The organism is Micrococcus sp. R8502A1 (genome assembly GCF_006704135.1).
Lineage (GTDB): Bacteria > Actinomycetota > Actinomycetes > Actinomycetales > Micrococcaceae > Micrococcus > Micrococcus luteus.
In genome coordinates, this window is sequence record NZ_VIGS01000007.1 from 1 (window position 1) to 57,671 (window position 57,671).

Consider the following 57,671-nt stretch of genomic DNA (forward strand, 5'->3'; position numbering starts at 1 on the left):
CCCGTCCCCGAGATCGTCCCCGACGCCTCGGCGGGCTGGGAGGAATCACCGTGCGCCGGGGCGTCGGGGACGATCTCGGGGACGGGACGGGCCTCGGCGGGCACGGTCGTCTCGGCGGCCTCGGCCGACGCGGGGGTGGCCTCGGTGGCGGGGGACTGCTGGTCGTCGGGCTGCATGTGATTGGTCACCGCTGGAACTCTCCCTGACTGCGCCGGCACGCAGTCGTCGAGGGATGCGGCCGGTCGGGATGGACACGAACAGGGCCAGCGTACCGGGCCGGACAGCGCCCGCGCCTAGAATGGGCCGGTGCGCCGGCGGGGGACCGTCGTGCGTCCCCGCCGTCGTCGTCTCGAAGGATCGCCATGTCCCGCAAGGCCTCCCTGTCCGGTTTCCACGAGTGGCTGCCCGCCGAGCGGCTCGTGGAGCAGCACGTGCTCGACACGCTGCGGCGGACCTTCGAGCTGCACGGGTTCGCCGGCATCGAGACCCGGGCCGTGGAGACCCTGGGCCAGCTGCTGCGCAAGGGTGAGGTGGACAAGGAGGTCTACGCGGTCTCGCGCCTGGCCGAGGACGAGGAGGTCGCCGCGGGCCTGCGCGATCCCAAGGACCCGGCCGACCCCAAGCGCCTGGCCCTGCACTTCGACCTCACCGTGCCGTTCGCCCGCTACGTCGTGGAGAACGCCGGCCACCTCGCCTTCCCCTTCCGTCGCTACCAGATGCAGAAGGTCTGGCGCGGGGAGCGCCCCCAGGAGGGCCGCGCCCGCGAGTTCACTCAGGCGGACATCGACGTCGTCGGTGACGGCGCCCTCTCGCCCCGGTACGACGCCGACGTCGCACTGGTGATGGCCGAGGCGCTCGGCGCCCTGCCGATCGGCGACTTCCTCATCCGCGTGAACAACCGCAAGCTCGCCGAGGGCTTCTACCGGGGCATCGGCCTGGAGGACACCGCCGGCGTGCTGCGCAGCATCGACAAGCTGGAGAAGGTCGGCCCGGAGGAGGTCGCGCGGCTGCTCCAGGAGGAGGTCGGCGCGAGCCCCGAGCAGGCTGCGCAGGCGCTGACCCTGGCGGACATCCGCACGTCGGACACCTCGTTCGTGGAGCGGGTCCGCGCCCTGGGGGTGACCCACGAGCTGCTCGAGGAGGGGCTGACCGAGCTGGCCGACGTCGTCGCCACCCTGCACCGCCGCGCCCCCGGGCGCGCCGTGGCGGACCTGTCCATCGCGCGCGGCCTGGACTACTACACGGGCACCGTCTACGAGACCGTCCTGGTGGGCCACGAGCAGCTCGGCTCGATCTGCTCGGGCGGCCGCTACGACGCGCTCGCGTCCAAGGGGAACCGCGTGTTCCCCGGTGTCGGGCTGTCCATCGGCGTGACGCGGCTGGTGATGCGCATGCTGTCCCAGCAGATGGCCGTGGCCTCCCGCTCCGTGCCGACCGCGGTGTACGTGGCGCTGACGGCGGACGAGGACTGGTCCGAGGCCCAGGACGTCGCGGCCCTGCTGCGGGAGCGCGGCATCCCCGCGGAGGTCGCGGTGTCCGCGGAGAAGTTCGGCAAGCAGATCAAGTACGCGGATCGCCGCGGCATCCCGTTCGTCTGGTTCATGGGCCGGGACGACGCCGGCGCGCGGGTCCACGAGGTCAAGGACATCCGCTCCGGCGAGCAGCACGGCGCGGACCCGGCCGACTGGACCCCGCCGGCCGAGGACCTGCTGCCGCAGGTCGCCCGCGCGCAGGACTGAGCGGACGCGGCCGCTGTGCCGGCCCCGGTGTGCGGCGGCGGTGGGTGTCTGCGCGTCGGGTCACCGGCCCCGGCGCCCGGCCCGCACGAACGCGCGCCCGCCCACCCCGATCAGGAACACGCCCGCCATCGCGGCCACGGACATCGGCGGCAGGCTGAGGGCGAGCAGCAGGCACAGGGCCAGGCCGAGGACGTTGACGGCGCGGGGCACGCGCAGCGGGCGCGGCCGGGCCGGGCGGCGGCCGTCGTCGTCCCCGCGCAGGGTCAGGGCGGACAGGTTCGCCACCGCGTAGTAGACGAGCACGCCGAACGAGCTGAAGCCCACCACGGTGAGGATGTCCGTGGTGAGCAGGAGCAGGATCACGGCCGCGGCCACCGTCAGCTGAGCCGTCCACGGCGTGCCGGTCCCCGCATGGACCCGTGCCAGGGGGCGGGGCAGGTCGGACTCGCGGGCCATGGCCAGGGCGGTGCGGGAGATGCCCGTCAGCAGGTTGAGCATGGCCCCGGCCGCGGCGAGGGCGGCGCCGGCCACGGCCACCCAGCCCCAGCCGGAGCCCAGGGCGGTCTCGAGCAGGTCGCGCACGGGCGCGGGGGACCGGGCCAGCCCGGAGGTCCCGAGGCCCGAGATCAGCGCCGTGGCGAGCAGCAGGTACAGCGCCACGGTCACGGCGAGGGCGATCAGGATGGCGCGCGGGATCGTGCGTGCGGGGTCGATGACCTCCTCACCCATGGTGGCCACGCGCGCGTAGCCGGCGAACGCGAAGAACAGGACGCCCGCGCCCATGAGCACGCCCTGCACGGGGGAGTCGACGCCGAGCGCCGCCGCCGAGCCCCCGGGGGCCTCGCGCGCCAGGCCTGCGCCGATGGCCAACACGAGCACGGCGAGCACGGGCACGAGGATCGCCAACGTCGCCTGCGCGGTCCGCGTCACGCCCGCCATCGCCACCCCGGTGAGCACGACGACGGCGGCCACGCCCGTCCACCGGGCCGCGGCGGCGTCGTCGGGGAAGAGGTACAGGCCGAGGGTGGCCGCCATCGCGGCCACCGACGCGGTCTTGCCCGTGACGAAGCCCCAGCCGGCGACGAAGCCGGCCCACGGGTGCAGCTGCCGCCGGCCGTAGACGTAGGCGCCGCCGGACTCGGGGTGGACGGTGGCCAGCTGCGCCGTGGACAGGGCGTTGCACAGGGCCGCGACGGCCGCGACCGCCAGGGCCCCGTACAGCAGGCCGGGGTGGCCGCCGGTGAGCGCGGCCGCCAGGCCGATCGCGGTGAACACGCCCGCGCCGATCATCGAGCCGAGGCCGATCGCGACGGCGTGGAGCAGGGTCAGGCGGCGCTGCAGGGCGGCGGTCATGACGGGGTCCTCCTGGGCTGGGGCAGTGTGGACGGGGCACTAGACTGACGGGAACGGCGCGCGCCCGCCCCGCAGGCGTATCACACGGCGTCGACCATCACATGAACCCCGCACATCGTCCGGCGACCGGACGGAGAGGATCCTCGTGCTGCGCACCCACTCCCTCGGCGAGCTCAACGCCTCGCTCATCGGCCAGACCGTCACCGTCACCGGCTGGGTGGCGCGGCGGCGAGACCACGGCGGCGTGGCCTTCGTGGACCTGCGCGACGCCTCGGGCTTCGCCCAGGTCGTGGTGCGGGACGAGGCGGACTTCGACCCGCTGCGCAACGAGTGGGTTCTGCAGGTCACCGGCACGGTCGAGCGCCGCCCCGAGGGCAATGAGAACCCGAACCTTCCCTCCGGTGAGATCGAGCTGATCGCGGAGACCGTGACGGTGCTCAACACCGCCGCCGCGCTGCCGTTCCAGGTGGACGAGCACGTGGAGGTCGGCGAGGAGGCCCGGCTGCGCCACCGCTACCTCGACCTGCGCCGCCCGCAGCCCTCGCGCATCATGCGCCTGCGCTCCGAGGTCAACCGGACGGCGCGCGAGCTGCTGCACGGCGAGGGCTTCGTGGAGGTCGAGACCCCGACCCTCACGCGCTCGACGCCGGAGGGCGCCCGCGACTTCCTCGTCCCGGCCCGCCTGGCTCCCGGCTCCTGGTACGCCCTGCCGCAGTCGCCGCAGCTGTTCAAGCAGCTGCTGCAGGTGGGCGGGATCGAGAAGTACTACCAGATCGCCCGCTGCTACCGCGACGAGGACTTCCGCGCGGACCGTCAGCCCGAGTTCACCCAGCTGGACATCGAGGCCTCCTTCGTGGAGCAGGATGACGTGATCGCCCTCGGCGAGAAGATCGTCAAGGCCCTGTGGGCCCTCGTGGGCGTGGACGTGCCGACGCCGATCCGCCGCATGACCTACGCCGAGGCGATGGAGAAGTACGGCTCGGACAAGCCGGACCTGCGCTTCGGCCTCGAGCTGACGGACCTGACCGAGTACTTCAAGGACACCCCGTTCCGCGTGTTCCAGAACGAGTACGTGGGCGCCGTCGTGATGCCGGGCGGCGCCTCCCAGGCCCGCCGCACCCTCGACGCGTGGCAGGAGTGGGCCAAGCAGCGCGGCGCCAAGGGCCTGGCCTACGTGCTCATCCAGGAGGACGGCGAACTGACCGGCCCGGTGTCCAAGAACATCTCCGAGGAGGAGAAGGCCGGGCTGGCCGCCGCCGTGGGCGCGAACCCGGGCGACTGCGTGTTCTTCGCCGCCGGCAAGCCGAAGGAGTCCCGCGCGCTGCTGGGTGCGGCCCGCGTGGAGATCGGCCGTCGCTGCGGGCTGTTCACCGACGCCGGTGACGGCGTGGCCGCGAAGGACGCCGACTGGGCGTTCGTGTGGGTCGTGGACGCGCCGATGTTCGAGCCGGCGGCCGACGCCGTGGCCTCGGGCGACGTCGCCGTGGGCGCGGGCGCCTGGACCGCCGTGCACCACGCGTTCACCTCGCCCAAGCCGGAGTTCGCGGACACCTTCGACACCGACCCGGGCTCGGCCCTGGCCTACGCCTACGACATCGTGTGCAACGGCAACGAGATCGGCGGCGGTTCCATCCGCATCCACCGTCAGGATGTGCAGGAGCGCGTGTTCGAGGTCATGGGCCTGTCCCCGGAGGAGGCGAACGAGAAGTTCGGCTTCCTGCTCGAGGGCTTCAAGTACGGCGCCCCGCCGCACGGCGGCATCGCGTTCGGCTGGGACCGCGTGGTCGCCCTGCTGGCCGGCACCGACTCGATCCGCGAGGTCATCGCGTTCCCGAAGACCGGCGGCGGCTTCGACCCGCTGACGGCCGCACCGGCGCCCATCACCGCCCAGCAGCGCAAGGAGGCCGGCGTCGACGCGCAGCCGGAGCCGAAGCAGGCCGAGGCCGAGCCGGGAGCCTGATCCGGGCCCGCGGCGGGCCCGGGGCGGGTCCGCATCGGGCCCGCCTCAGCCGCGCTGCGGCCCGGCCAGCTCGTCCGAGTCCACGATCAGCGTGAACGGCCCGGAGTTGGTGAGGGAGACGTCCATCTTCGCGCCGAACACCCCGCGCTCCACGCGCACGCCGGCGGCCTCGAGCTCGGCCGTGAACCGCTCGTAGAGCGGCTCGGCCTGGTTGCCCTTCGCCGCGCGCGTCCAGGACGGCCGCCGGCCCTTCCGCACGTCGCCGTACAGCGTGAACTGGCTGACGACGAGCGCCGGGGCACCGGCGTCGGTGAGGGACCGCTCGCCGTCGAGCATGCGGAGCCCGGCCACCTTGCGGGCCACCTGGACGGCCTCGGCCTCGGTGTCGTCGACGGTCACGCCGAGCAGGATCACCAGCCCCTCGCCCTCGAAGGAGCCGACGACTTTGCCGTCGACGGTCACGGACGCGGAACGGGCGCGTTGCAGAACGGCTCTCATGCAGCCATTCTGCAACGCGCCCGGAACCGGTCCGCGTCAGCGGATCACTGACGACGGGTCGGATTCACCTCGTACACGGTGGTCGAGCCGGAGACCTCGTTGGCGACGATCAGCAGGGCGGTGCCGGAGGGGGACTCGTCGGCCGGCACGAAGGTCAGGCCCTCGGCGCCCATGTCACCCAGGCCGGCCGTGGCGTCGTCGCCCGCGGCATCCCAGTCACGGTCGTTGACGTAGTCCACGTAGGTGGCGTTCCGCGGGTCGGTGATGTCGAAGACCACCACGCCGCCGATGCGCTCGAGGCCCACGAACGCGTAGGTGCGGCCCTGGATCGTGCCCACCACCACGGACTCGGGCTCGGGGCCCTTGTCATCCGAACGGGAGTCCCCGGACGGGGTCTCGTCGTTGTTCGCGTTGAACGCGTGCTCCGGCAGCTCGCCGGCGGCCACGAGCCGGGCGATCTGCTCCTCGATCATGCCGGCGGAGTCGAACAGGCGGGTGCCGTCCGCGGTGTAGATGGAGAAGGACCGGCCGCCCAGTGTGGTCAGGGAGGAGTGGCACTCGCGCTCAGAGTCGTAGCCGAGGTCGGTGAGCACCTTCAGGCGGCCCAGGGCATCCTTCTTCTGCAGGGCCTTGGCCCCCGGGAACTCGGCGGCGCACAGGTCCAGGTCGCTGACGCGCTCGGAGTCGTTGAAGTCGCCCCACTCCCGCCCGTCACCCTCGTTGGCGGTGACGACCAGGTTCTGACCGCGCCAGCGGTACGTGTCGATGCCGTCGGGCATGGGCAGGCCGTCGACCGGCCAGTGGCCCAGCTCGATGCCGCCGTCCTTGTCCGAGGCGTCCAGCACGCCCTCGGTGGACCAATCGGTGGGCGTCAGCGCCCAGAGGTCCTCCAGCGTGGCGGACTTCAGGTCCACGACGGCGACGGCGTTGGCCTCCTGCACGGACACGTAGGCGGTGCGTCCGGTCGGGTCGACGGTGACGTACTCCGGCTCGAGGTTGCGAGCCACCCGACCGGCGGGCTCGTGACCGGCGGGCACCGCCATATCGGGGCCGGAGACGCGCACGCCGGCGGGCAGGGCGGTGCCGGCGTCGTAGGCGCGGAAGTCCACGGTGCGCACCGCGTCCTGGGTCAGGCGGGAGAACTGCCGGGCGTTCTTCGGTACGGAGACCACGGAGATCGTGCCCTCCGGGTCGACGGAGAAGTCGTCGGCCGGTTCGCCCTCGTTGGCGACCACCACGTACGCCCCGTTCGGGGAGAAGGCCAGCGAGTCCGGCAGGGCACCCACCCGCACGCCGCCGAGGTAGCGCAGGGTGGTGGTGTCGAAGAACACGACCCAGCCGTGGTCGGTCTTCTCGGCGGCCTCGACGGCGACGGCCATCACACCGCCGGAGACAGCGACGGAGTTCACCGTGGCGCCCTTGTCCGTGACGGAGCCGTCCGCGGTGCGCAGGCCCTCGGCGGAGAGGGTCCGCTCGGCCACGGGGGCGGCGTCGGCGCCCAGGCGCATGACGTCGACGGCGCCGCGCTGCGCATTCACCACGAACAGGCGGCCGGAGACCGCGTCGAAGGCCGGGATCTCGGCGGCGGACTCGCCGAACACGCCGGTCTCGTGGGTGCCGGCGCGGGTGAGCTCGATGCTCTTGCCGGACGGGTTGGCGGCGATGGCGGCGCGCTGGGCCGTGGCCGAGTGCGGGGCGGGCGCGCTGAGGGAGGCCGGGGCGAGGAAGGCCGTGGACAGGGTCGCGGCGGTGACGGCCGTGGCGAGGCGTGCGAGGCGAGGCATGGATGCTCCAGTCAGGGCAGGGAGGCGGAGGACGGGGTCACCCCATCGCACGGATGTGAACGGTCCGTGACGTCCCGGCCAGCGCGCGGTGTCCCGCGGGTGTCGACGCCCCGGACGCCCCGCGTGCCGTCCGCCGAGGTCAGTCCTCGCTCGGCAGCCCCGCGAGCACCCGCACCGTCGTGAGGTTCCGGGCCGTGCCGCGCACCCCGAGCGCCCGGTCGAGGCGGGCCGGAGTGAGCGGGGAGTCGGCGACCCCCGCGGCGCAGCGCATCCACAGCAGCCGTCCCTCCAGGGCCGTGCGATCCGGCCCCGCGGGTCGGTCGTCCCCGTGGTCGAGCGCGGCCAGGGCGGCGGCCGCCTCGGGTGCGGGGTCGTCCTCGAGCACGGTGAGCTGCGTGCGTTTCGGCTCGCCGCCGGCCCAGGGGAGCGCGTCGTGCAGCTCCAGGGCGCGCCGGAGCGTGCCCACGTCCACGAGGACCACGGGGACGTCGAGGCCGCCCTCCTCACGCGCCCGTCGCGCGAACCCCTGCCGCACGCCCTCCGCGGCCGCGTCGGAGGACGCCCGGAACAGGACGTTGCCGCTGGCCAGGTGGGTGGTGACCGCCTCCCCGCCGGCGGCCTGGGCCCAGCGGATCAGCGTGTCCTTGCCGACACGGTTGCTCCGCCCCACGTTGATCCCGCGCAGCAGCAGGACGTGGGTGTGGTCGGTGCGCGGGGCGGCGGGGCTCATGCGGCCATGATGCCACCCACGCCCCCGCGGGCCGAGGACTACCCTGGACCCGATGGACGACCTCTTCAGCGCCGCCCACAACGGGGCCGACGACGACGGCCCGGCCGGCACCGTGGCCGCCCCGCACCCCGGCGCACCGCTGGCCGTGCGCATGCGCCCGCGCACGCTGGATGACGTGCTGGGCCAGCGGCACCTCATGCGGCCGGGCTCCCCGCTGCGCAAGCTCGCCGAGCCCGATCCGGACTCCGCCGCGGGACCGAGCTCGGTCATCCTCTACGGGCCTCCGGGCATCGGCAAGACGACGCTGGCCCACGTGATCGCCCGCGCCCCCGGGCGCACGTTCACGGAGCTGTCCGCGATCACGGCCGGTGTGAAGGACGTGCGGCAGGTGATGGAGCAGGCCCAGCGCGAACGGGACCTCTACGGGCGCACCACCGTCCTGTTCCTCGATGAGATCCACCGCTTCTCCAAGGCGCAGCAGGACGCGCTGCTGCCGGGCGTCGAGAACCGCTGGGTCGTGCTGGTGGCCGCGACCACGGAGAACCCGTCCTTCTCCGTGATCGCACCCCTGCTCTCCCGGTCGCTGCTGCTCACGCTGCGTCCCCTCACGGACGACGACATCGTCGGGCTGCTGGACCGTGCGGTGACCCAGGAGCGCGGGCTCAACGGCGCCGTGGTGCTCCAGGACGACGCGCGGGACTACCTGGTGCGGATGGCCGGCGGCGACGCGAGGCGGGCGCTCACGGTGCTGGAGGCCGCGGCCGGCGTCGCCCTGGACAAGGCGCGCGAGGCCGGCCGGGCGGGGGAGGGCGCCGTCGCGGTCACGGAGGAGGACGCCGCGCAGGCGATGGACCACCACGTCCAGCGCTACGACAAGGACGGCGACCAGCACTACGACGTGATCAGTGCCTTCATCAAGTCCATCCGCGGCTCGGACGTGGACGCGTCGATGCACTACCTCGCCCGGATGCTGGAGGCGGGGGAGGACCCCCGGTTCATCGCCCGGCGGCTGATCATCTCCGCGTCCGAGGACGTGGGCATGGCCGACCCGACCGCGCTGCAGACCGCCGTGGCCGCCGCCCAGGCCGTGCAGCTGATCGGCATGCCGGAGGGACGCATCATCCTGGCGCAGGCCGTGACGCATCTGGCCACCGCGCCGAAGTCCAACGCGAGCTACACCGCCGTGAACGAGGCGATCGCGGACGTGCGGGCCGGCCACACGGGCGCGGTGCCGGCGCACCTGCGGGACGCGCACTACCCCGGCGCGGCGGCCCTCGGCCACGGCCAGGGCTACGTCTACAGCCACGACGAGCCGCACGCCGTCGCCCGTCAGCAGTACGCGCCGGACCCCCTGGTCGGGAGGGACTATTACCGGCCCAAGCCCATCGGACACGAGAAGCGGCTCACCGAGCAGGTGGCCGCGCTGCGCCGGATCATCCGCGGCGACTGAGCGCGCGCCGGGCCCGAGGGCGGACGCCTCGGGCGGCCGCGCGGAATAAAGACGCCCGGATCACCGGTTGTCCAGGGATGAGCGGGGCGGTCGACGTCGGCCCGCCGACTCCTCGCCCGCTCGCGCCCCCATGCACCACCGACGCACAGAAGGAACAGAAGGAGCCGCCCCCATGACCCAGTCCACTCCGCAGCAGTCCACCCCCCAGCACACCGCCGCGCAGCAGCCGGCCCCGTACGGCCGCCCCGGCGCCGGCGGCCCCGCCCTCCCGCAGGCCGACTACCGCATCCTGCGCTCCGTCCCGGCCTACGCCGAGGCCCAGGCCCTCGTGGACCAGCTCTCCGACGCCGGGTTCCCCGTGGAGCGCGTGCGCATCGTGGGCACCGGGCTGCGCTCCGTGGAGCAGGTCCTGGGCCGGATGACCACCGGCAAGGCCGCCGTCCGCGGCGGGCTGCAGGGCCTGTGGTTCGGCCTCCTGCTCGGCCTGCTCTTCTCGATCTTCGCCCCCGGCTTCGGGTTCCTCTGGATCCTGCTGATCTCCCTGGGCCTGGGCGCCCTGTGGGGGGCGGTCTTCGGGGCGATCGGCCACGCGGCCACCGGCGGCAGGCGCGACTTCACGTCCCTGCAGACCATGGAGGCCGAGTCGTACGACGTGCTGGTCGAGGCCTCCCACCTGGACCAGGCCGGTCAGCTCCTCGGCGCGGACCCCGGCACCGCGGCCACGCCGCGCGCCTGAGCCCCGGACCGCCCCGTCGTCGTCGCTCTGGTAAGGTGGACCGGTCTGGCAGGCGCTGCGCCCCGGACGCATCCCCCTCGCTCGGATCCCCGCGGACGCCCGCGTGCCCGGGCGAGGGACGCGCAGCGCATCAGTGGATGACGGGCGGCGGCACGCCCCTCAGCTCTCCTCAGGATCGCGGGGAGGCCAGGTTCGAGGCCCCTTGACCCGTGCGCCCCGGCGCCCGGACGAGACCTCGAGACAAACCCGAACCGTGCCGCACGTCAAGGAAAGGCAGGTCCACCATGAGTGGCAACCTTCGCACCCGCCGCACCGTGCGGCACTCCCGCGCCCTGGGCATCGCGCTGACCCCCAAGGCCGAGAAGTACATGGAGCGTCGTCCGTACGGCCCCGGCCAGCACGGCCGTGCCCGCCGCAAGCAGGACTCGGACTACGCGGTGCGCCTCAAGGAGAAGCAGCGTCTGCGCGCCCAGTACAACATCCGCGAGGCCCAGATGCGCCGCTACTTCGAGGAGGCCAAGCGCACCGCCGGCCTGACCGGTGAGAACCTGGTCGAGCTCCTCGAGCAGCGCCTCGACGCCCTCGTGCTGCGTGCCGGCTTCGCCCGCACCATCCAGCAGGCCCGTCAGCTCGTCGTGCACCGCCACATCATGGTGGACGGCAAGCGCGTGGACGTCCCCTCGTTCCGCGTGAAGGAGGGCCAGATGATCCACGTGCACGAGCGCTCGGAGAAGATGGTCCCCTTCCAGCTGGCCGCCGCCGGCGCCCACCAGCAGGTCCTGCCCGCCACCCCGGGCTACCTGACCGTGGAGATCGACAAGCTGCGCGCCACCCTCACCCGTCGCCCGAAGCGCTCCGAGGTCCCCGTGACCTGCGAGGAGCAGCTCGTGGTCGAGTACTACGCGCGCTGATCCGCCCCGTCCGGGCCCGTCCCGGACGACGGCGCCCCGCGCGTCCCGCAGGCCCGGTCACCTCTCGGAGGTGGCCGGGCCTGCGGCGTCCCCGGGCCCGCCGCCGGGGATCGGCGCCGCGCCCGGTAAGGTGGGGCCGGAATCCCTGCCGTCCGAAGGAGGCCCCGCTATGCTCCGCTCGCTGCTGCTCGTCGGCGCCGGCGCCGCGTCCGGCTGGTTCGCACACCGTGCCCTCGGCGACCGTGCCCACCCGGCCACGGACGGGACCGACGCGCGGACGTCGGGCCCCGGCTCCGCTGGGGGGCGCGCGGGGTTCTCCGCCCGCCTGGACCCGGAGCATCTGGCCCGCCAGGCCGGCGAGGCCGCCGCCGACGCCGCGGCGGCCGCTCTGCAGGACGGCGCGCGGCGCCTGGCAGACCGCGTGCGCTCCCAGGCCCCCTGGGCCGCCCCCTACCTGCCCCCCACGGGGCCGATCATCTCCGGGGAGACCGTGGAGCCGCCGTCGCACGGCGCCGCCCGCCCCCAGACCACCACCACGCAGAAGGACACCCCCGCATGAAGTCCCAGGAGATCGCCCGCCGCTGGACCGCCTTCTTCGAGTCCAGGGGGCACCGCGTGGTGCCGTCGGCGTCGCTTATCTCGCCGGATCCGTCGCTGCTGTTCACGGTGGCCGGCATGGTCCCGTTCATCCCGTACTTCCTGGGGGAGCAGACCCCGCCGAGCCCGCGCGCCGTCTCGGTGCAGAAGTGCATCCGCACCGCGGACATCGAGGAGGTCGGCAAGACCGTCCGCCACGGCACCTTCTTCCAGATGTGCGGCAACTTCTCCTTCGGCGACTACTTCAAGGAGACGGCCATCCCGATGGCCTGGGAGCTGCTGACGTCGTCGGTCGAGGACGGCGGCTTCGGCCTGGACCCCGAGCGCCTCTGGGTCACCGTGTACCGCGAGGACGACGAGGCCGAGCGCATCTGGCGCGAGGACGTGGGCGTCCGTCCCGAGCGCATCCAGCGCATGGGCAAGGACGACAACTACTGGAACACCGGCCAGCCCGGCCCGGGGGGCCCCTGCTCGGAGATCTTCTACGACCGCGGCCCCGCGTACGGCGTCGACGGCGGCCCGGCCGCGGACGACACCCGCTACATCGAGATCTGGAACCTCGTGTTCATGCAGTACCGCCTCTCCGCGGTGCGCTCGAAGGACGACTTCGACATCTCCGGCGAGCTCGAGCACAAGAACATCGACACCGGTCTCGGCCTCGAGCGGCTCGCCATGATCCTCCAGGGTGTGGAGAACATGTACGAGACGGACCAGGTCCGCCCCGTGCTCGACCGTGCCGCGCAGCTGGCCGGCCGCGCCTACACCTCCACCGAGGACCCGGCCGACCCGCACTACGACGACGACGTCCGCCTGCGCATGGTGGCCGACCACGTGCGCTCGGCCCTGATGCTGATCAGCGACGGCGTGCGCCCCGGCAACGAGGGCCGCGGCTACGTGCTGCGCCGCCTCATCCGCCGCGTGGTCCGCGCCCTGCGCCTGATGGGCGTCACCGAGCCCGTGTTCCCCGAGCTGCTGCCGGTCTCCCGGGACGCGATGAAGGGCACCTACCCGGTGGTCGCGGACGAGTTCGAGCGCATCTCCCGGATCGCCTACGCCGAGGAGAAGGCGTTCCTGCGGACCATCGCCGCGGGCACGGCCCGCCTCGACGCCGCGGTGGGCCAGGCCCGCTCGGCGGGCGGCGGCATCGCGGGCCCGGACGCGTTCGAGCTGCACGACACCTACGGCTTCCCGATCGAGCTGACGCTGGAGATCGCGGAGGAGGCCGGCGTCGCCGTGGACGAGGCCGGGTTCCGCGCCCTCATGGCCGAGCAGCGCGACCGCGCCCGCGCGGACGCCAAGGCCAAGAAGGCCGGCCACACGGACACCGCCGTGTACCAGCGCCTGCGCGCCGAGGGCCAGACCCACTTCACCGGCTACACCGAGCACACCACCGAGTCCGTGGTGCGCGGCCTGCTGCAGAACGGCGAGGAGGTCGCGTCCGCCGGCGCCGGCACGGAGCTCGAGCTCGTCCTGGACGCCACGCCGTTCTACGCGGAGTCCGGCGGCCAGGCCGCGGACACCGGCCTGATCACCGGCGACGGCTTCCGCCTCGAGGTGCTCGACGTGCAGGCCCCCGTGAAGGGGCTGTCCGTGCACAGGGTCAAGGTCCTCGACGGCGAGGTCGCCGCCGGCGCGCAGGCCCTCGGCGCGATCGACCTGCAGCGCCGCCTCGACGGCGAGAAGGCCCACTCCGGCACCCACCTGGTGCACGCCGCACTGCACCAGATCCTCGGCCCCGAGGCCACCCAGTCCGGCTCCTTCAACAAGGAGGGCTACCTGCGCTTCGACTTCCGCTGGGCCGAGGCGCTCTCGGCCGGGGCCCGCTCCGAGGTCGAGGACGTGGTGAACATCGCCATCCGCGACGACCACGCCGTGCTCACCCAGGAGATGAGCCTCGAGGAGGCGCGCGCACTCGGCGCGATGAGCCTGTTCGGCGAGAAGTACGGCGACCGGGTGCGCGTCGTGGAGATCGACGGCGCCTGGTCCCGCGAGCTGTGCGGCGGCACCCACGTGGGCCGCACCGCGCAGATCGGCTCGCTGACCCTGCTCGGCGAGCAGTCCGTGGGCTCGGGCAACCGCCGCGTCGAGGCGCTCGTCGGCCTGGACTCGTTCCGCCACCTCGCCGCGGAGCGCACCCTCGTCTCCGAGCTCTCGGAGATGTTCAAGGCCCCGGCCGAGGAGCTCAAGGACCGCATCGGCGCCACCCTGGACCGGCTCAAGGCGGCCGAGAAGCAGGTCGCGGAGCTGCGGGCCCAGGCGCTGCAGGCCCAGGCCGGGCAGCTCGCCGGGCAGGCCCAGGACGTCACGACGTCCGCCGGGACGTCGGTGCGGGTGCTGGCGCACCACGCCGGCGACGTGGCCGGGGACCAGCTGCGTTCCCTCGTGCTGGACCTGCGCGCCCGGATCGAGTCGGCCGGCGGCAACGCGGCGGGCACGCCCGTGCTCGTGGCCCTCACGGCCGAGGCCAAGGGCCGGCCCCTCGTGGTCGTGGCGACCAACGAGGCCGCCCGCGCGGCCGGCCTCAAGGCGGGCGCCATGGTCAAGACCGCCACCGGCGTGCTCGGCGGCGGGGGCGGAGGCAAGGACGACGTCGCCCAGGGCGGCGGCCAGGACGTCACGCGCGTCGGGGACGCGCTCGACGCCGTCGTCGCTGCGGTGCGCGCGGCCTGAGGCGGACGTGAGCGAAGGTCAGGACGGGGCCGCCGTGGTGAGCGACGCCGTGCGTCGGGGGCGCACCCTCGGCGTCGACGTCGGCCGTGCCCGCGTGGGCGTCGCGTCGGCCGACCCCGACGGCCTGATCGCCACCCCCGTGGCCACCCTGCGGCGGGATGCGCGTCGACGTCGTGACGTGGACGAGCTCGTCGCCCACGCACGCGAGCTCGACGTCGTCGCCGTGTACGTCGGTCTGCCGGTGAATCTGCGGGGCGAGCACACGCCGTCCACGCAGGACGCCCTCGACTACGCGGACGCCGTCGCCGCCGCCCTGGTCGAGGCGGGCCACCCCGTGCCGGTCCGGCTCGTCGACGAGCGGCTCAGCACGGTCTCCGCGCAGGCCGGACTGCGGGCCGCGGGCCGGTCCGTCAAGGACAGCCGCGGCGTGATCGACCAGGCGGCCGCCGTCGCGATCCTGCAGGCCGCCGTGGACGAGCAGCGCCGCACCGGGCGCTGGGCCGGCCAGGACCGGGAGCCGATCCGGTGACCGGCGACCACCAGCACGCTCGGCGTGAGGACCACTGGGACGATCTGCTCGACGACGAGGCCGACGTCCACGACGACCTCGACGTGTTCGGCTTCGCCCACGACGAGGCGGACGAGGCCGACGTCGGCGCCCCGTCCCAGCCGGCCGGCGCGGCCGGCCCACGCCGGCCTCGCATGCTCCTGCGCCGCCGGGGCACCGGGTCCCACCCGGCCTCGCGGGTCGACCGCGGCGCCGGCCGGCGGCGGACCGCGCTGGTGCTGGGCACGGTGCTGGTGGCGTTCGCCGTCGTGGTCGGGCTGATCGTGCGCGGCTTCCTGAGCGGCCCCGACCACACGGCCGTCGAGGGCGACGAGGTGACGTTCTCGGTGGAGCCGGGCGAGGACCTGGGCTCCGTGGCGGCCCGCCTGGACCGGGCCGGCATCGTGGGCTCAGCCCGTGCTTTCGAGCGCGCTGCCCGGGACACGGGCAGCGGTCTCGTCCGTTCGGGGGACTTCGTGCTGCGCGAGCGGATGCCCGCGGCCGAGGCCCTCGCGGTGCTCCAGGGTGCCACGGACGGGGCCGTGCACTACGTGCTCGTGGAGCGCGGGCGGCGACTCACCGAGGTGCTGGACGCCGTCGCCGAGGCCACGGGGCTGCCCCGCGAGGAGCTCGAGGCCGCCGCCCAGGACCCGACCCGCTACGGCGTCCCCGGGGAGGCGGGCACGCTCGAGGGCTGGCTCGACGCCGGGGAGTACCGCCTCCCCGTCGACGCCACCGCCGGGCAGGTGCTCGACGCCCTGGTCCGGCCCACCCTCACCGAGCTCGAGGCCCTCGACGTCCGCGACCCGGCCGAGCAGCAGCGCGTGCTCACGATCGCCTCCATCCTCGAGGCGGAGGCCCTGCCCCAGGACTACCGGCAGGTCGCCGGCGCCATCGAGAACCGCCTCGCCCCGGACAACACCGAGACGCACGGGCTCCTGCAGATCGACGCCACCGTCACGTACGGCCTCGGAGTGCGCAGCCTCAGCTTCACCTCGGGCCAGCGGCAGGACGCCTCGAACCCCTACAACACGTACGTGCACCCGGGCCTGCCGCCGGGTCCGATCGGCATGCCCTCCGACGCGGCCGTCGAGGCCGCCCTCGACCCGGCCGAGACGGACGCCTACTACTGGGTGACCACGGACATCGGCACCGGCCACACCGAGTTCTCCCGCACCTATGAGGAGCACCAGCAGCACGTGCGCACCCTGCAGCGCTACTGCGCGTCCAACCCGGGGGTGTGCTGATGCGCCCCGTGCTGCGCGCGGCGGTCCTGGGCCGGCCGATCGCCCACTCGCTCTCCCCGGTGCTGCACGCGGCCGCCTACCGGGTCCTCGGCCTCGACGTCGACTACGGCCGCCGTGACCTGGGCGAGGACGAGGTGCTCGCCTTCGCGGCCGAACACCTCGGCGCCCCGGGCACGGCCGACGGCGGCGCGGCCGCGGCCCGCGGGCAGGACTGGCTCGGCTGCTCCGTCACCATGCCGCTGAAGCGGGCGGTCGTCGCCGCCGCCGGGCACGTCAGCGACCGCGTCCGCCTCCTGGGCACCGCGAACACCCTCGTGCGCGACCACCCCTCCGCCCCCGGGGTCGTCCACGCCGAGAACACGGACGTGGACGGCATCCTCGGCGCCCTCGCCGCGGCCGGCCTCGACCGTGCCGCCCGGGGCGGGACCGTCGGCGTCCTCGGGAACGGGGGGACCGCGACGGCGGCCGTCCTCGCCGCCGCCACGCTCGGGGCGGACGCGGTGCTCTTCGGCGTCCGCGACGCCGCCCGCGCCGCCGAGGTGACGGCCCTGGCCGACGCGCTCGGGCTGCGCTGGGCAACCCTCGGCCAGCCGGATCTGCTCCGGCGGGCACCGGGGCTGCGTGCCGTCGTCGCCACCCTGCCGCCGCGCGCCGCGGACGCCCTGGCCGCACACGTGCCGGCTGGCGCCGCCCTGCCGCCCCTGCTGGACGCGGCCTACGACCCGTGGCCCTCCGTGCTGGCGTCCGCCTGGTCCCGGGAGGTCGGTCCGGTGGCGTCCGGGCTGTCCATGCTGCTGCACCAGGGCATCGAGCAGGTCCGGCTGTTCACGGCCCGGCCCCGCGCCGCGGCCGGGATGCCCGAGCCGGACTGGGCGGCGGTGACGCGCGCCGCGGCGGACGCCCTGGGACCGGCCGCCGGCTGAGCGTCGAACGCCGGATCCGGTGCGTCCCGTCCGGTCACACGTGGCGGCGCGGTGCCCCGTGCGTGAGAGACTGCACGCCATGGTGCGCTGGTTGACAGCGGGGGAGTCTCACGGCCCCGCGCTCACAGGAATCGTTGAGGGACTGCCGGCCGGGATCCCGGTCACGACGCAGGACGTGCAGGACGCGCTCGCGCGCCGCCGCCTGGGGTACGGGCGCGGCGCCCGCATGAAGTTCGAGCAGGACGCGGTGACGATCCTCGGCGGCGTCCGCCACGGCCGCACCCTCGGCTCGCCCGTGGCGATCCAGGTGGGCAACACGGAATGGCCCAAGTGGGAGAAGGTGATGGCCGCCGATCCCGTCCCCGCGGAGGAGCTCGACGGTCTGGCCCGCAACGCGGCGCTCACCCGCCCGCGGCCCGGCCACGCCGACCTGACCGGCATGCAGAAGTACGGCTTCGACGAGGCCCGCCCCCTCCTCGAGCGCGCCTCCGCCCGTGAGACCGCCGCCCGTGTGGCCCTGGGCACCGTCGCCCGCGCCTTCCTCGGCGAGCTCGGCGTGCGGATCGTCTCCCACACCGTGGCCTTCGGGGAGGCCGCCCTGCCGGAGGGCCACCCGTTCCCCGTCCCCGAGGACGAGGCCCGCCTCGACGCCGACCCGGTCCGCTGCCTCGACCCGCAGACCTCGGCGGCGATGGTCGCCGAGGTCGACGACGCCCACCACGCCGGGGAGACCCTCGGCGGCGTCGTGGAGGTGCTGGCGTACGGCGTGCCGATCGGCCTGGGCTCCCACGTGCACTGGGACCGCCGCCTCGATGCGCGGCTGGCGGGGGCGCTCATGGGCATCCAGGCGATCAAGGGCGTGCAGGTCGGCGACGGGTTCGCCATGGCCGCCCGACGCGGCTCCGCCGCCCACGACGGGATCGCCCGCGGCGCGGACGGTCGCCCCCGGCGCACGAGCGACCGGGCCGGCGGCATCGAGGCCGGCATGTCGACGGGCGAGCTGCTGCGCGTGAGCGCCGCGATGAAGCCGATCGCCACGGTGCCGCGCGCGCTGCCCACGGTCGACGTCGCCACGGGCGCGGAGACCACGGCCCACCATCAGCGCTCCGACGTGGCGGCCGTGCCCGCCGCGGGCATTGTCGCCGAGGCCATGGTCGCCCTCGTCCTGGCCGACGCGATGCTCGAGAAGTTCGGCGGCGACTCCGTGGCCGAGACGCGCCGCAACCTCGAGGCGTTCCAGGCCGCGGTCCCCGCCCTGCCGGAGCCGGGCGCCGACGTCGTGGCGGACGGCCCGATGGGCGACCCCCTGCCGTGACCGACACCCCCGGGACCGCGCCGGCCCCGGGACCGGACTCGAGCACGCGTCCCGTCCCCGGGCCCGTCACCGTGTGCCCGTGGGAGGGCATGACCGGTGCCCTCGAGGCGCGCCTGACGGCCGCGGCCACGGTGGCCGCCGCGGCCGACGAGGACCCGGACACGCGCCCGGCCCGCCGGATCGTCCTCGTCGGCCCGATGGGGGCCGGGAAGACGACGGTCGGCCGGGCCGTGGCCGCCGTGACCGGGCTGCCCTTCGTGGACTCCGACGAGCTGTTCGCCCAGGTGCACGGCCCGATCCCGGAGTTCTTCGCCGAGCACGGCGAGGCCGCGTTCCGGGCGGAGGAGGCGCGCGTCATCGGCCATGTGCTCGGCCGACCCGCCCCGTGCGTCCTCTCGTGCGGCGGCGGCGCCGTCCTGCATCCGGGCACCCGCCGCGCGCTGGCCGGGCCGGACTCCGACGTCGTCTACCTCGCTGTCGGAGAGGAGGAGGCGCTGCGCCGCGTGGGCGGCGGCGCGGGCCGCCCCGTCCTGGCCGGAGACCCCGCCGGGACCTGGCGGCGCATCCTCGCCGAACGCGAGGGGCTGTACCGCGAGGTCGCCGACCTCGTGCTCGACACCACAGGCCTGACGGCCGCCGAGGCGGCCTGGCGTATCGTGGGGGACGCCCACCGCCCCCGAAGGAGTGAGTCACACCCATGACCGACCGTGAGCCGGACATCACCGAGCAGGAGACCCCGGGGGCGGCGCCCGCGGCCGCTCCGGCCGCACCCGAGGACGTGACGGTCATCCCCGTGGCCGGCGGCCACGAGGCGGCCGTGCACGGCGGCTACGACGTGGTGGTGGGCCGGGGCCTGCTCGCGCGCCTGCCGGACATGCTCGGCCCGACCGTCCGACGCGTGCTGGTCATCCATCCGCGCGCCCTCCGGGCCACCGGCGACGTCGTCAAGAACGACCTCGAGGCCGTGGGCCTGACCGCACTGACCGCCGAGATCCCGGACGCCGAGGAGGGCAAGCACCTGCAGGTGGCCGGGTTCTGCTGGCAGGTGCTCGGCCAGAACGACTTCACCCGGTCGGACGCGATCGTCTCCGTGGGCGGCGGCGCCGTGTCCGACCTGGCCGGCTTCGTGGCGGCCACGTGGCTGCGCGGCGTCCGCGTCGTGCACATGCCCACCACCCTGCTGGGCATGGTGGACGCGGCGGTGGGCGGCAAGACCGGCATCAACACCGCCGAGGGCAAGAACCTGGTGGGGGCGTTCCACAATCCGGCCGGCGTGCTGGCCGACCTGGACACGCTGCTCACCCTGCCGGCCAACGAGCTGATCTCCGGCCTGGCCGAGGTCGTGAAGTGCGGCTTCATCGCCGACCCCGCGATCCTCGACCTCATCGAGGAGGACCCGGCCCAGGCCCAGAACCCGCACTCCGCGCGGCTGCGCGAGCTGATCGAGCGCTCGATCCGGGTGAAGGCGGACGTCGTCTCCCGCGACCCCCGCGAGTCGGGGGCCCGCGAGGCACTGAACTACGGCCACACGATGGGGCACGCGATCGAGCTCGCCGAGCGCTACCAGTGGCGCCACGGCGCCGCGGTGTCCGTGGGCCTGGTCTTCGCGGCGGAGCTGGCCCGCTCCCTCGGCCGGCTCGACGACGCCACCGCGGACCGCCACTGGTCGGTGCTGACGGCCCTGGGCCTGCCCGTCTCCTACCGCGGGGACCGGTGGCAGACCCTGCTCGAGGGCATCCGCCGGGACAAGAAGAACCGCGGCGACCAGCTGCGCTTCGTCCTGCTGGACGGGCTCGCGCAGCCCACCACCGTGGACATCCCGGACGCGTCCCTGCTCTTCGCGGCGTACCAGGAGATCGCGGAGTGAGCCGCCGCTGACCCCGGCCCCGCGCGGGGCCTCCCGTAGACTGGCCCGCGCACATCCAAGACCCCACCCACTGCAGGCGGACCCGTGACGGTCCGCGAGACCGATCGGGAGCACACACACGTGGCAACGAGCAACGACATCAAGAACGGCGCCGTCCTGAAGCTGGAGGGCCAGCTCTGGAACGTCACCGAGTTCCAGCACGTCAAGCCGGGCAAGGGCGGCGCGTTCGTCCGCACCAAGATGAAGAACATCACCACGGGCAAGGTCGTGGACAAGACCTTCAACGCCGGCGCCAAGGTCGAGTTCGCCACCGTGGACCGCTCCGACTACCAGTACCTCTACCAGGACGGCGCGGACTACGTGTTCATGGACGTCAAGGACTACGACCAGATCACCGTGCCCGGGGCCGTGGTCGGCGACGCCGCGAAGTACATGCTCGAGAACACCCAGGTGGTCATCGCCCTGCACGAGGGAACGCCGCTGTACCTCGAGATGCCGGCGTCCGTGGTCCTGGAGATCACCTACACCGAGCCGGGCCTGCAGGGGGACCGCTCGTCCGCCGGCACCAAGCCCGCCACCGTGGAGACCGGCGCCGAGATCCAGGTGCCGCTCTTCGTGGAGCAGGGCACCCGCGTCAAGGTCGACACCCGCACCGGCGACTACCTCGGCCGCGTCAATGACTGAGCGGGCCTCCGCCGGCTCCGCTGCCAAGCGGGGGGCCACGGCGCGCAGCCGCTCCCGGCAGCGTGCGGTGGAGATCCTGTTCGAGGCCGAGCAGCGCGGCTCCACCGCGCTGGAGGGCATCCGCACCCGACGCGAGAGCACCGACCTGCAGGTGAACGCCTACACCCAGCGGCTCGTGGAGGGCGTCATCGCGGACCAGGAGCGGCTCGACGAGGCCCTGAGCTCCTACTCCCGCGGCTGGTCCCTGGACCGCATGCCCGCCGTCGACCGGGCGATCCTGCGCGTGGGGGCCTGGGAGCTGCTGTTCCAGGACGACGTGCCGGACGCCGTCGCCATCTCCGAGGCCGTCGCCCTGGCCGCCCAGCTGTCCACGGACGACTCGCCCGAGTTCGTCAACGGTCTGCTCGGCCGCCTGCAGCAGGTCAAGTCGACACTGCTCGCCTGAGCCGCCGAGAGCTCCGTCACGAGGCCCGTCCCGCACCGCGTCATCCGCGCCGTGGGGCGGGCCTCGCTGGTAGAGTCGGCGACGTCCCGCACGGGGGCCCACAGGCGCCCGGGGACGAACCACGCATCCTTTAAGAGCCGTCCTGTGAGGCGGGGAAGGAGGCGCCGGCATGGGAACTGATCCCGCCGCACCTCGTGCTGCCCGGACCGTGCTGTCCGCGTCCGAGATCGACCGGGCGCTGACCCGGATCGCCCACGAGATCCTCGAGTCCAACAAGGGTGCCGAGGGTCTCGTCCTGATGGGGATCCCGCGCCGCGGGGCGCCCCTGGCCCGGCGGCTCGGCGCCCTGCTGGCCCGCATCGAGCCGGCCTTCGACCCCACCGCCGCCGTCGGCGAGGTGGACGTGACGCTCTACCGCGACGACCTCCGCCGCGGCACGGCCCGCACCCCGATGCCCACCCGCCTGCCCGAGGTCCCCCTCGACGGCGCCGTCGTCGTGCTCGTGGACGACGTCCTCTTCTCCGGCCGCACCGTCCGGGCCGCCCTCGACGCGATCGCCGACCTGGGCCGCCCCGCCGCCGTGCGCCTGGCCGTCCTCGTGGACCGCGGGCACCGCGAGCTGCCCGTCCGGGCCGACTTCGTGGGCAAGAACCTGCCGACCTCCACCGCCGAGCGCGTTCAGGTCCGGCTCATGGAGGTCGACGGCCCCGAGGGCACCGGCGAGGTCACCGAGGACGCCGTGAGCATCGTCGACCGCGTCGCGACCCGGGAGGGCTGAGCCGTGCGCCACCTGCTGTCCACCGCCGACCTCTCCCGCGCCGACGCCCTCGCCGTCCTCGACACCGCCGAGGAGATGGCCGCCGTCAACCAGCGCGAGGTCAAGAAGCTGCCCGCCCTGCGCGGCCGCACCGTGGTGAACCTCTTCCTCGAGGACTCCACCCGCACCCGCATCTCCTTCGAGGCCGCCGCCAAGCGGCTCTCCGCGGACGTGATCAACTTCTCCGCGAAGGGATCGTCCGTCTCCAAGGGGGAGTCGCTCAAGGACACCGTCCAGACGCTCGAGGCCATCGGCGCGGACGCCATCGTGATGCGCCACTGGTCCTCGGGCGCGGCCCGCCAGCTGGCCGACTCCGGCTGGGTGCGCTCCGCCGTCGTGAACGCCGGCGACGGCACCCACGAGCACCCCACCCAGGCCCTCCTGGACGCCTTCACCCTGCGCCGGCGCCTCGCCGCGGCGACGGGAGAGGACCTGGTCGGCCAGGACCTGACCGGCATGCGCGTGGTGATCGTGGGGGACATCCTGCACTCGCGCGTGGCCCGGTCCAACGTGTGGCTGCTCAGCACGCTGGGCGCCCAGGTCACCCTGGCCGCCCCGCCCACCCTGCTGCCCGTGGGCGTGGCCGCGTGGCCGTGCCAGGTCACCTACTCGCTGGACGAGGCCCTCGACGCCGGCCCCGACGCCGTCATGATGCTCCGCGTCCAGGCCGAGCGGATGGGCGGCGCCTTCTTCCCGTCCGCGGGGGAGTACACCCGGACCTGGGGGCTGACCGACGACCGCTTCGCCCGCCTCACCGCCGGCCGCGGCGCCCTGCTCGACGAGCCCGTGGTCATGCACCCCGGCCCGATGAACCGCGGCCTGGAGATCAGCCCGGCGGCGGCGGACTCGCCCCGCAACACCGCCCTCGAGCAGGTCGCCAACGGCGTGTCCGTCCGCATGGCGGTCCTGCACCTCGTCCTCAACCACGACCAGGAGGTCCGCCCGTGAGCGCCCCCAGCCCCGCCCCCCTGCTGCTGCGCAGCGCGCGCCTGACCACGGGCGAGACCGCCGACGTGCTCGTCGCCGAGGGCCGGATCGCCGCCCTCGGCCCGGACGCCGCGACCCACGCCGCCGGCCTCGACCCGGCCCCCGAGGAGGTCGACTGCGCCGGCCTGGTGCTGCTGCCCGGGCTCGTCGACCTGCACACCCATCTGCGCCAGCCCGGCAAGGAGGACGCGGAGACGGTCGAGACCGGCACCCGCGCCGCCGCGATGGGCGGCTTCACCTCGGTCCACGCGATGGCCAACTCGACGCCGACGGCCGACACCGCCGGCGTGGTGGAGCAGGTGTGGCGGCTGGGCCGGGACGCGGGCTGGTGCGATGTGCACCCCGTGGGCGCGGTGACCGTGGGCCTGGCCGGCGAGGCCCTGGCCGACCTCGGCGCGATGGCCGACTCGCAGGCCCGCGTGCGGATGTTCTCCGACGACGGCATGTGCGTCCACGACGCCGTGCTGATGCGCCGGGCCCTCGAGTACGTGAAGTCCTTCGGCGGCTTCGTGGCCCAGCACGCGCAGGAGCCCAACCTCACCGCCGGCGCCCAGATGAACGAGTCCGAGCTCTCCGGCGTCCTCGGCCTGGCCGGCTGGCCCGCCGTGGCGGAAGAGGCCGTCATCGCCCGTGACGTGCTGCTGGCCCAGCACGTGGACTCCCGCCTGCACGTGTGCCACGTCTCCACGGCCGGCTCCGTCGAGCTAATCCGCTGGGCCAAGGCCCAGGGCGTGGCCGTGACCGCCGAGGTCACCCCGCACCACCTGTTGCTCACCGAGGAGCTCGTCCGATCCTACGACCCCGTGTTCAAGGTCAACCCGCCGCTGCGCCGCGAGTCCGACGTCCTGGCCCTGCGCGCCGGCCTGGCCGACGGCACCATCGACACCGTGGGCACCGACCACGCCCCGCACACCGCCGAGACCAAGCAGTGCGAGTGGACGGTCGCGGCGATGGGCATGACGGGCCTCGAGACCGCCCTGTCCGTGGTGCAGCAGGCGATGGTGGACACCGGCCTGATGGACTGGGCCGGCGTCGCCCGCGTGATGTCCACGGCGCCGGCCCGGATCGCCGGCCTGACCGACCAGGGCCAGGCCGACGAGCGCGGCGTCCCGCGCGTCGGCGCGGTGGCCAACCTCGTGCTCGTGGACGCGCAGGCCCGCCGCACCGTGGACCCCGAGCAGCACCTGACCAAGTCCCGCAACAGCCCGTACCGGGGCATGGAGCTGCCGGGCGCGGTGCGCCACACGGTCTATCGCGGTGCCCGCGTCGTCGCCGACGGCGCCCCCGCCCGGCCGTACCGCCACCCGGCCCTGACGGAGACGGGGGAGCGCGCGTGAGCATCACCCCCCTGGCCGCCGCCCTGGCGGCCCGACCCGTCCCGCCGCGGACCCCGACGAAGGACTACGCGGACGTGTGGCTGCCGGTGACCCTGGGCACCCTGGCCGTCGTCCTCGTGCTGCTCGGCCTGCTGGCCCTCGGGTGGCGGGCCCGCCGCCGGGCGCAGGCCGGGATCCCGGCCCCGGCCCCCGTGCCGACGGCCCTCTACGACGCCGAGCCGACGCTGTCCGCGGAGGGCATGCACGTGGGCACGGTGCGCAGCGAGGACCGGCTGGACCGCGTGGCGGTGCACGGCCTGGGCCTGCGCTCGCGCGCGGTCCTCGAGGTCCACGACGCCGGCGCCCACCGCGGCCTGCTCGTGCTCCGCCCCGGGGCCGCCAACCTGTTCATCCCCGCGGACGACCTCGTCGAGGCCGGCCTGTCCGCGGGGATCGCCGGCAAGTTCGTCGAGCCGGGCGGGCTCGTCGCCTGGGGCTGGCGCCTCGGCGACGTCGAACTCACCTCCGCCTTCCGCCCCGACCGCCCCGAGGACCGCGACCGGCTCCTCGCCGCCCTGCAGACCATCATCGACCCCGCCCCGGCCGACCCGGCCGGCCGCGCAGGAGAAGGAGACCCCCGATGAGCACCCCCACCGACGACCTGGCCCTGCTCGTCCTCGAGGACGGCACCGTCCACCGCGGCCGGGCCTACGGCGCCCGCGGCCGCACCCTGGGCGAGGCCGTGTTCACCACGGGCATGACCGGCTACCAGGAGACCCTCACCGACCCGTCCTACGCGGGGCAGATCATCGTGCAGACCTCCCCGCACATCGGCAACACCGGGGTCAACGACGCCGACCGGGAGTCGCGGGCGATCTTCGCCGCCGGCTACGTGGTCCGCGACGCGGCCCGGCGTCCGTCCAACTGGCGCGCCGAGCGCACCCTCGACGAGGAGCTCGAGGCGTTCGGCGTCGTCGGGATCCGCGAGGTCGACACCCGTGCCGTCACCCGCCGCCTGCGCACCGAGGGCTCGATGCGCGCCGGCGTGTTCTCCGGCGAGCACGCCGCCCGCCCCGAGGCCGAGCTGCTGGCGGAGGTGCGCGCCCAGCCGTCGATGGCCGGCGCCCGCCTCGCGGAGTCCGTCACCACGGAGGAGCCGTACGTCATCGAGCCGGCCGAGCACGGCTGGGAGGGCGAGCCGATCGCCGAGATCGCCGCCCTCGACCTCGGCATCAAGGCCGCCACGCCGCGGCACCTGGCCTCCCGCGGCATCCGCGTGCACGTGCTGCCCGCGGCCACGGACCTGGCCGGCATCCGCGCCGTGGACCCGGACGGCGTCTTCCTGTCCAACGGCCCCGGCGACCCGGCCACGGCAGACGCCCAGGTGGAGCTGCTGCGCGAGGTCCTCGACGCCGGCCTGCCGTTCTTCGGCATCTGCTTCGGCAACCAGATCTTCGGCCGCGCGCTCGGCTTCGACACCTACAAGCTGAAGTTCGGCCACCGCGGCCCGAACCAGCCGGTGCTGGTCAAGGCCACGGGCCGCGTGGCCATCACCTCCCAGAACCACGGCTTCGCCGTGGACGCCCCCCTCGGCGAGCCGATCGAGGCGCCGGAGTCGCGCTTCGGCCGCGTCGAGGTCTCCCACTGGTCCCTGAACGACCAGGTCGTCGAGGGCCTGCGCCTGCTCGACCGGCCCGCCTTCTCCGTGCAGTTCCACCCGGAGTCCGCGGCCGGCCCCAACGACACCCTCGACCTGTTCGACCGCTTCGTGCAGCTGCTCACCGAGCACCGCACCGCCACCACCCCCGCCACCGAAGGAGCCTGATCCATGCCCAAGCGCACCGACCTGAAGTCCGTCCTGGTCATCGGCTCCGGCCCCATCGTGATCGGCCAGGCCGCCGAGTTCGACTACTCCGGCACCCAGGCCATCCGCGTCCTCAAGGAGGAGGGCGTCCGCGTCGTCCTCGTCAACTCCAACCCGGCCACGATCATGACCGATCCGGAGCTGGCCGACGCCACCTACGTCGAGCCCATCACCCCGGCCGTGGTCGCCAAGATCATCGAGAAGGAGCGCCCGGACGCCCTGCTGCCCACCCTGGGCGGCCAGACGGCGCTGAACACCGCCATCGCCCTCGACAAGGACGGGGTGCTCGAGCGCTTCGGCGTCGAGCTGATCGGCGCGAACATCGAGGCCATCGAGCTCGGCGAGAACCGCGAGCTGTTCAAGGGCGTCGTGGAGCGTGCCGGCGGCGAATCCGCCCGGTCCCACATCGTGCACACGATGGAGGAGGCCCTGGCCGCCGTCGAGGACCTGAAGTACCCCGTGGTGGTGCGCCCCTCGTTCACGATGGGCGGCCTCGGCTCCGGCATGGCCTACGACGAGGCCGACCTGTACCGCATCTGCGGCGCCGGCCTGCAGTACAGCCCGACCTCCGAGGTCCTGCTCGAGGAGTCCATCCTCGGCTGGAAGGAGTACGAGCTGGAGATGATGCGGGACAAGAACGACAACGTCGTCGTCGTCTGCTCCATCGAGAACGTGGACCCCGTGGGCGTGCACACCGGCGACTCCATCACCGTGGCCCCGGCCATGACGCTGACGGACCGCGAGTACCAGAAGCTGCGGGACATCTCGATCAACGTCATCCGCGAGGTCGGCGTGGACACCGGCGGCTGCAACATCCAGTTCGCGGTGAACCCCGTGGACGGGCGCGTCGTCGTCATCGAGATGAACCCGCGCGTCTCCCGCTCCTCGGCGCTGGCCTCGAAGGCCACCGGCTTCGCGATCGCCAAGATCGCCACCAAGCTGGCCCTGGGCTACACGATGGACGAGATCCCCAACGACATCACCCAGAAGACCCCGGCGTCCTTCGAGCCGGTCCTGGACTACGTGGTCGTGAAGGTCCCGCGCTTCGCGTTCGAGAAGTTCCCGGCGGCGGATCCCACGCTGACCACCACCATGAAGTCGGTCGGCGAGGCCATGGCCATCGGCCGCAACTTCACGGAGGCCCTGCAGAAGGCCCTGCGCTCGCTCGAGCAGAAGGGCTCGGAGCTCGCGTTCCCGCAGGACGCCGACCCGCAGGCCCTGCTCGCGGCGGCGAGCACGGCCACCGCCGACCGGCTCTCCCAGACCCAGCAGGCGCTCTACGCCGGCGCCACGATCGAGGAGGCCTTCGAGGCCACCGCGATCGACCCGTGGTTCCTGGACCAGTTCGTGCTCATCAACGAGGTCGCGGACGAGATCCGCGACGCCGAGGTCCTCGACGAGGCCCTGCTGCGCCGCGCCAAGCGGCACGGGTTCTCCGACGCCCAGATCGGCTCGCTGCGGCACATGGACGCCGCGGTCGTGCGCGGCGTGCGTCACGCCCTGGGCGTGCGCCCCGTCTACAAGACCGTGGACACCTGTGCCGCCGAGTTCGAGGCCTTCACCCCGTACCGGTACTCCAGCTACGACCTCGAGACCGAGGTCGCCCCGCACGAGGGCGAGTCGGTGATCATCCTCGGCTCGGGCCCGAACCGGATCGGCCAGGGCATCGAGTTCGACTACTCGTGCGTGCACGCCACCATGGCGCTGCGCGAGGCCGGCTACGAGACCGTGATGGTCAACTGCAACCCGGAGACGGTATCCACGGACTACGACATCTCCGATCGCCTCTACTTCGAGCCGCTCACGCTCGAGGACGTCCTGGAGGTCATCGCGGCAGAGGAGGCCTCCGGCGGCGTGCGCGGCGTCTTCGTGCAGCTCGGCGGCCAGACCCCGCTCAAGCTGGCCCAGCAGCTCGCCGACGCCGGCGTGCCGATCCTGGGCACCTCGCCCGCGGCCATCGACCTGGCCGAGCACCGCGGTGAGTTCGCGCTCGTGCTCGAGCGCGCGGGCCTGGTGGCGCCGAAGAACGGCACGGCCGTCTCCTTCGACGACGCCAAGCGCGTGGCGGACGAGATCGGCTACCCCGTGCTCGTGCGCCCCTCCTACGTGCTCGGCGGCCGCGGCATGGAGATCGTGTACTCCGAGGAGGCGCTGGCCCACTACGTGGAGCACGCGACGGAGATCACCCCCGACCAGCCGATGCTCGTGGACCGCTTCCTCGAGGACGCGATCGAGATCGACGTCGACGCCCTCTACGACGGCACCGAGCTGTACCTCGGCGGCGTCATGGAGCACATCGAGGAGGCGGGCATCCACTCGGGCGACTCCGCGTGCGTGCTGCCCCCCGTCACCCTGGGCCCGGACGTGCTCGAGCGCGTGCACCGCGCCACCGAGCGGATCGCGGCCGGCGTCGGCGTGCGCGGCCTGATCAACATCCAGTTCGCGCTCGCCTCGGACGTGCTGTACGTGATCGAGGCGAACCCGCGCGCCTCGCGGACCGTGCCGTTCGTCTCGAAGGCCACGGGCGTCCAGCTGGCCAAGGCGGCCGCGCGGATCGGCGTCGGCGAGAGCATCGCCGACCTGCGCGCGGCCGGCATGCTGCCCACGGCGTACGACGGCGGCACCCTGCCGATCGGCGCGCCCGTGGCGGTCAAGGAGGCGGTGCTGCCGTTCACCCGCTTCCGCACCGCGGAGGGCCGCGTGGTCGACTCGCTGCTGGGCCCGGAGATGCGCTCGACGGGCGAGGTCATGGGCATCGACAAGCACTTCGACACCGCGTTCGCCAAGTCCCAGTCCGCCGCCGGCGGCCCGCTGCCCACCTCGGGGCGCGTGTTCGTGTCGGTCGCGAACCGGGACAAGCGCACCCTCGTGGGCCAGGCCAAGCGCCTCGTCGACCTCGGCTTCCAGGTGGTCTCCACCGGCGGCACCGCCGAGGTGCTGCGGCGCAACGGCATCCCCGCGGAGGTCGTGGCGAAGATCGCCGACGCCGGGCACGAGGACGGCGCGGGCACCGTGCTGGAGCAGCTGCACGCCGGCACCGTCGATCTCGTGCTGAACACGCCCTCCGGCGGCGACGCCCGCACGGACGGCTACGAGATCCGCGCGGCCGCGACGTCGCTCGGCGTGCCGGTGATCACGACCACGGCCGAGTTCGGGGCGTGCCTGCAGGCCATCGAGGCCATGCGGTCCTACGAGTGGTCCGTCACCTCACTGCAGGAGCACGACGCGCGCCTGCAGCAGGCTGTCGCCGGTCCGGAGGCCGCGGCGTGACCACGACGGCGACGGGCGGCGCGGGGCCCCGCGCCCCCTTCGGGCGGCGGCTGGCCCACGCCATGGAGACGGCCGGTCCGCTGTGCCTCGGCGTGGACCCCCATCCGGGCCTGCTGCGGCAGTGGGGCCTGAGCGACACCCCGGCGGGCCTCGAGGCGTTCTCCCTAACCGCCCTCGAGGCGGCGGTGGGTCCCGAGGGGCCCCGCGTGGCGGCGATCAAGCCCCAGGTGGCGCTGTACGAGCGCCACGGATCGGCCGGCCTGGCGGCCCTGGAGCGGCTGCTCGCGGCCGCCCGGGACGCCGGGGTGCTCACGATCGCGGACGCCAAGCGCGGTGACATCGGCTCCACCATGGACGGCTACGCCGCCGCGTGGATCGCCGACGCCTCGCCCCTGGCCGCGGATGCGGTGACGCTCAGCCCGTACCTGGGTTTCGGCACCCTCGTGCCGACCATCCGCGCCGCCCACGAGGCCGGCCGCGGCGTGTTCGTCCTCGCGCTGACCTCCAATCCGGAGGGCCGCGAGGTCCAGCACGTGGGCGAGGGGTCGGCCGAGGGATCGGTCGCCCGGCGCATCGCCGCGGCGGCGGCCGCCGAGAACGCGGCCCTGCGCGGCGACGACGCGTGGGGGCCGGTGGGACTCGTCTTGGGCGCCACGGTGGCCGCCGAGGCGGACCGCCTCGGCCTGGACCTGCCGGCCCTCGGCGGGCCCCTGCTGGCGCCCGGGTTCGGTGCCCAGGGCGCCACGGCCCGGGGCATGCGGGCCGACTTCGGGACGGCCTGGCCGCAGGTCTTGGCGACCTCGTCCCGCGGCATCCTGAGCGCGGGCCCGTCGGTGGCCTCGCTGGTGGACACGATCGAGGAGAATCGCGCCGCCCTGCGGTGACGCCCGCGTCCTCCCGGCGCGCCCGTGCCGTGTGGACGGGATGGTATCTTCCCTTTCGATCGGCTGTGCTCGTCGTCCTTGACCATGGAAGGGTCACGACGGGGCCGGTGGGGAACGAGAGGCATCGAGGTCAGACCCATGGCGTTGCGGCAGCTCAGTGTGCAGGAGAGGGCGGAGGCCCGGAGGAAGGCCCTCCAGGCCCGCCAGGCGCGGGCGGAGCTCAAGGCGGCCTTCGCCGCCGGTGAGGTCGGCCTGGCCGACATTTTCGCGCGCGCGGACGCCGACGACGCCGTCGCCCGTCTGCGGACCGTGGACCTGCTGCTGGCCCTGCCGGGCGTGGGCGAGGTCCGGGCCCGGGAGGCGATGGCGGGGTGCGGCATCTCGCCGCGGCGTCGGCTGGGCGGCCTGGGCCGTCGTCAGCGCGAGGCGCTGATCGCCTATATTGGCCGGTGACCCCCACATCCCGGCGGGTCGGCGCCGGCCCGGGTGACGGGTCTGCGAGGCCCGTCCCACCAGGAGGATGCGTGACCGACACGTTCGACCCCGGACCCGCCCCCGCCGTCCCGGTGGCCCGCACCGCCGTCCAGGAACGCCCCCCGGGCCCGGGCGTCACCGTCCTGGCCGGCCCCACCGCCGTCGGCAAGGGCACCGTGTCGGCCTATGTCCGCGAGCACTACCCCGAGGCCTGGCTGTCCGTCTCCGCCACCACCCGCCCGGCGCGCCCGGGCGAGGAGGACGGGGTGCACTACTACTTCACGACGCCGGAGGAGTTCGACTCCCTCGTCGAGGCGGACGAGATGCTGGAATGGGCCGTCGTGCACGGCGTCCACCGCTACGGCACGCGGCGCGACCGCGTGATGGAGGCCGTGGCGCAGGGCCGCCACGTCCTGCTGGAGATCGACCTGCAGGGAGCGCGCCAGGTCCGCCGTGCGCTGCCGGAGGCCACCTTCGTGTTCCTGGCGCCGCCGAGCTGGGAGGAACTCGTGTCCCGGCTGCTCGGCCGCGGCACCGAGAGCCCGGAGGAACAGCGCCGCCGGCTCGAAACGGCTAGACTGGAACTCGCCGCGGAACCCGAGTTCGACGCCGTCGTCGTGAACGACCGCGTGGAGCGGGCCGCCGAGGAACTGGTGAGACTCATGGGGCTGGACCCCGAGCGCCGTCCGACCGAGGCCTGAGGACCGGCCGCACCGACGCCGCACCCGGCGCCGACGTGACAGTGAGATGAAGACTTTGGAGACCCCGTGACCGAACAGTACGAAGGCATCGTCAACCCGCCCATCGACTCCCTGCTGGAGCGGGTCGACTCGAAGTACGCCCTGGTGCTCTTCGCCGCCAAGCGGGCCCGGCAGATCAACGCCTACTACTCGCAGCTGCACGAGGGGCTGTTCGAGTACGTCGGCCCGCTCGTGGACACCCAGCTGAACGAGAAGCCGCTGTCCATCGCCCTGCGCGAGATCGAGGCCGACCTGCTCGTGTCCCGCGAGGCCGTCGAGGCCACCCCGGAGGCCGACCTGGCCGCCGAGGACTTCGGCGACTTCTCCCTGCCGGGCGAGGACGACCCGTTCGCCACCCTCGAGTCGGCCGACGCCCACCAGCCGATGGGCGATCCCGCCGCCATCGAGGAGGCCGCCGAGACGGTGCGCGCCGAGGAGGGCACCTCCGAGGACGCCCCGGAGGCCTGAGCCCGTCATGGAGATCGTCCTCGGGGTCGGCGGCGGCATCGCGGCCTACAAGGCGGCGCTGCTGCTGCGCCTGATGACCGAGGCCGGCCACGGCGTGACCGTGGTGCCCACCGCCAACGCCCTCGAGTTCGTGGGCGCGGCGACGTGGGAGGCCCTCTCCGGTCGCCCGGTCCGCACGGACACGTTCGAGGCGGTCGACGAGGTGAACCACGTCCGGCTCGGCCGGCGTGCGGACCTCGTGGTGGTCGCGCCGGCCACCGCCGATCTGCTCGCGCGCACCGCCGCGGGGATGGCGCCCGACCTGCTGGGCAACGTGCTGCTCACCGCCACGTGCCCCGTCGTCCTGGCCCCCGCCATGCACACCGAGATGTGGCACCACCCCGCCACGGTCGCCAACGTCGCCCTCCTGCGCGAGCGCGGCGTCACGGTCGTGGACCCCGCCGTGGGCCGGCTCACCGGGGCCGACTCCGGCGCCGGGCGGCTGCCCGAGCCCGCCGAGATCTGGGAGCGTGTGCAGGCCGCCGCGGCCGCGGGCGCCCCGCGCCGTCCCCGGGCCTCCGGGTCCGACGCCGAGCCGACACCCGGCCCGCTGGCCGGTCGCACCGTGGTGATCACGGCCGGGGGCACCCGCGAGGCGCTGGACCCGGTCCGCTACCTGGGGAACCGCTCCTCCGGCAAGCAGGGGGCCGCCCTGGCGCGCGCCGCCCTCGAGGCCGGCGCCACCGTGCGGTTCGTCGCCGGGTCCATGTCCGTCCCGACGCCCGAGGGCGTCGAGCGCGTCGTGCCCGTGGAGTCCACGCAGGACCTGCTCGAGGCCGTGCTGGCGGAGGCCGCCGACGCCGACGTCCTCGTGATGGCGGCGGCCGTTGCGGACTTCCGACCGGCCGAGGTCTCCGACGCCAAGATGAAGAAGGGCGACGACGGCGGCGCGCCCGTCATCGTGCTCGAGCGCACCCCGGACGTGCTCGCCACGGCCGTGCGGACCCGCTCCGAGGGCGGGCCCATGGCCCCGCTCATCGTCGGCTTCGCCGCGGAGACCGGCGACGCGACGTCCTCCGTGCTCGAGTACGGCCGGGCCAAACTGGCGCGCAAGGGCTGCGAGATGCTCGTGGTCAACGAGGTCGGCACGGACAAGGTGTTCGGCCGGGACGAGACCGCCGTGACCATCCTGTTCGCCGACGGCCGCCCCGCCGTGGAGACCGTGGGCTCCAAGGACCAGGCGGCGGCCGCCGTCGTGCAGGCGATCGTGGATGACCTCGCCGGTCGCGACCCCGCCGGCGCGTCGGGCCGCTGACCTAGACTGTGCGGCATGACCGATGCCGCCTCGCTGAGCCCCGCCCGCCACGCCGACCCGTATTCGGGGGTGGGCGGCGGAGAGCTCCGCCTCTTCACCTCCGAGTCCGTCACGGCGGGCCACCCCGACAAGATCTGCGACCAGATCTCCGACGCCATCCTGGACGCGATCCTCGCCGCCGACCCGTCGGCGAAGGTGGCCGTGGAGACCCTGACCACCACCGGCCTGGTGCAGGTGGCCGGCGAGGTGAACACCTCGGCGTACGTGGAGATCCCCAAGATCGTGCGCGAGACCATCCTGGACATCGGCTACGACTCCTCGGCCAACGGCTTCGACGGCGCCCAGTGCGGCGTGAACATCTCCATCGGCCAGCAGTCCTCGGACATCTTCGCCGGCGTCTCCCGGTCCCTCGAGGCCCGCGAGTACGGCTCGGCGGACGAGGTGGACGAGCAGGGCGCGGGGGACCAGGGCATCATGTTCGGCTACGCCACGGACGAGACCCCGGCGTACATGCCCATGCCCATCTACCTCGCGCACCGGCTCTCCGAGCGGCTCACCGCGGTGCGCCGGGCGGAGAACACGCCCATGCCGTACCTGCTGCCGGACGGCAAGACGCAGGTCACCATCGGCTACGCGCCCGGCCACGTGCCCACCACGGTCGAGGCCGTGGTGGTCTCCACGCAGCATCACGAGTGGGTCACGCAGGAGCAGCTGCGGGCGGACGTGGAGGAGCACGTGATCCGGCCCGTCATCGAGCGCTCCGGCCTCGACACCTCCGGCATGCGGATCATCATCAACCCGGGCGGCAAGTTCGTCATCGGCGGCCCCGTGGGCGACGCCGGCCTCACCGGTCGCAAGATCATCGTGGACACCTACGGTGGCATGGCCCGGCACGGCGGCGGCGCCTTCTCCGGCAAGGACCCGTCCAAGGTGGACCGCTCCGCCGCCTACATGCTCCGCTGGGTCGCGAAGAACGTGGTGGCCGCCGGCCTCGCCTCGCGCGCCGAGTTCCAGGTGGCCTACGCGATCGGCTCGGCCCGGCCCGTGGGCCTGTACGTGGACACCTTCGGGACGGCCACGGTGCCGGAGGAGAAGATCATCGAGGCCGTGAACGCGGTGTTCGACCTGCGTCCGGCCGCCATCGTGAAGGAGCTGAACCTCCTGCGGCCCATCTACCGACGGACCGCCGCGAACGGCCACTTCGGCCGGGACGACGCCGACTTCACGTGGGAGCGCACGGACCGCGTCGAGCAGCTGCGCGCTGCCGCCGGCCTCTGATCCGGAGGCGGGCATCACGGACACGCTGTTCGCCCTCCCGGAGCCGGAGGACGCGCCCCGACTGCCGGAGCGGGCCGAGGGGTGGCCGGAGCGGCCGATCGCCCGCGTCCTGCTGGACTCGCCCGTGCCGCACCTGGACCGCGAGTTCGACTATCTCGTGCCCGTGGCCCTGGACGACCGGGCGGTCCCCGGCTCCCGCGTGTCCGTCCGCTTCGGCGGACGGGCCATGACGGGCTGGCTCGTCTCGCGGGAGCAGGAGCCGGCCACCGGCGCCCAGCTCACCGAGCTCACCGGCGTGCTCACCGCCATCCCGCCGCTGACGGAGGAGGTCCTGGCGACGGCTCGCGCGGTGGCCCGCCGCCAGGCCGGCGTCGTCACGGACGTGCTGCGGGCCGCGGTGCCCCCGCGCGTTGCGCAGGTCGAGAAGGCCGCCCTGGCGGAGGACGCGGAAACCGCCGCGGACCACCCTGTGACGCTGACCGGCACGGACGCCGAGCGCCCGGAGCCTCCCGCGGCGGAGGAGGGCCTCGTGCCCACGGTGTGGGAGTCCCTCGAGGGGGGCACCGCGTTCGTGTCCGCCGTGCTGGCCGGGGACGCCGCGCGGGCGGCCGCCGTCGTGCCCTCGCGCCTGTTCGAATGGGACGAGGCGGGCGCGCTGGCCGCTCTGGCGCGCACGGTGGCCGCCTCGGACGGCGGCGTCCTGCTGCTGGTGCCCGACCACCGCGACCTCGACCGGCTCTGCGCCGCCCTCGACGAGCACGTGGGGGAGGACGCCTACGCGCGGATCGGCTCCGAGGACGGCAACACGCCCCGGTACCGCGCCCACCTGGCCGCGCTGCGCGGCACCCGGCGCATCGTGGCCGGCACCCGGGCCGCCGTGTGGTCGCCCGTGCGCGACCTGAGGCTGGTGGTGCTCTGGGACGACGGCGACGACGCGTGGGCAGAACCCCGCGCGCCCTACTTCCACGCCCGAGAGGTCGTGTTGGAGCGGGCCCGCGCGACCGGCGCGGCGCTGCTCTTCGCCGGGCCCTCCCGGTCCGTCCCGGTGCAACGGCTCGTCGAGTCGGGCTGGCTGCTGCACCTGGGCCCCTCCCGCGCGACCCAGCGCGAGCTCGGGCCACGGGTCGTCTCCACCGCCGACGCCTGGGAGACGGCGCGCGACCCGTTCGCGCAGCGGGCGCGGCTGCCGCAGGCCGCCTGGGCCGCCGCCCGCGCCGCGCTGCTCGGGCCACGGCCGGGCCCGGTGCTCGTGCAGGTGGCCCGGGCCGGCTTCATCCCCGCCCTCGTGTGCGAACGGTGCCGCACGCCCGCCCGCTGCCGCGTCTGCGCGGGGCCGCTGGGCTTCCGCGACGCGCGGGCCGCCCGGCACGGGGAGGTGGCCTGCCGGTGGTGCGGCACCCGGGAGCGCGGCTTCCGGTGCACCGAGTGCGGCGGCACGACGCTGCGGGCCGGCGCCCGCGGCGTGGACCGCACGGCCGAGGAGCTGGGCCGGGCGTTCCCGCGCGTGCCCGTGCACGCCTCCTCGGCGCAGCACATGCTCGGCTCGGTGCCGCCCGGGCCCTCCCTGGTGGTGGCGACCGTGGGGGCCGAGCCGGCGACGCCCGACGGCTACGCGGCCGCCCTGCTGCTCGACGGGGACAGCCAGCTCCAGCGCGAGGGCCTCGACGTGCCGGGCCGCGTGCTCGCCCGCTGGCTCGCGGCCGCCTGCCTGGTCCGCCCCGCCTCCGACGGGGGCGTCGTGGTGGTCACCGCGGACGCGGGGGAGGCGGTGAACGCGCTCGTCCGACGGGACCCCGACGGCTTCGCCGCGCGCCAGGTCGCCGAGCGGCGCGAGCTGCACCTGCCTCCCGCCGGCCGCCTCGCAGAGGTCACGGGGGAGGCCGCCGCCGTCGCGGAGTACCTCGAGCTCGTGGAGGCCGCCCGCCGGGAACGGCCGGACGAGGACGTCCACGAGGATCCGCACTCGGCCCCGCTCGATGGCGGCCCGGCGCGGCTGCCCTGGATTGGGCCGGTGCCGGACCCCGCCGACGAGACCCGCTCCCGCGCCCTGCTGATCTTCCCCTACGCGGCGGCCGAGGCCACCGTCGGCGCCCTGCGCGCCGCCCGGTCCGCAGCGAGCGCTCGGCGGGAGACCGCCCCGGTGCGGGTGCGGCTCGACCCGGCCGGGGTGCTCTGAGGGGGCGGCCGGACCGACCCGCAGCCCGAGGGGCCGGAGCGCGGCGACGCCGGGGCGATGACGGCGTCAGCGGCCGGCGCGGCGGAGCCAGTCGCGGATCAACGCCGCACAGGCGGCCGGCCGCTCGTAGTGCAGCAGATGCCCGACGCCGTCGAGGACGTGCAGCTCCGCCGTGCCGCCCGCGTCGTCGATCGCCGCGGCGAGCGCCTCCTGTGCCGGCACCGAGCCCAGCGGATCCTCCCGCCCCGCGACCAGCAGCACCGGCAGGCTGAGGCGGGCGGCGACGTCGGCCACGGAGCCCGTGCTCGAGGCGCGGTACGCCTCGGAGAGCATGCGTGCGGAGGCGAAGTCCGAGAAGTGGCGCCGGTGCTGGTCATGGGTGTACGCGAGGACATCCCTGTCCCTGGTGCGGGTCATGGCGAGCGTGGTCACCCACACGACCGGCGGCGCGCCCAGCAGCAGCCGCGCCGGGCGCTCGGGCAGGCGGGCGGCGACCTCGTAGTACCCCTCGGCGACGGCCGCCAGCACCCGACTCGACACGGACGCCGACGCCTCCAGCGCGGGTTCGGCGATGGGGTTGAGCAGGACCAGCCGTCCCCACCGGGACGGGTCCCGCGCGACCAGCTCGGCCGCCACCGTCGTCCCGTAGGAGTGCGCGACCAGCACGGGGGTCGCCCGCAGACCCAGGGCGGCGACGACGGTGGCCACCGCGTCCGCGTGATGGGCCACGGTGTGCTCGGCGTGGGGGAAGGGCTCCGAAGCCCCGAAGCCGGGCAGCTCGATCGAGTGGATCGGATGCTCCGGGAGCGCGTCGGCCAGCAGGGCGAGGCCGTGGTGGTCCCCGCGGAAGCCGTGCACGAACACGAGCGGGGCAGCGGCCGCGTCCCCCTCGGGTGCGCCGGGCGATCCCGGCGCGGCCACCGGAACGGGGGTGTACTCCCACACGGCCACGGACGACCGGATCCCGCTGACGGGGTCCGGGACGGCCAGGGTGTGCCGGCGGGGCGTCCGGGCCGGGTGGCCCGTGAGCACGCGGGGATCGGCGGGCGCCGCGGGCGGGCGCAGCAGATCGCGCAGGCGGACGGGCGGGCCCGGGGCGGCGGACGGCGTCGGGACAGGCACGTCCCCACCCTAGCCAGGCCTTCGACCGCCGACGCCGTGGCGCCTCGTCTCCGCTGGACGCGGGGACGGGGTCCGCCGAGATGCTCGGCCTGATCGCGACCGCGGCGTGCCAGCGGGAGGGCGGCCTTGGGGTGGGCCTGAGGCCACGCTGCCCGGAACCCGGCGACGCCTGGTCCTGGCCACGATGGCGCGCGCGTGCCTACCGTACTCCGGCCCGTCCTCGGTCCCGGGGCCCGCACGGGCGCACCCCGTCCCCCACGAAAGGCCCATGCGTGCAGCACCCCGTCGCGCTCAGATCCCTGAAGATCGCCCTCGCCTTCGTCGGCCTGCTCGTCGGCGCCGGCTTCGCCACCGGCGCCGAAGTCATCCAGTACTTCGTGGGCTTCGGCTGGATCGGCGTCGTGGGCGCGGGACTGGCCGGCCTGCTCGTCACCGCCGGCGGCGCCGTCATCCTCCAGCTGGGCAGCGTGTTCCTCGCGGCCGACCACAAGGTCGTCTTCCGCAGCGTCTCGCACCCCGTGATGGCCCGGATCCTGGACGTCGTGGTGACGGTGACGCTCTTCGCGATCGGCGTCGTCATGCTCGCCGGGGCGGGCTCGACGCTCGCCCAGCAGTTCGGCTGGCCGACGTGGGCGGGCTCCACCCTGATGACCCTGCTCGTGCTCGTGACGGGCATGCTGGACGTGGAGAAGGTCTCCGCGATCATCTCCCTGATCACGCCCCTGGTGGTCGTCGCGGTCGTGGCCGGGTTCGTCCACGTCCTGGTCACCCGCGACGGCGGCTTCACCGCCCACGAGTCCCTCGCCGTCCAGGCCACCACGCCGGTGGACCCGTGGTGGCTGTCCTCGGTCAACTACTTCGGCCTCGTCGTCGTGATGGCCGTGTCCATGTGCCTCGTGATCGGCGGGTCCATCACTCACCCCCGGGAGGCGTTCCTCGGCGGCCTCACCGGTGGCCTGATGTACACCGCCCTGCTCCTGATGGCCTCCACGCTGCTCTACCTCGGCTACGCCGAGATCGGCCGCGCCGACGTCCCCATGCTGCGGCTGTTCGCCTCGATCGCGCCCTGGCTGGGCTGGGCGATGGTCGTGGTGATCTACCTGATGATCTTCAACACCGCGATCGGCATGTTCTACGCGCTGGGACGCCGCCTCACGGCCGACCGCCCGGGCCGCTACCGGCCCGTGTTCGCCGGCGTCACGCTGCTGGCCTTCGCGGTGAGCTTCGTCGGCTTCGGCGACCTGATGAACGTCGTCTACCCGGCGCTGGGCCACCTGGGGATCGTGCTCGCGCTCGTGCTCCTCGTCTGGTGGCTCACCCACCGCCGGCAGATCTCCGCCGAGTCGGGGCTGCGTCTGCGCCTGCTCGCGCTGCTCCGCCTGCGTGAGCATCCGGAGAAGACCTTCACGGCCCAGCACGCAGTGCAGCTGCAGGAGGCGGTCGGGGACTCCGTGGCGGCCCCGGACGCGGTGACGGAGGCCCTCGAGGACGAGGTCGCCCAGGTGCTCGAGGAGGACGACGCGCTCACCTCCGGAGGGGCGCGCCCCGGTCCCGACGCCGGGCCCGAGCGTCCGGCAGGCGGCAGCCACTCCGCCTGAAACCGCGTGCCCGGCCGGGCACGGCGTCTCGGAGCGGCCCTGCGGCCGGGCCGGGGCGCCGTCGCCGTAGGATGGGGTGGCCGGCCGTGCCGCCGGCCCCGTCCGCGCCGCCCGAGGGCCGGCGCCCCATCCCGACTGCGTGAGGACTCGAACCGCCGTGAGCCAGACCCCCGACAGCGCCGTGCCGGCCACCCCCAGCATCCCCGCCGACGCGGAGTACTCGTTCCGTGACGTGGAGGCCCGCTGGGCCGGGTACTGGGAGCAGGCCGGGACGTTCGCCCCGCGCGAGGACGGCTCCGAGACCCGCACCGTGGTCGACATGTTCCCGTACCCGTCGGGCGACCTGCACATGGGGCACGCCGAGGCGTTCGCGATGGGCGACGTCGTCGCGCGCCACTGGATGCAGCGCGGCTTCGACGTGCTGCATCCCATCGGCTGGGACTCCTTCGGCCTGCCGGCCGAGAACGCCGCCATCAAGCGCGACGCCCACCCGGCCGAGTGGACCTACGCGAACATCGAGACGCAGAAGCGCTCCTTCCAGCGGTACGGCATCGCCGTGGACTGGTCCCGTGAGCTGCACACCTCGGACCCCGAGTACTACCGGTGGACCCAGTGGCTGTTCCAGCAGCTGTACCGCAGGGGCCTGGCGTACCGGAAGGACTCCCCGGTCAACTGGTGCCCCCAGGACCAGACGGTGCTCGCCAACGAGCAGGTCGTGGACGGCCGCTGCGAGCGCTGCGGCACCGAGGTCACCAAGCGGACCCTGAACCAGTGGTACTTCCGCATCACCGAGTACGCGGACGCGCTGCTGGACGACATGGACCAGCTCACCGTCCACTGGCCCGAGCGCGTGCTCGCCATGCAGCGCAACTGGATCGGCCGCTCCGAGGGCGCCCACGTCGACTTCCAGGTCGAGGACGGCCCCGTCGTCACGGTCTTCACCACCCGGCCGGACACGCTGCACGGCGCGACCTTCATGGTGGTCGCCGCCGACGCCCCGCTGGCCGCCGAGCTCGCCGGCGACGACGTGCGGGCCGAACTCGAGGCGTACCGCGAGGACCTGAAGAAGGTCTCGGACATCGACCGCCAGGCCACGGACCGTCCCAAGAGCGGCGTGTTCCTGGGCCGCCACGCGGTGAACCCGCTGACCGGTGAGCGTCTGCCGATCTGGGCCTCGGACTACGTGCTGGCCGACTACGGCACGGGCGCCATCATGGCCGTGCCGGCCCACGACCAGCGCGACCTCGACTTCGCCCGCGCCATGGGCCTGCCCGTGCGCACCGTGCTGGACACCGGCGAGGAGGACCCGGCGGTCTCCGGCGTCGCGACGACCGGCGAGGGCATCCTGGTGAACTCCGGGGAGCTCGACGGCCTGGACAAGACCGCCGCCATCGCGCGGGCCATCGAGATCGTGCAGGAGCGCGGCACCGGCCGGGGCACCACCACGTACCGCCTGCGCGACTGGCTGCTCTCCCGTCAGCGCTTCTGGGGCACCCCGATCCCCGTGGTCCACTGCCCGGACTGCGGCGAGGTGCTCGTGCCGGAGGACCAGCTGCCGGTCACCCTGCCGACCGACCTCAAGGGCGAGCAGCTCGCCCCCAAGGGCCAGTCGCCCCTGGCCGCGGCGACGTCGTGGGTCGAGGTGGACTGCCCGCAGTGCGGTGGCCCCGCGCGACGGGACACCGACACCATGGACACGTTCGTGGACTCGTCCTGGTACATGCTCCGCTACGCGTCCCCGAACGACGACGCCCGCGTTTTCGACCCCGACGCCCTGCGCCGCTGGCTGCCCGTGGACCAGTACGTGGGCGGCGTGGAGCACGCGATCCTGCACCTGCTGTACGCCCGCTTCTTCACCAAGGCCCTGCACGACCTCGGCCTGGTGCCCTTCACCGAGCCGTTCCGCGCCCTGCTCAACCAGGGCCAGGTGCTCAACGGCGGCAAGGCCATGTCCAAGTCGCTGGGCAACGGCGTGGACCTGGGCGACCAGCTGGACGAGTTCGGCGTCGACGCCGTGCGCCTGACCATGGTGTTCGCCTCGCCGCCCGAGGACGACGTGGACTGGGCCGACGTCGCCCCGGGCGCCGCCGGCAAGTTCCTGGCCCGCGCGTGGCGCCTGGCCCGCGACGTCCGCGCGACGGGCGCCCCGGCCGGCACGGACCCGGCGGACGGGGCCGTGGCCCTGCGCCGGGTGACGCACCGGGCCGTGCACCAGGCACAGCAGCTGCTGGACGACGCCAAGTTCAACGTGGTCGTCGCCAAGACGATGGAGCTGGTCAACGCGGCCCGCAAGGAGATCGACGCCGGCGCCGGCGCGGCCGACCCCGCCGTCCGCGAGGCCGCCGAGGCCGTGGCCGTGCTGCTCTCCCTCGTCGCGCCGTACACGGCCGAGGACATGTGGGTCCTGCTGGGCCACGAGCCCTCCGTGGTCCGCGCCGGCTGGCCCGCGGTGGACGAGTCGCTGCTGGTCGAGGACACCGTCACGGCCGTCGTCCAGGTCAAGGGCAAGGTCCGCGACACCCTCGAGGTGCCCGCGGACATCTCCGCCGAGGACCTCGAGGCGCGCGCCCGCGCATCGGAGAAGGTGCGGAACTTCATCGGGGACGCCGAGATCGTCAAGGTGATCGTGCGCGAGCCCAAGCTCGTGAACCTGGTGATCCGCTGACCCCGTGAGACCGGCCGCGACCGGGCCGGGGGAGAGGAGGCAGGCCGTGGCGCGCATCGAGCAGTGGCGCGACGACGCGCTCGTCCGCCTGCGCTCCCGGCGCTCCCAGCTGGCGGGGCGGGCGCGCTACGGGCTGCGCCCGCCCCGCCGGGACCGCACGGCCGTCGTCACGGACTCGGCCGCCGCCCTGCCCGACGCCGTCCTCGGACACGGCCTGGCCGCCGGGATCCGCCAGGTGGCGCTGCCCGTCATGGTGGGCGAGCAGATCCACACGGAGGGCACGGACGAGCTCGCGCTGGAGCTGCCGCTGGCCCTGGCCGCCGGCACTCCGGTGCGCACCTCGCGGCCCTCGCCGGGTGCGTTCCGGACGGCCTACGCCGAGCTGGCCCGCGCCGGCTACGCACGCATCCTCTCCGTCCACCTGTCCGGCGAGCTCTCCGGCACCGTGGAGGCCGCGCGCCTGGCCGCCGCGGACGCCGAGCGCCCGGTGACCGTGGTGGACTCGCGCACCGTGGGCTTCGCGCTGGGCACGGCCGTGGTGGACGCCGCCGTGGACGCGGGGGTGGGAATGCCCGTGGCCCGCATCCGCGAGCGGCTCGAGGCCACCGTGGACTCCAGCCACGTGCTGTTCACGGTGCCCAGCCTCGAGCAGCTGCGCCGGGGCGGGCGGATCAGCGGGCTCGCCTCGCTGCTGGGCACCCTGCTGCAGGTGCGCCCCGTCATGGCGGTCGACGACGGCGCGATCGGCCTGGTCGACCGCCCGCGGTCCGCGGCCCGCGCCGTCGACCGGCTCGTGGAGCTCGCGACCGAGCGGGCCGGCGGGGACCCGGTGCGGATCGCCGTGCACGAGTACGGCGACCCCGAGACGGCCGGGCAGCTCGCGGAGCGGCTCCAGCCGATCTCCACCACCCCCGTGCCCGTCGTCGAGCTGCCCGCCGTGCTCGCCGCGCACCTGGGCCTGGGCGCCCTGGGTGTGGTGATCTGCCCGCTGGAATCGCCCACGGGGGGCTCGGGGGACTGAGGCCGCCCGTGCGGGAGCGCCGAGGAGACGGGCGCGTCCGTTCCTGCACACCACCCTGGACCGCGGAGGTCATCCCCAGGTCGGGTGCGGGACGCGCCCGACTCGGCGACGGGGCCGCAGACTGCCCGCATGAGCCCCAGCCACCGCCTCTGCGACGATCCGCCCGCCTTCGCCCCGGACCCCGCGCCCGCGGCCGCCCCCGACGTCGACACAGCCGGCCCGCACGCCGCGTCCCGGTGGGAGCGCACCCCACCTCGGGGCCCGGTGCTGCGGTGGCGGCCGGCCCTGCTGGCCGTCACCGTGCTGCTCGTCGCCGCCACGGCCTGGTGGGCGGTGGCCTGGCTGACCACCCCGGCGCCGCCCGCGGCCATCCCGGCGGCCGCGGCCGGTGCAGGCATCCCGCAGACCGACGCGCCCTCCACCGCCCCGTCGGCGGCGGGCACCGACGCGCGGACGTCCGAGGCGGGGCCGTCGGGGGAGGCGTCCGGCCCCGCCGGGTCCGGCCCGCTGCGGGTGCACGTGGTGGGCGAGGTCGCCCGGCCGGGAGTGGTCAGCCTCGCGCCGGGCTCCCGGGTGGCCGACGCCGTGGGCGCCGCCGGCGGCCCGACCCGGCACGCCCGGGCGGAGCGCATCAACCTCGCGGCCCCGTTGGACGACGGCCAACAGGTCCTCGTCCCCTCCGCCCGCACACCGCAGGACGCCCTGGACCGGGTGGCCGGGGCCGCGCAGGCGCAGCCCACGCCGACCACGGGCAGGGCCGGTGGCGGAGGCGAGCCGGGCGGCGCCGAGTCCGGCGACACCGTGGACCTGAACACCGCCGACGCCACGGAGCTGCAGACCCTGCCCGGCGTCGGCCCCGCCACGGCGGAGAAGATCATCGCCCACCGCGAGACGGTCGGCCCGTTCACCGGCCTGCAGGACCTGGACGCGGTGCCCGGCATCGGCCCGGCCACGCTCGACCGGCTGCGTGACCACGTCTCGTGGTGAGCCCGGCCCCGGGCCCGCCCAGCGATCCCGTGGACCGCCGCGCCCGCCACCGCGAGGTGCCCGGCCCGCTCGAGGCCCGGTGGGTGCCCGCCCTGCTCGTCTGCCTGACCCTCGGGATCCTCGGCGTCGCCTGGGACGCCCCGGCCCGCTCGGCGGCGGCCCTCACCGGGCTGGCCGTCGCCGCGACCACTGTCCTGGGCGCCGCCCGCTCGACCGGTCGGATACGGGGCGTGGCCACCGCGACGACGCTGGCCGGCGTGGCCGCGGCCCTGATGCTGCAGCACTCGGCCGGGCCCGCCGCCGCGGCCAGCGCCAGCGGCTGGACCGGCGCGGTGCACGCCGGCTCACCGCTGCGGCTCGAGCTGACCCTGGACGGGCCCGCCACCCGGAGCGAGGCGACCTTCGGCCCACGCTGGAGCGTGCCCGTGCGGGTCGAGACGTTCGGTCATCCGCCGCGGGCCCCCGAGGCGGCCGTGACGGCCCGACTCACGGGCGGGGGCGCACCGCCCGCGACGATCGCCGCGCCGTTGGACGGGACGGCGGCCCCCGGCGGCGGGCCGGGATCGCGGGTGTGCGTGGTGGCCCGGCCGTCGAGGTCCGGCTCCACCGTGTTCCTGGCCGCCGCGGCCGCCCCGCAGCCGGGACCCTGCCCCGGCGGGGCGGAGCCGGCAGGCGGGGCCACCGACGGCGGCCCGGGCCCGCCGCGGCGGGAGGCGCTGCGCGCCGCGTTCCGTCAGTCCGCGGAGGGCACGGTCGGCACGGCGCCGGAGCTCATCCCGGGGCTGGTGCTGGGCGACCGCTCCGCCCAGGGGGCCGCCCTCGACGACGCCATGAAGGCCTCGGGCCTGTCGCACCTGTCTGCCGTGTCCGGGGCCAACGTGGCCATGATCCTCGGCGCGGTCGCGATCACCCTGCGCAGCGCGCGGGTGCACCGGGCGGTGGTCCTCAGCGCCGGGCTGGCGGTCCTCGGGGTGTTCGTGGTCGTCGTGGGGCCGGAGCCGTCGGTCCTCCGGGCGGCCGTGATGGGCGCTCTCGGCGCCCTCGCGGTGTTCTTCGGCCGCGCGCGGCAGGCGTTCGGACTCCTGACGGTGGGCGGCACGGCCCTGCTCGTCGCGGTGCCGGCCCTCGCCGTGGAACCGGCCTTCCACCTCTCCCTGGCGGCGACCGCGGGCATCGTCCTGGGCGGCGCGCCCCTCGACCGTGCGCTGCACGCCGGGCTCGGCCGGGTGCTGCCCGACGTCGTGGCGCGGTGGCTCTCGGCGTCGCTCGCGGTGACCGTGGCCGCCCACCTGGCCTGCCAGCCGATCATCCTGGCCATGACCGGTGAGGTGTCGGCCTACGCGGTGCCGGCCAATCTGCTGGCCGCCCCGGCCGTGCCGCCCGTGACCGTCCTGGGCACCCTCGCCGCGGCCCTCGCCCTGCCCGCGCCGGGGATCGCCGCCGCCCTCGTCGCCGTGATCCAGTGGCCCGCGGCCTGGATCGGGTGGGTCGCCCACACCAGCGCCTCCCTGCCCGGGGCGCTGCGTCCGTGGCCGGCCGGAGCCCTCGGCGCCGGGCTGGGCGTCCTGCTGGTGGCCGCGACGCTCCTCGGATTCGCCGCCGTGCTCCTGCTCGAACGACGCCGGGCCGCCCCGGTGCGGCGTGTCGGCCGCAGCGCGCCGCGGACCCGCGAGCGCCTCCCCGCCCTGGTCGTGCTCGCCGCCGCGCTGGCCGCGGCCACCACGGGTGCGGTCGGGGCGGTCCTCGTGCCGCGGGCCTCGGGCGCGGCCCCGCCGGACTGGGCGGTGGCGTTCTGCGACGTCGGCCAGGGAGACATGGCCGTGTTCCGGTCCGGCCCGCGCGCGGGGGTCGTCGTCGATGTCGGGCCCGAGCCTGGGCTCGCTCGTCGCTGCCTCGACGACCTCGACGTCGACCGGGTGGACGCCGTGCTGCTCACCCACCTGCACGCCGACCACACCGGGGGACTGCCCGGCGTGGTCGACCGCGCCTCCCGCGGGGCGGTGCACTACGCGACCCGGGACGCGCCGGCGCAGGGCAGGGGAGGGCGCGGCGGCGAGGCGGACGGCGTCGACCGGCCCGCCGACGCGGCACGGCTCCGCACCGGCGCGACGGGCACGGCCGGGCCGGTGCGGTGGCACGTGCTGCTCGCCGACGCGCGGGCCCCCGAGGAGAACGACGCCTCCGCCCAGGTGCTGGTCACCGTCGAGAGCGAGGCCGGTCCGGTCACGACGCTGATCACCGGCGACATGGAGGAGGACGCCTCCGCGGCATGGGTCGCGGGGCACCGGTCCGATGCCGCCGCTCCGCCGCGCGTGGACGTGCTCAAGGTCGCCCACCACGGGGCCCGCAACGGTGGGACGGCCGTGCCGCGCGCGGTCGGCGCCCGCCTGCACATGGTCTCCGTGGGCGCCGACAACCCGTACGGACACCCCCACCGGGCCACGGTGGACGCGCTCGGCCGCCTCGGGCCGGTGGCCCGCACCGACCTGCACGGCACGCTGGCCCTCACGGCCGCGGACGGCCCCGACCCCGACGGCGCGCCCGAGATCACGGCTCACACCGTCCGCCCGCCCTCGAGCGTCCGCACCGGACCCTAGGATGGGACGCATGTCCGCCGCCCGCAGCCCCCGTTCCGGCCGAGCCGGCCGCACCGACCCGCTGGCCTGGCGGCGAGCCGAGCCCGCCCCGCTCATGCTCCTCAAGGGACCCGAGGACCATGCCGCCCGCTGGGTGACGGACCGCGTGACCCAGGCTCTGCGCGAGCGCCACGGCCAGCTGGAGATCCACCGGCTCCGCGCGGGGGAGTACCAGCCCGGCCAGCTGGCCACCGCGGCCAGCCCGTCCCTCTTCGCCGAGCCCACCCTCATCACGGTCGAGGGCCTCGAGGCCATGAACGACGCGTTCCTCGAGGACGCCCTGCGCCTCGTCCAGCAGGGCCCCGGCGCGGACGACGTCACGCTCGTGCTGCGCCACACCGGCGGCAACCGCGGCAAGAAGCTGCTGGACGCCGTCGCCCAGGCCGGCACGGTGGTCGAGTGCGTGCCGCTGAAGAAGGACGAGGAGCGGCTGGCCTTCGTGCAGGCCGAGTTCCGCGACCGGCGTCGGCGCATCGACGAGGAGGCGGCCCGCGCGCTCATCCGCGCCACCGGCGCCTCGCTCACGGAGCTCGCGGCCGCGTGCGCCCAGCTCGTCGACGACACCGAGGGCGTCGTCACCGTCGAGACCGTGGACACCTACTACAGCGGCCGCGTGGAGGCCACGAGCTTCGCGGTGGCCGATGCGGCGCTCGAGGGGCAGGCGGCGAGGGCCGTGTCCCTCGTGCGGCACGCGATGGCCACCGGCGTCCACCCGGTGATGATCACCGCGGCGCTCGCGCTCAAGGCGCGGCAGGTGGCGCGGATGATCGACGCCCGCCGGCCCGCCGCCGAGCTGCCGTCCCTGCTCGGGGTGGCCCCGTTCCAGGTGCGCTACATCCAGCAGGCGGCGCGGCACTGGACGGCGGCCGGCATCGCGCAGGCCGTGGAGTGGATCGCCCAGGCCGACGCCGAGGCCAAGGGCGCCTCCCGCAACCCGGAGTTCGCCGTCGAGCGCGCGGTCATCCGCGTGGCCACCGCCGTCAGCCGCTGACGGCGCCGCCGGACGGCACCCCACGGGGGCAGCCCGGACACGAAACGGCCCCCGCACCGATCGCTCGGGGCGGGGGCCGCGGTCACAGCCGGGGGCGTGGATTAGCCGAGGAGGGCCTTCACGCGGGCGGCGATGCCGGACTTGCGGTTCGCGGCCTGGTTCTTGTGGATGACGCCCTTCGAGGCGGCCTTGTCCAGCTTGCGGGAGGCGGTGCGCAGGGCGGCGGCGGCGGCCTCGGCCTCGCCGGCGGCGACGGCCTTGTCCACGGCGCGGATGGCGGTCTTCAGCTCGGACTTCACCGCGACGTTGCGCTGGCGCGCCTTCTCGTTGGTGAGGATGCGCTTCTTCTGGGACTTGATGTTAGCCAAATCGGGTCCTTCGTCGTCGGCGGCGCGGACGAGGGTCCGGGCGCCGCATGAACAGGGGGTCGTGGAGGGTGCCCGGATCCGTGGACTGAGCGGCGTGGGGAACACCGATGATGACCCGTTCCGGGGGTGCCCGTCGACCGGCGGACACAATGCGGACGATCCTACCACCCAGACCCCGCGATCCGCGCGGCCGACTCAGCGCACCCGCCTCCGGGCGCGGGCCAGCGCGGCCGTGACCCGGTCGAAGGCCGCCCGGTCCAGGACGCCGCCCTCCCGGCGCACCGCGGCCGGATCCACGCGGACCACCCGGTCCAGCTTCACCTCCGAGGCGCGGCCGGACCGGTCCCAGGCGCCCGCGCCCACGTCCACGTAGTCCTCGTCGCGGGCCAGGGCGTTGTTCCGGTCCCGGCTGGTCAGCATGAGCCCGAGCAGGTGCGCCCCGTCCCGGCCGATCAGGAGCACGGGGCGGTCCTTGCCCCGGCCGTCCATCTCCTCGTACGGCACCCAGGTCCACACGACCTCGCCCGGCCCGGCCGTCGGCCCGGGCACGGGCGCGTACTCGACGCGGACGGTGCCGGTGAAGTCCGGCAGGGACACGTGGCGGCCGGCGTCCTGTCGCCGGGGCCGGCGCTCCTGCCCGGGCCCGGGCATCGGCCACGAGTCGGTGGGCTCCGTGGGGTCCCACGCGGGCCCGGGAGGCCCGGGCGGGCCCGGGAAGGGCGACGGGCCGCTCCGGTCGCCGGCCCGTCGACCGGCCTCGGAGGCGGCCCGGCGCGGCCGGGCGTCGTCGCGGAGGGCGCCGATCAGGCGTGCCGTCCGGCGGCCGAGGGACAGGGCGCGATGCAGGTCGAAGGCCATGGGCGTGAATCTAGTGGACGCGCGGGCCCGGCGTCCGGGTCGGGTCGGCGGCGGATCATGAGAGACTAGGCGGTCAGAGTCCCGTCCCCGTCACCCGTAGAGGAAGTGCCCGTGTCGCCCCTGGCGTCGAACCCCCCGGTGCCCGCTGCCACCGACCCCTCGGTGATCCGCAACTTCTGCATCATCGCCCACATCGACCATGGCAAGTCCACGCTGGCGGACCGCATGCTGCAGGCCACCGGCGTCGTGCAGCCCCGCGACATGAAGGCGCAGTACCTGGACCGCATGGACATCGAGCGTGAGCGCGGCATCACCATCAAGTCCCAGGCCGTGCGCATGCCCTGGTCCGTGGACGGGGTGGACTACGCCCTGAACATGATCGACACCCCCGGGCACGTGGACTTCACCTACGAGGTCTCCCGCTCGCTGGCCGCGTGCGAGGGGGCGATCCTGCTGGTGGACGCCGCCCAGGGCATCGAGGCGCAGACCCTGGCGAACCTCTACCTCGCCATGGAGCACGAGTTGGAGATCATCCCCGTGCTCAACAAGATCGACCTGCCCGCCGCGGATCCGGACCGCTACGCGGCCGAGCTGGCCTCCCTGATCGGCTGCGATCCCGAGGACGTGCTGCGCGTGTCCGGCAAGACGGGCGTCGGCGTCGAGGAGCTGCTGGACCGCGTGGTCCGCGCCGTCCCCAGCCCGGAGGGCGACGCGGACGCCCCGGCCCGCGCGATGATCTTCGACTCCGTGTACGACACCTACCGGGGCGTCGTCACGTACGTGCGCGTCGTGGACGGCCGGCTCTCCCCGCGGGAGAAGGTCCGCATGATGTCCACGGGCACCACCTACGAGCTCCTCGAGATCGGCGTCTCCTCCCCGGAGCCCGTACCCACGAAGGGCCTGGCCGTGGGCGAGGTGGGCTACCTCATCACCGGCGTGAAGGACGTGCGGCAGTCCAAGGTGGGCGACACGGTCACCAACCACGCCCACCCGGCCGAGCAGTCCCTGGGTGGCTACGAGGACCCCAAGCCCATGGTGTTCTCAGGCCTGTACCCCATCGACGGCTCGGACTATCCCGTGCTGCGTGACGCCCTGGACAAGCTCAAGCTCAACGACGCCGCGCTCGTCTACGAGCCGGAGACCTCGGTCGCGCTGGGCTTCGGCTTCCGCGTCGGCTTCCTCGGTCTGCTGCATCTGGAGATCGTGCGCGAGCGCCTCGAGCGCGAGTTCGGGCTCGACCTCATCTCCACCGCGCCCAACGTGGTCTACGAGGTCACCCGGGAGGACCGTGAGGTCGTCACCGTGACCAACCCCTCCGAGTTCCCCGAGGGCAAGATCCTCGAGGTGCGCGAGCCCATGGCCTCGGCCACGATCATCGTGCCGGCCGAGTTCATCGGCGCCGTCATGGAGCTGTGCCAGGCCAAGCGCGGCAACCTCAAGGGCATGGACTACCTCTCCGAGGAACGGGTGGAGATCCGCTACTGGATCCCGCTGGCCGAGATCGTGTTCGACTTCTTCGACCAGCTCAAGTCCCGCACCAAGGGGTACGCCTCGCTGGACTGGAAGGCCGACGGTGACCAGGCGGCCGACCTCGTCAAGGTGGACATCCTGCTCCAGGGCGAACAGGTGGACGCGTTCTCCTCCATCACCCACAAGGACAACGCCTATACGTACGGCGTGATGATGACGGGCAAGCTCAAGGAGCTGATCCCGCGCCAGCAGTACGAGGTGCCGATCCAGGCCGCCATCGGCTCGCGCATCATCGCCCGCGAGAACATCCGCGCGATCCGCAAGGACGTGCTCTCCAAGTGCTACGGCGGCGACATCTCCCGCAAGCGCAAGCTGCTCGAGAAGCAGAAGGAGGGCAAGAAGCGCATGAAGATGGTGGGCCGGGTCGAGGTCCCGCAGGAGGCCTTCATCGCCGCCCTGTCCTCGGACGGCGCCGGCGCCGACCAGGCGGCGAAGAAGTAAGTGCCCGCCCTGCCCCTCGGCGAGCCGGTCCCCGACGACGGCCGGCTGCCGGCCGACGTCGGGCAGCGGGTGCGCGCGGCCGCCGGCGACGGCGCGGCGCGCACCTTCAGCCTGTACGTCCACGTGCCGTTCTGCACCGTGCGCTGCGGCTACTGCGACTTCAACACGTACACGGCCGTCGACCTCGGCCCCGGCGCGGGCCGCGGCGACTACTGGGAGTCGGCGGTCGCGGAGCTGGACTTCGCCGCGGACGTGCTCGCGTCCTCGGACGTGCCCGCCCGCCCGCTGCACACGGTGTTCTTCGGCGGCGGCACGCCCACGCTCCTGCCGGCCGCGGACCTCGTGCGCATCCTCCAGGCGGCGGTGGACCGGTTCGGGATCGCGCCCGGCGCGGAGGTCACCACCGAGGCCAACCCGGACACCATCACTCCGGAGTACGCCCGTGAGCTCGCGGCCGGCGGCTTCACCCGCCTCTCCCTGGGCATGCAGTCCGCGGTGCCGCACGTGCTCGCCACGCTCGAGCGCACCCATCGGCCCGAGTCCGTCCCCGCCGCCGTCGCCGCGGCCCGCGAGGCCGGCCTGGAGGTGTCCCTGGACCTGATCTACGGGACCGCGGGAGAGTCCCTCGCCGACTGGCGGGCCACGCTCGAGGCCGCCGTCGCCCTGGCCCCGGACCACGTGAGCGCGTACTCGCTGATCGTGGAGGAGGGCACCAAGCTCGGGGCCCAGGTGGCCCGCGGCGAGGTGGCGGACGTGGACCCCGACGACCAGGCGGACAAGTACCTGCTCGCCGAGGAGCTGCTCGGCGCCGCCGGCTACCGCTGGTACGAGGTGTCCAACTGGGCGCGCGACCCGCAGGGCTCCGGGGTCCACCGCGCGCGGCACAACGTGGCGTACTGGGAGGACCAGGACTGGTGGGGGATCGGCCCGGGAGCGCACTCGCACCTCGCCGGCGTCCGGTTCTGGAACGCCAAGCACCCCGCCGCCTACGCGCAACGGCTGGCCACGGGGGTCACCCCCGCCGTCGGCCGCGAGCGGCCCGACGCCGACGCGCGGCGACTCGAGCGCATCATGCTCGCGGTGCGCACGGTGGACGGGCTCCCGACCGCGGAGCTCGTCTCGGAGACGCCGGGGGAGGCCGCGCGGATCCGCGGGGCGATCGCCGAACTCATCGCCGCGGGCCTGCTGGACGGGCGTGCCGCCGTCGACGGGCGCATCATCCCCACGCTCGAGGGGCGGCTGCGCAACGACGCGATCGTCCGGGCGCTGGCCGGCTTCTGACCGGCCGGCCCCGGGTCAGCGCAGGATGCGCAGGTTGAACGGGTACCGGAACGGACGGCCCTTGGACACGTGCGAGGCGCCCATCACGCCGTAGACCGCCATGGCGGCCCACGTGAGCGCGCCGAGGATCGCGAAGATCGGGCCGACCACCGGCAGCAGGGACAGGAAGAAGAACAGGAGCGTGATGAGCGTGGGCGGCCCGGAGAAGTTCAGGGCCTCGCGCGACTCCTGCGAGGTGAACGGGCCGCGGTCGCGGTAGAGCAGCCACACGACCAGCGGGCCGAGCACGCCGAACGCCAGACTGAGGTGGGCCAGCGCCGCGCGGTCACGGTCCTGCTTCGCCGTGAGCGGGGCGCCGCGGCCGCCGGCCGAGACGAGCCAGGCGGGCGGGCCGTGGCCGGTGCGGCCGGCGTCGGGCTGCGCGCGGGTGTTCACGAGGGGCTCCTCCTGGATCGCGGGACCCGCGCGCCGGGGACCGGGCGCAGGGCATGGGCCAGCATAGCGCGGGCGGGCGGGGGCCGCGCCGAGATCAGTGCTCGGGTGCTGCGGTGAGGAAGTCGATGAGCTCCTCCACGCGGCCCAGCAGGGACGGCTCGAGGTCCGCGTACGTGGTGACGTGGGAGAGCAGCCGCTTCCACCCCAGCCCCGTGGCCTCCTTGCTCCCGTGCGGCCAGCCCAGTCCCCGCAGGATCCCCGTCTTCCAGTCCTGCCCCTTCGGCACGACGGGCCACGCGGGGATGCCGAGGACGGAGGGCTTGATGACCTGCCAGACGTCCACGTAGGGGTGGCCGAGGATGAGCACGTTGCCCGCGGCCCCCGGCACGCGCATGGCCTCGGCCGCGAGGCGCTCCTCCTTGGACCCGGTGACGAGGTGGTCCACGAGGATCCCGAGCCGGCGCCGCGGGCCGGGGGCGAACGTGCGGATCGCCCCGGCGAGGTCGTCCACGCCGTGCAGGGGCTCCACGACGATGCCCTCGAGGCGCAGGTCCTCGCCCCACACCTTCTCCACCAGCTCGGCGTCGTGCACGCCCTCCACCCAGATGCGTGAGGCGCGGGCGGTGCGGGCGCGCGCCCCCTCGACCCGTCGCGAGCCGGAGGCGGTGCGGGCCGGCGCCGCCGGGGCCGCGGCGGTCGGGGGGACCAGGGTCACGGGCTCGCCGTCGATCCAGAAGCCGCCGCCGAGGGGGAAGCCGCGGCGCACGCCGCGGTGGTCCTCCAGGACCACCACGTGCACGCCGCCGGAGCGCTCGATGCCGATCACGGCCCCGGTGAACCCGGAGGCCACGTCCTCGACCACCGTGCCGGGGGCGGCGGGCACATCGGGGACGGTCCGGGCGGGGCGGCGCGTCAGGTCGTCGTGGCCCGCGGGGCCCCAGCTGCTCCAGTCCATGGGAGAGCACGGTAGCAACGGGGCCGGGCGATCACCGTGAGCGAAGCCGTGCGGACCGGTCGGGTGGTCCACCCGGGTCGGACGGTAGCATTGGCACTTGACCCGCCGGAGTGCCAGTCAGGGGCACCTCCGGGGTCGCCCCGGATCCCGACGGACCAGAGGAGGACCGAGATGTCGGAGCAGCCCCGCCGCCTGCAGGTGCTCCAGGCGATCGTGGAGGACTACGTGGCGCTGCGCGAGCCCGTGGGCTCCAAGGCGCTCGTGGAACGGCACGCCCTGGGCGTGTCCTCCGCGACCGTGCGCAACGACATGGCGGCGCTCGAGGAGGAGGGCCTCATCGTGGCCCCGCACACCTCCGCCGGGCGCGTCCCCACGGACAAGGGCTACCGCGTGTTCGTCGACCGCCTCTCCGAGGTGAAGCCGCTGTCCCCGGCCGAGCGCCGGGCCGTGAGCACCCTGCTGGACCCGGAGACGGACACCGAGCACATGATGGAGTCCACGGTGCGCCTCCTGGCCCAGCTGACCCAGCAGGTCGCCGTCGCGCAGTTCCCCCACGAGGACGGCTCCACGATCCGCCACCTCGAACTGGTCTCCCTCACGCCCACGCGCCTGCTCGTGGTCCTCATCCTGTCCACGGGACGGGTGGACCAGCGGCACGCCGTCCTGGACCGGCCGGTCGACGAGGCGGAGCTGTCCGTGCTCCGCGGCCTCCTGCTGGACGCCCTGCTGGGGCTCGGTCCGGTGCAGGCGGCCGCCGTGATGGACGACGTCGTCACCCGGGTCCGCCCGGAGCACCGGCCGGCCGCGGCCCTCGTGGCCGCGGCCGTCCAGGACCTGCTCGAGGCCGGCCGGCAGGACCGCATCGTCCTGGCCGGCACCGCCAACCTGGCCCGCTCCCCGGGGGACTTCGGCGCGTCCATCGGGCCGATCCTGGAGGCGCTCGAGGAGCAGGTGGTGCTGCTGCGCCTGCTCACGGAGATGGAGCAGGACGCCCACGGGGTGTCCGTGCGGATCGGCTCCGAGAACGCCGGATCGCTCGCGGACACCTCGGTGGTCGCGGCCGCCTACGGCCCCGGCGCCGTGGCGAAGCTCGGCGTCATCGGTCCGACCCGGATGGACTATCCGGGCACCATGGCCGCCGTCCGGGCGATCGCCCGCTATCTCTCCCGCATCCTGACCACCTGACGTGCCTCCGCGCGTCCTGGCGGGCCCCGTCCCGCACCGCCCCACGTCCCGCTCGCCCCGAGAGGAATCCCCACCGTGACCGACCACTACGAGACGCTCGGCGTCAGCCGTGACGCCAGCACCGAGGAGATCCGCCGCGCCTACCGCAAGCTCGCGCGCACCCACCACCCGGACGTCAACCCCGACCCGGAGGCGGCCGAGCAGTTCAAGCGCATCTCCCACGCCTATGAGGTGCTCTCGGACGAGGACCGGCGTCGGGCCTACGACACGACGGGCAATGAGAACGGCCAGGCCGGCTTCCCGGGCGGCTTCGGTGGGGCGGGCGGCTTCGGGGGCTTCGCCGACATCTTCGAGACCTTCATGAACGCGGCCGGCCAGGGCGGCCGCGGTGGCCCCGCCAGCCGCGCCCGCCGCGGCCAGGACGCGCTGGTGATCGCGCGGATCGACCTGCGCGACGCGGTCTTCGGCGGCGAGCAGACCATTGAGCTGGACACGGCCGTGCGCTGCGAGCGGTGCGGGGGCTCGTGCTGCGAGCCCGGCACCCAGCCGGAGACCTGCCAGACCTGTCAGGGCCACGGCATGATCCAGCGCCCCGTGCGGTCGCTGCTGGGCACCGTCATGGCCACCGAGGCCTGCCCCGCCTGCCAGGGGTTCGGCACCGTCATCCCGACGCCCTGCCACGAGTGCGACGGGCAGGGCCGCGTCCGCACCCGGACGCCGCTGACCCTGCGCATCCCCGCGGGCGTGGACGACGGCACCCGCATCCACCTCGCCGGCCGCGGCGAGGCCGGCCCGGGCGGCGGCCCGAACGGCGACCTCTACGTGGAGATCGCGGTCCGCCCGGACGAGACCTTCCGCCGCGAGGGCGACCACCTGGCCACCACCGTGACCGTCCCCATGGCCGCCGCGGCCCTGGGCACCACCGTCACGCTGGACACCCTGGACGGCAAGCAGTCCCTCAGCCTGGACCCGGGCGTGCAGTCCGGCCACGTCGAGGTCCTCCACGGCCTGGGCGTCGGTCGCCTGCGCGGGCAGGGCCGTGGCGACCTCAAGGTGGACGTGGTGGTCACCACGCCCACCGACCTGGACGACGAGCAGCGCCAGCTCCTGGAGCGCCTGGCCGAGGTGCGCGGCGAGGAGGTCGTGCACGGCGCACCCCAGGCCAAGGGCATGTTCGCCCGGCTGCGGGAGAACCTGAGGAACCTGTGACCGCCCCCCTGTTCCACCTCGAGCCGGGCGCCCTGGCCGGCGCGAGCGCGGGCGCGGAGGTCGTCTTCGACGGCGCCGAGGCCCGGCACGCCGCCGCGGCCATGCGCCTGGCCCCCGGGGAGGCCGTGCTCCTGGCCGACGGGTCGGGCACGCTCGGCCACGGCACCGTGCTCGCGGCCGCCCCGGACGCGGTGTCCGTGCGGCTGGACGCGGTGGCGGAGGAGCCGGCGCCCACCCCGGCGCTCGTGCTCGTCCAGGCCCTCGCCAAGGGCGACCGGGACCTCATGGCGGTCCAGGCCGCCGTCGAGCTCGGCGTGGACGCCGTGGTGCCCTGGGAGGCGGAGCGCTCGATCGTCCGCTGGAAGGGCCCCAAGGCCGCCAAGGCCCGCCAGAAGTGGGCGGACACGGCCCGCGCGGCCGCCAAGCAGGCGCGTCGCGCCCGGGTGCCCGCGGTCCGGGACCACGTCTCCGGGACGGCGGTCGCCGGGCTGGCCTGGGACGACGACGGCGGCCGGCTCGTCCTCGTACTGCACGAGGACGCGGAGCACGGGGTGTCCGCGGTGCCGGCGGAGCGACTCTCCGCGGCCGTCGAGATCGCCGTCGTCGTGGGCCCCGAGGGCGGGATCGGCCCGGCCGAGCTCGAGGCCTGCGTGGCCGCGGGGGCCGTGCCGGTGCGGCTCGGCCCGCACGTGCTGCGCGCCTCCACGGCCGGCCCCGCCGCCCTCGCCGTGCTCCAGCACCGGCTCGGCCGCTGGTGAGCCCCGGCAGGACGGCGCGCCGACGCCTAGACTGGTCGGGATGTCCCGCCCCCGCGACCCCGAGGTGATCCGCCCCATCGTGACCGTGCCCCCCACGACCCCGACCCCGCCCGCCACCGCGCACGAGGGGGTGGCGTTCGAGTCCGCCGACCTCATGGTCCGCACGCTCGGACCGCAGGACGCCCTGCTGCGGATCCTCGGCGGCGTGTTCCCCACCGTGGACGTCACGGTCCGCGACCAGCGGCTGGACCTGGCCGGGCCGGTGGCCGAGGTGGCCACGGTGCGGCGCGTCGTCGAGGACCTGCGCTCGATCGCCCGCCGCGACCAGGCCGTCACCCCCGAGGTGATGGGCCAGGTGGTCCACCACGTCCGCGACGCCGCCACCGGGCGCGGCGCGGGTCAGCTGCACCTGGACTCGATCCTCTCGGGCCGGGGCCGCCGCATCCGCGCGAAGACCCTGCACCAGCAGGACTACGTGGAGGCGATCGACCGCTCCACCGTCGTCTTCGGCATCGGCCCGGCCGGCACCGGCAAGACCTACCTGGCGATGGCCAAGGCGGTGCAGGCGCTGCAGGCCAAGGAGGTCAACCGGATCATCCTCACCCGC

At 74.7% G+C, this 57,671-nt stretch carries 49 protein-coding genes and 1 pseudogene (1 of these 50 running past the window's edge); 40 read left to right on the plus strand and 10 right to left on the minus strand.

The features are described 5' to 3' along the window. Positions 1-188, minus strand: a pseudogene (locus FLM69_RS02565) (hypothetical protein); the annotation flags it as partial. Between the two features lie 174 nt (positions 189-362). Here FLM69_RS02565 and hisS point away from each other — a divergent pair. Continuing rightward, on the plus strand, positions 363-1,739 hold the full coding sequence (gene hisS, locus FLM69_RS02570; protein WP_141842926.1) for a histidine--tRNA ligase: 1,377 nt from the start codon (positions 363-365) through the stop codon (positions 1,737-1,739). A 60-nt stretch (positions 1,740-1,799) separates the two neighbouring features. Here the strand turns inward: hisS and FLM69_RS02575 are convergent, their stop codons facing one another. Further along, the gene (locus FLM69_RS02575) at positions 1,800-3,092 is read right to left on the minus strand and encodes an APC family permease (RefSeq protein WP_044659820.1); all 1,293 of its coding nucleotides are present in this window, start codon (positions 3,090-3,092) and stop codon (positions 1,800-1,802) included. Between the two features lie 145 nt (positions 3,093-3,237). On the opposite strand from FLM69_RS02575, the gene aspS reads away from it, so the two are divergent. Then, a complete protein-coding gene (aspS, locus tag FLM69_RS02580; protein ID WP_044659819.1) occupies positions 3,238-5,052 on the plus strand; it encodes an aspartate--tRNA ligase in 1,815 nt (604 codons plus the stop codon). A 45-nt stretch (positions 5,053-5,097) separates the two neighbouring features. On the opposite strand, the gene dtd is transcribed toward aspS, so the two are convergent. From dtd to FLM69_RS02595, 3 genes are all read right to left on the minus strand, one after another. Beyond that, the gene (gene dtd / locus FLM69_RS02585; protein WP_141842928.1) at positions 5,098-5,550 is read right to left on the minus strand and encodes a D-aminoacyl-tRNA deacylase; all 453 of its coding nucleotides are present in this window, start codon (positions 5,548-5,550) and stop codon (positions 5,098-5,100) included. 44 nt (positions 5,551-5,594) lie between these two features. After that, on the minus strand, positions 5,595-7,334 hold the full coding sequence (locus FLM69_RS02590) for a choice-of-anchor I family protein (protein WP_044659817.1): 1,740 nt from the start codon (positions 7,332-7,334) through the stop codon (positions 5,595-5,597). A 139-nt stretch (positions 7,335-7,473) separates the two neighbouring features. Next, positions 7,474-8,064: a DUF1697 domain-containing protein gene (locus FLM69_RS02595; protein ID WP_044659816.1), complete on the minus strand. Its 591-nt coding sequence runs from the start codon at positions 8,062-8,064 to the stop codon at positions 7,474-7,476. A 52-nt stretch (positions 8,065-8,116) separates the two neighbouring features. On the opposite strand from FLM69_RS02595, the gene FLM69_RS02600 reads away from it, so the two are divergent. The 26 genes from FLM69_RS02600 (at position 8,117) to FLM69_RS11675 (ending at position 37,024) form a co-directional block, all read left to right on the plus strand. Next, complete coding sequence (locus FLM69_RS02600; protein WP_041103678.1) at positions 8,117-9,514, plus strand: replication-associated recombination protein A; 1,398 nt, start codon at positions 8,117-8,119, stop codon at positions 9,512-9,514. Positions 9,515-9,686: 172 nt separating this feature from the next. Beyond that, a complete protein-coding gene (locus tag FLM69_RS02605; protein ID WP_020621560.1) occupies positions 9,687-10,250 on the plus strand; it encodes a general stress protein in 564 nt (187 codons plus the stop codon). 284 nt (positions 10,251-10,534) lie between these two features. Next, a complete protein-coding gene (rpsD, locus tag FLM69_RS02610) occupies positions 10,535-11,161 on the plus strand; it encodes a 30S ribosomal protein S4 (RefSeq protein WP_036313685.1) in 627 nt (208 codons plus the stop codon). Positions 11,162-11,330: 169 nt separating this feature from the next. Beyond that, on the plus strand, positions 11,331-11,720 hold the full coding sequence (locus tag FLM69_RS02615) for a hypothetical protein (RefSeq protein ID WP_141842930.1): 390 nt from the start codon (positions 11,331-11,333) through the stop codon (positions 11,718-11,720). Beyond that, positions 11,717-14,428 carry an alanine--tRNA ligase gene (gene alaS, locus FLM69_RS02620; RefSeq protein ID WP_141842932.1) on the plus strand — a complete coding sequence of 904 codons (2,712 nt, stop codon included), beginning with the start codon at positions 11,717-11,719 and terminating at the stop codon, positions 14,426-14,428. The genes FLM69_RS02615 and alaS overlap by 4 nt, the downstream gene beginning before the upstream one ends. A gap of 7 nt (positions 14,429-14,435) precedes the next feature. After that, positions 14,436-14,957: a Holliday junction resolvase RuvX gene (ruvX, locus tag FLM69_RS02625; protein WP_181743467.1), complete on the plus strand. Its 522-nt coding sequence runs from the start codon at positions 14,436-14,438 to the stop codon at positions 14,955-14,957. Beyond that, positions 14,954-16,222 (plus strand): endolytic transglycosylase MltG, encoded by a 1,269-nt coding sequence (gene mltG / locus FLM69_RS02630; protein ID WP_141842937.1) that lies wholly within the window; start codon positions 14,954-14,956, stop codon positions 16,220-16,222. The genes ruvX and mltG overlap by 4 nt, the downstream gene beginning before the upstream one ends. After that, a complete protein-coding gene (locus tag FLM69_RS02635; protein WP_141842939.1) occupies positions 16,222-17,145 on the plus strand; it encodes a shikimate dehydrogenase in 924 nt (307 codons plus the stop codon). Before mltG ends, FLM69_RS02635 begins: the two co-directional genes overlap by 1 nt. 79 nt (positions 17,146-17,224) lie before the next feature. Then, the gene (gene aroC / locus FLM69_RS02640) at positions 17,225-18,460 is read left to right on the plus strand and encodes a chorismate synthase (protein WP_134377128.1); all 1,236 of its coding nucleotides are present in this window, start codon (positions 17,225-17,227) and stop codon (positions 18,458-18,460) included. Positions 18,461-18,549: 89 nt separating this feature from the next. Continuing rightward, the gene (locus FLM69_RS02645) at positions 18,550-19,161 is read left to right on the plus strand and encodes a shikimate kinase (protein ID WP_254184000.1); all 612 of its coding nucleotides are present in this window, start codon (positions 18,550-18,552) and stop codon (positions 19,159-19,161) included. After that, positions 19,158-20,327 (plus strand): 3-dehydroquinate synthase, encoded by a 1,170-nt coding sequence (gene aroB / locus FLM69_RS02650; protein ID WP_081097731.1) that lies wholly within the window; start codon positions 19,158-19,160, stop codon positions 20,325-20,327. Before FLM69_RS02645 ends, aroB begins: the two co-directional genes overlap by 4 nt. Before the next feature lie 120 nt (positions 20,328-20,447). Then, complete coding sequence (efp, locus tag FLM69_RS02655) at positions 20,448-21,011, plus strand: elongation factor P (protein ID WP_002857030.1); 564 nt, start codon at positions 20,448-20,450, stop codon at positions 21,009-21,011. After that, positions 21,004-21,456 carry a transcription antitermination factor NusB gene (nusB, locus tag FLM69_RS02660; RefSeq protein ID WP_141842943.1) on the plus strand — a complete coding sequence of 151 codons (453 nt, stop codon included), beginning with the start codon at positions 21,004-21,006 and terminating at the stop codon, positions 21,454-21,456. The genes efp and nusB overlap by 8 nt, the downstream gene beginning before the upstream one ends. 169 nt (positions 21,457-21,625) lie before the next feature. Further along, on the plus strand, positions 21,626-22,234 hold the full coding sequence (gene pyrR / locus FLM69_RS02665) for a bifunctional pyr operon transcriptional regulator/uracil phosphoribosyltransferase PyrR (protein ID WP_087114165.1): 609 nt from the start codon (positions 21,626-21,628) through the stop codon (positions 22,232-22,234). Between the two features lie 3 nt (positions 22,235-22,237). Next, positions 22,238-23,221 (plus strand): aspartate carbamoyltransferase catalytic subunit, encoded by a 984-nt coding sequence (locus tag FLM69_RS02670; RefSeq protein ID WP_036380943.1) that lies wholly within the window; start codon positions 22,238-22,240, stop codon positions 23,219-23,221. Continuing rightward, a complete protein-coding gene (locus FLM69_RS02675; RefSeq protein ID WP_141842945.1) occupies positions 23,218-24,597 on the plus strand; it encodes a dihydroorotase in 1,380 nt (459 codons plus the stop codon). The genes FLM69_RS02670 and FLM69_RS02675 overlap by 4 nt, the downstream gene beginning before the upstream one ends. Further along, entirely contained in the window at positions 24,594-25,220 is a 627-nt protein-coding gene (locus FLM69_RS02680; RefSeq protein ID WP_141842947.1) for a hypothetical protein, read from the plus strand. Before FLM69_RS02675 ends, FLM69_RS02680 begins: the two co-directional genes overlap by 4 nt. Then, on the plus strand, positions 25,217-26,401 hold the full coding sequence (carA, locus tag FLM69_RS02685) for a glutamine-hydrolyzing carbamoyl-phosphate synthase small subunit (RefSeq protein WP_041103701.1): 1,185 nt from the start codon (positions 25,217-25,219) through the stop codon (positions 26,399-26,401). Before FLM69_RS02680 ends, carA begins: the two co-directional genes overlap by 4 nt. A 3-nt stretch (positions 26,402-26,404) precedes the next feature. After that, positions 26,405-29,710, plus strand: coding sequence for a carbamoyl-phosphate synthase large subunit (gene carB, locus FLM69_RS02690; protein WP_061867307.1), 3,306 nt, complete (start codon positions 26,405-26,407; stop codon positions 29,708-29,710). Beyond that, on the plus strand, positions 29,707-30,594 hold the full coding sequence (gene pyrF / locus FLM69_RS02695) for an orotidine-5'-phosphate decarboxylase (protein ID WP_036336596.1): 888 nt from the start codon (positions 29,707-29,709) through the stop codon (positions 30,592-30,594). Before carB ends, pyrF begins: the two co-directional genes overlap by 4 nt. Before the next feature lie 138 nt (positions 30,595-30,732). Continuing rightward, on the plus strand, positions 30,733-31,047 hold the full coding sequence (mihF, locus tag FLM69_RS02700; protein ID WP_010078601.1) for an integration host factor, actinobacterial type: 315 nt from the start codon (positions 30,733-30,735) through the stop codon (positions 31,045-31,047). Positions 31,048-31,118: 71 nt separating this feature from the next. Further along, positions 31,119-31,769, plus strand: a complete 651-nt coding sequence (gene gmk, locus FLM69_RS02705) for a guanylate kinase (RefSeq protein ID WP_010078602.1) — start codon at positions 31,119-31,121, stop codon at positions 31,767-31,769. Between the two features lie 66 nt (positions 31,770-31,835). Next, complete coding sequence (gene rpoZ, locus FLM69_RS11670; protein ID WP_010078603.1) at positions 31,836-32,276, plus strand: DNA-directed RNA polymerase subunit omega; 441 nt, start codon at positions 31,836-31,838, stop codon at positions 32,274-32,276. 7 nt (positions 32,277-32,283) lie between these two features. Continuing rightward, positions 32,284-33,570 (plus strand): bifunctional phosphopantothenoylcysteine decarboxylase/phosphopantothenate--cysteine ligase CoaBC, encoded by a 1,287-nt coding sequence (gene coaBC, locus FLM69_RS02715; RefSeq protein WP_061867306.1) that lies wholly within the window; start codon positions 32,284-32,286, stop codon positions 33,568-33,570. A gap of 15 nt (positions 33,571-33,585) precedes the next feature. Then, entirely contained in the window at positions 33,586-34,848 is a 1,263-nt protein-coding gene (gene metK, locus FLM69_RS02720) for a methionine adenosyltransferase (RefSeq protein ID WP_010078605.1), read from the plus strand. A gap of 112 nt (positions 34,849-34,960) precedes the next feature. After that, complete coding sequence (locus FLM69_RS11675) at positions 34,961-37,024, plus strand: primosomal protein N' (protein ID WP_159401773.1); 2,064 nt, start codon at positions 34,961-34,963, stop codon at positions 37,022-37,024. 66 nt (positions 37,025-37,090) lie between these two features. Here the strand turns inward: FLM69_RS11675 and FLM69_RS02730 are convergent, their stop codons facing one another. Continuing rightward, on the minus strand, positions 37,091-38,146 hold the full coding sequence (locus FLM69_RS02730) for an alpha/beta fold hydrolase (RefSeq protein WP_036336590.1): 1,056 nt from the start codon (positions 38,144-38,146) through the stop codon (positions 37,091-37,093). A gap of 272 nt (positions 38,147-38,418) precedes the next feature. On the opposite strand from FLM69_RS02730, the gene FLM69_RS02735 reads away from it, so the two are divergent. From FLM69_RS02735 to holA, 6 genes are all read left to right on the plus strand, one after another. Next, positions 38,419-39,744 (plus strand): membrane protein, encoded by a 1,326-nt coding sequence (locus FLM69_RS02735; RefSeq protein ID WP_036336588.1) that lies wholly within the window; start codon positions 38,419-38,421, stop codon positions 39,742-39,744. A gap of 157 nt (positions 39,745-39,901) precedes the next feature. Next, positions 39,902-42,409, plus strand: coding sequence for a leucine--tRNA ligase (leuS, locus tag FLM69_RS02745; protein WP_141842951.1), 2,508 nt, complete (start codon positions 39,902-39,904; stop codon positions 42,407-42,409). Between the two features lie 46 nt (positions 42,410-42,455). Beyond that, on the plus strand, positions 42,456-43,430 hold the full coding sequence (locus tag FLM69_RS02750; RefSeq protein ID WP_141842953.1) for a DegV family protein: 975 nt from the start codon (positions 42,456-42,458) through the stop codon (positions 43,428-43,430). Between the two features lie 129 nt (positions 43,431-43,559). Next, the gene (locus tag FLM69_RS02755; protein WP_036313756.1) at positions 43,560-44,417 is read left to right on the plus strand and encodes a ComEA family DNA-binding protein; all 858 of its coding nucleotides are present in this window, start codon (positions 43,560-43,562) and stop codon (positions 44,415-44,417) included. Then, positions 44,414-47,014 (plus strand): ComEC/Rec2 family competence protein, encoded by a 2,601-nt coding sequence (locus FLM69_RS02760; protein WP_223247540.1) that lies wholly within the window; start codon positions 44,414-44,416, stop codon positions 47,012-47,014. The genes FLM69_RS02755 and FLM69_RS02760 overlap by 4 nt, the downstream gene beginning before the upstream one ends. 10 nt (positions 47,015-47,024) lie before the next feature. Then, complete coding sequence (holA, locus tag FLM69_RS02765) at positions 47,025-48,044, plus strand: DNA polymerase III subunit delta (protein ID WP_036317182.1); 1,020 nt, start codon at positions 47,025-47,027, stop codon at positions 48,042-48,044. A 101-nt stretch (positions 48,045-48,145) separates the two neighbouring features. Here the strand turns inward: holA and rpsT are convergent, their stop codons facing one another. Together rpsT and FLM69_RS02775 are read right to left on the minus strand one after the other, a co-directional pair. Next, positions 48,146-48,412 carry a 30S ribosomal protein S20 gene (gene rpsT, locus FLM69_RS02770; protein ID WP_002854699.1) on the minus strand — a complete coding sequence of 89 codons (267 nt, stop codon included), beginning with the start codon at positions 48,410-48,412 and terminating at the stop codon, positions 48,146-48,148. A 195-nt stretch (positions 48,413-48,607) separates the two neighbouring features. Continuing rightward, positions 48,608-49,270: a type II toxin-antitoxin system PemK/MazF family toxin gene (locus FLM69_RS02775; RefSeq protein ID WP_141842955.1), complete on the minus strand. Its 663-nt coding sequence runs from the start codon at positions 49,268-49,270 to the stop codon at positions 48,608-48,610. Positions 49,271-49,381: 111 nt separating this feature from the next. Between FLM69_RS02775 and lepA the strand changes: the two genes are divergently transcribed. Together lepA and hemW are read left to right on the plus strand one after the other, a co-directional pair. Continuing rightward, positions 49,382-51,241 (plus strand): translation elongation factor 4, encoded by a 1,860-nt coding sequence (gene lepA, locus FLM69_RS02780; protein ID WP_036336574.1) that lies wholly within the window; start codon positions 49,382-49,384, stop codon positions 51,239-51,241. Continuing rightward, positions 51,242-52,522, plus strand: a complete 1,281-nt coding sequence (gene hemW, locus FLM69_RS02785; RefSeq protein WP_036336572.1) for a radical SAM family heme chaperone HemW — start codon at positions 51,242-51,244, stop codon at positions 52,520-52,522. It abuts the gene before it with no gap. A 15-nt stretch (positions 52,523-52,537) separates the two neighbouring features. On the opposite strand, the gene FLM69_RS02790 is transcribed toward hemW, so the two are convergent. Further along, positions 52,538-52,957, minus strand: a complete 420-nt coding sequence (locus FLM69_RS02790) for a DUF4870 domain-containing protein (protein WP_002854682.1) — start codon at positions 52,955-52,957, stop codon at positions 52,538-52,540. Between the two features lie 94 nt (positions 52,958-53,051). After that, complete coding sequence (locus FLM69_RS02795; protein WP_036336568.1) at positions 53,052-53,912, minus strand: DUF3097 family protein; 861 nt, start codon at positions 53,910-53,912, stop codon at positions 53,052-53,054. A 171-nt stretch (positions 53,913-54,083) separates the two neighbouring features. Here FLM69_RS02795 and hrcA point away from each other — a divergent pair, with 171 nt between their 5' ends. The 4 genes from hrcA to FLM69_RS02815 form a co-directional block, all read left to right on the plus strand. Then, a complete protein-coding gene (gene hrcA / locus FLM69_RS02800) occupies positions 54,084-55,097 on the plus strand; it encodes a heat-inducible transcriptional repressor HrcA (protein WP_036336566.1) in 1,014 nt (337 codons plus the stop codon). A gap of 75 nt (positions 55,098-55,172) precedes the next feature. Next, positions 55,173-56,306, plus strand: coding sequence for a molecular chaperone DnaJ (dnaJ, locus tag FLM69_RS02805; protein ID WP_061867297.1), 1,134 nt, complete (start codon positions 55,173-55,175; stop codon positions 56,304-56,306). Continuing rightward, complete coding sequence (locus FLM69_RS02810; protein ID WP_041103735.1) at positions 56,303-57,064, plus strand: 16S rRNA (uracil(1498)-N(3))-methyltransferase; 762 nt, start codon at positions 56,303-56,305, stop codon at positions 57,062-57,064. Before dnaJ ends, FLM69_RS02810 begins: the two co-directional genes overlap by 4 nt. Positions 57,065-57,104: 40 nt before the next feature. Continuing rightward, positions 57,105-57,671 carry the 5' portion of a PhoH family protein gene (locus tag FLM69_RS02815; RefSeq protein WP_036336560.1) on the plus strand. It continues 507 nt past the right edge of the window, so the window shows 567 of its 1,074 coding nt (coding positions 1-567); it begins with the start codon at positions 57,105-57,107; its stop codon lies off the right edge, out of view.

Coding starts and splice junctions, on each gene's coding strand:
- hisS (WP_141842926.1), top strand. CDS start 363: ATGTCCCGCAAGGCCTCCCTGTCCGGTTTCCACGAGTGGCTGCCCGCC.
- FLM69_RS02575 (WP_044659820.1), bottom strand. CDS start 3,092: ATGACCGCCGCCCTGCAGCGCCGCCTGACCCTGCTCCACGCCGTCGCG.
- dtd (WP_141842928.1), bottom strand. CDS start 5,550: ATGAGAGCCGTTCTGCAACGCGCCCGTTCCGCGTCCGTGACCGTCGAC.
- FLM69_RS02590 (WP_044659817.1), bottom strand. CDS start 7,334: ATGCCTCGCCTCGCACGCCTCGCCACGGCCGTCACCGCCGCGACCCTG.
- FLM69_RS02595 (WP_044659816.1), bottom strand. CDS start 8,064: ATGAGCCCCGCCGCCCCGCGCACCGACCACACCCACGTCCTGCTGCTG.
- FLM69_RS02600 (WP_041103678.1), top strand. CDS start 8,117: ATGGACGACCTCTTCAGCGCCGCCCACAACGGGGCCGACGACGACGGC.
- FLM69_RS02605 (WP_020621560.1), top strand. CDS start 9,687: ATGACCCAGTCCACTCCGCAGCAGTCCACCCCCCAGCACACCGCCGCG.
- rpsD (WP_036313685.1), top strand. CDS start 10,535: ATGAGTGGCAACCTTCGCACCCGCCGCACCGTGCGGCACTCCCGCGCC.
- FLM69_RS02615 (WP_141842930.1), top strand. CDS start 11,331: ATGCTCCGCTCGCTGCTGCTCGTCGGCGCCGGCGCCGCGTCCGGCTGG.
- alaS (WP_141842932.1), top strand. CDS start 11,717: ATGAAGTCCCAGGAGATCGCCCGCCGCTGGACCGCCTTCTTCGAGTCC.
- FLM69_RS02635 (WP_141842939.1), top strand. CDS start 16,222: ATGCGCCCCGTGCTGCGCGCGGCGGTCCTGGGCCGGCCGATCGCCCAC.
- aroC (WP_134377128.1), top strand. CDS start 17,225: ATGGTGCGCTGGTTGACAGCGGGGGAGTCTCACGGCCCCGCGCTCACA.
- FLM69_RS02645 (WP_254184000.1), top strand. CDS start 18,550: ATGACCGGTGCCCTCGAGGCGCGCCTGACGGCCGCGGCCACGGTGGCC.
- aroB (WP_081097731.1), top strand. CDS start 19,158: ATGACCGACCGTGAGCCGGACATCACCGAGCAGGAGACCCCGGGGGCG.
- nusB (WP_141842943.1), top strand. CDS start 21,004: ATGACTGAGCGGGCCTCCGCCGGCTCCGCTGCCAAGCGGGGGGCCACG.
- pyrR (WP_087114165.1), top strand. CDS start 21,626: ATGGGAACTGATCCCGCCGCACCTCGTGCTGCCCGGACCGTGCTGTCC.
- carA (WP_041103701.1), top strand. CDS start 25,217: ATGAGCACCCCCACCGACGACCTGGCCCTGCTCGTCCTCGAGGACGGC.
- carB (WP_061867307.1), top strand. CDS start 26,405: ATGCCCAAGCGCACCGACCTGAAGTCCGTCCTGGTCATCGGCTCCGGC.
- mihF (WP_010078601.1), top strand. CDS start 30,733: ATGGCGTTGCGGCAGCTCAGTGTGCAGGAGAGGGCGGAGGCCCGGAGG.
- coaBC (WP_061867306.1), top strand. CDS start 32,284: ATGGAGATCGTCCTCGGGGTCGGCGGCGGCATCGCGGCCTACAAGGCG.
- metK (WP_010078605.1), top strand. CDS start 33,586: ATGACCGATGCCGCCTCGCTGAGCCCCGCCCGCCACGCCGACCCGTAT.
- FLM69_RS02755 (WP_036313756.1), top strand. CDS start 43,560: ATGAGCCCCAGCCACCGCCTCTGCGACGATCCGCCCGCCTTCGCCCCG.
- holA (WP_036317182.1), top strand. CDS start 47,025: ATGTCCGCCGCCCGCAGCCCCCGTTCCGGCCGAGCCGGCCGCACCGAC.
- FLM69_RS02775 (WP_141842955.1), bottom strand. CDS start 49,270: ATGGCCTTCGACCTGCATCGCGCCCTGTCCCTCGGCCGCCGGACGGCA.
- FLM69_RS02795 (WP_036336568.1), bottom strand. CDS start 53,912: ATGGACTGGAGCAGCTGGGGCCCCGCGGGCCACGACGACCTGACGCGC.
- hrcA (WP_036336566.1), top strand. CDS start 54,084: ATGTCGGAGCAGCCCCGCCGCCTGCAGGTGCTCCAGGCGATCGTGGAG.